Source organism: Membranihabitans marinus (assembly GCF_019802045.1).
Lineage (GTDB): Bacteria > Bacteroidota > Bacteroidia > Chitinophagales > Saprospiraceae > Membranihabitans > Membranihabitans marinus_A.
In genome coordinates this window covers 57,672-114,756 of sequence record NZ_JAHVHU010000013.1, presented here as the reverse complement: position 1 = coordinate 114,756, position 57,085 = coordinate 57,672, and the positions used below count along the sequence as shown (strand labels likewise).

The following is a 57,085-nucleotide window of genomic DNA, read 5'->3' as shown; positions in this document are numbered from 1 at the left end:
CACCTTTCACCTTTCACCTTTCACCTTTCACCTTAATAATCCCAAGATATAAAATAAATTTATCCCAGCAAGGCTTTACCCAAATAAATACCACTGCTATCTAACTGTTCCTCAATTCGTAACAATTGATTATATTTTGCAATACGATCAGAACGAGAGGCAGAACCTGTTTTGATTTGGCCTGTATTCAAACCAACTGCAAGATCAGCTATCGTCACATCTTCCGTTTCACCACTCCGATGGCTAATCACTGAAGTATAAGCATTGATGGTAGCCAGATTGACCGCATCGATTGTTTCTGTAAGCGTTCCGATCTGATTCACCTTAATCAAAATCGAATTAGCTGCACCGTCGATAATTCCACGTTCCAGGCGATCCACATTGGTTACAAAAAGATCATCTCCGACCAATTGCACTTTCTGTCCAATGGCACTTGTTAGATTGGTCCACCCGGTCCAGTCATCTTCGTCCAGGCCATCTTCTATGGAAAATATAGGATATTTATTCACCCATTCTTCCCAGTATGCCACCATTTCGTCGGAAGATAGTTTACGCCCATCCGATTCCGCAAAATGATACACTTTGTTCTCCCGATCATAAAATTCAGAAGCCGCAGCATCCATGGCAATGTAAAAATCATCTCCTGGAATATAGCCTGCTTTTTCAATGGATTGCAGTACGATTTCGATTGCTTCCTGATTCGATTTGATATTGGGTGCAAACCCGCCTTCATCTCCTACATTTGTCGAATATCCTTTTGATTGAAGTACCGTTTTCAAATGATGGAACACTTCGGTTCCCATTCTAAGACCTTCGCTAAATTGATCAGCGCCAATAGGCATAATCATAAATTCCTGGAAGTCGATACTATTATCGGCGTGGGATCCTCCATTTAAAATGTTCATCATGGGCACTGGTAGAATATGTGCATTGGCCCCCCCGACATAACGATAAAGCGGCATACCTGATTCATTGGCTGCTGCTTTTGCGGCTGCAAGCGAAACCCCTAGAATAGCATTAGCACCCAATTCAGATTTATTGTCCGTCCCGTCCAATTCGATCATCAGATCATCAATAAAGCGTTGATCACTCACTTCTACACCTACCAAAGCGCGAGCGATTTCATCATTGACATTCTCTACTGCGTTCAGTACACCTTTTCCCAGGTATCTATCCTTGTCAGAATCTCGCAATTCGACCGCTTCGTATTGGCCCGTAGATGCACCTGAAGGTACAGCTGCCCGCCCCATAAATCCTGTCTCGGTCAATACTTCCACCTCCACGGTCGGATTCCCCCGGGAGTCTAAAATTTCCCGGCCTTTAATCTCAATTATTGCACTCATGCTGATTCTTTTTTATATTTTTTTACTTCTGAAATAAATTGATCAAATAAATAACGGGCATCGTGAGGTCCAGCAGATGCTTCAGGATGATATTGAACTGAAAAAGCGTTGCGCCCTTTAATCCGCAACCCTTCGATCGTTTGATCATTGAGATTGCGATGTGTCACTTCTACTTTATCCAAATTATCATTAATGGCTTCTGCACTCACCCCGAATCCATGATTTTGGGTGGTTATTTCACCCAATCCATTATCTGTATTCAATACCGGATGATTCGCGCCACGGTGTCCATGGTGCATTTTGTAGGTCGGAATCCCCGATGCCAAGGCAAATAACTGATGCCCAAGGCAAATGCCAAAAGACGGACGGTCATCTTCGATGACCTGCCGGGCCATTTCAATACCATAGTCCATGGCCGCAGGATCTCCCGGACCATTGGAAATAAATATTCCATCTGGATTCCAATTTACAATATCATCGTACACAGCGGAAGCCGGAAAAACACGAACCAATGCACCACGTACGGCAAAATTCTCGATAATACTGGATTTTACACCGTAATCAACCACCGCTATCCGCAGATCAGATTCGGGATCCCCCACTTCGTATTCGTCAGCATTCCCCACTTTGGAAGCCAACTCCAGACCGTCCATAGATGGTACTTCTTTGACCTGTCGTTTTAATTCTTCTACATCTAATATCTCCGAAGAAATAATAGCATTCATCGCACCTTCTGTCCGAATTTTACGAACCAAAGCGCGTGTATCAATATTCGATATTCCTACGACTTTATTATCTTCAAAATAAGCCTGTAACGATTGATCTCCTTGTTTACGGGAATAGTGATCACTAAAATTCCGACATACGAATCCGGCAATTTTCACCCCGTCGGATTCCTGTTCGCTATCTTTGCATCCATAGTTACCAACATGTACATTGGTACTCACCAAAATCTGACCGAAATACGACGGATCTGTAAAAGTTTCCTGATATCCTGTCATTCCAGTATTGAAGCAAATCTCACCGGTTGTCGTTCCTTTTACGCCAATAGCATGACCGGTGTACACTGTACCGTCTGCTAATACTAGATATCCTTTATCTGGTGCCGTATCGTGTTTCATGTAATCAGTTTATGTGATAAGTTACTATTCGATTTGTGCAAATATAAGCAAAAAAAAAGCCGGTAAAAACCGACTTTATAAATTTATTCTTCTTCCTTCCCGGAGTCGGTAGCTGCAGCTGCTGCAGCCGCTCCTGTAGATCCTCTACCGCTTCGACGCGTTCTCCCTCCGCGTCGCGTTCGTTTTTTGCCCGGAACATTTCCATCGTTGGGATTGTATGTTTCGTTGAAATCAACAAACTCAATCATGGCCATTTGAGCGCCATCTCCTTTTCGAAAACCCATCCGGATAATTCGAAGATACCCCCCGGGTCTTTCACCTATCGCAATCAAAATTGGTCCAAACAATTCTTTGACGGCCTCTTTATCCTGTAGATATTGAAACACGACACGACGGGCATGCATGTTATTCGCCTTTGACTTGGTAATGATCGGCTCCAAATGAGGTCTCAGAGCTTTCGCTTTGGCCAACGTGGTAATGATCCGCTTGTGCTTGATCAAAGCCACTGACATGTTCTGCAGGGTTGCTTTTCGGTGAGGTGCTGTCCGCCCCAGATGGTTAAACTTTTTTGCGTGTCTCATATCGTTTTACATTTTAATTTACTTCGCAGCACCCAAATTAAATTTTCAGTAACTGCAATCTTTATTATAGAATTGTGATTATTCTTCGTCCAACTTGAATGGCGCTAAATCCATCCCAAATTCAAGGTCTTTACCTTCCAGTAATTCTTCGATCTCAACCATTGATTTCTTACCGAAGTTTCGGAATTTCATCAATTCATGTTCTTCATACTGGACCAATTCCCCAAGGGTATTAATTTTGGCCGCTTTAAGACAGTTGTAAGCCCGTACGGACAAATCAAGATCTTCCAAAGCAGTCTTCAACAGTTTGCGCATGTGCAAGATGTGCTCATCGACAATATCATCTTCGGACTGTGCATCCGCTTCAAAAGTGATGTTATCATCCGTTATTAATAGCAAATGCTGAATTAAAATTTTAGAGGCTTCTTTGATGGCATCTTCCGGATGGATGGTTCCATCTGTTTCGATGTTAATATTGAGCTTCTCATAATCCGTACGCTGCCCTACCCGAGTATTCTCAATTGAATATTGAACATTTTTAATGGGCGTATAGATGGCATCTACTGGAATTACTCCAATCGCACTATCCGTTGGCAGGTTTTCATCAGCCTGTACATATCCCCGACCTTTTGTAACTGTGAACTCCATTTCCAGGTTGACTGAAGGATCCATAGTACATATCAGTAAATCAGGATTGGTTACGCTGAATACATTTGTATGCTCTTCGATATCTCCGGCACGGAATTCACCTTTTCCTTTTAGGGTCAGGTAAATTTTTTCTTCTTCCAAATCAGGATCATCCAGCTTATTCTTAAGTCGTATTTGCTTGATGTTCAACACTATTTCAATCACATCTTCCACGACGCCCTTGATCGTACTAAATTCATGATCGACTCCGGCTATACGAATTGAAGAAATAGCGAAGCCCTCCAATGAGGAAAGCAGTACTCTTCTCAATCCATTACCAATGGTCTGACCGAAGCCCGGCTCCAGCGGCTTGAATTCGAAGTGTCCATCAAATTCATCGGATTTCTGGAGTAAAATTTTATCTGGTTTTTGAAAATTTAGCAGACTCATATGCGATATTTTTAATGTTTTCCTATAACGACTAAAGGCAAAGACCCGAAGGCCTTTGCCGATAAGCTATTTTTGTAATTCTTATTTAGAGTACAATTCAACGATTAATTGTTCATTAATGGTTTCGGGAATATTCTCTCGTTCAGGGACGGAGACGAAGGTTCCTTCCATTTTATCTTTATTGAACTCCAGCCATGGGAACTTACGAACGTCTGATTTACTGTTCACAGACTCGTTAATGACCTCCATACTTTGGGATTTACCGCGAACGGCAACCACATCTCCAGGACGTAGTATCACAGATGGAATATTAGTAAGAACACCGTTCAGCACAATATGTTTATGGGTCACCAATTGACGAGCTGCACGGCGTGTAGGAGCTATTCCCATACGAAACACCGTATTATCCAATCTTGATTCCAGGAATTGAATGAGGATTTCACCGGTCACCCCACGCGCACTCTCTGCAGCATGAAACAAATTCCGGAACTGACGCTCCAATACACCATAAGTATATTTTGCTTTTTGCTTCTCCATTAACTGAAGTGCGTAGTCAGATTTTTGACGGCGTCTTCGTCCTCCGCCGTGATGGCCGGGTGGGTATTTTCGTCGCTCATAGTATTTGTCATACCCATAAATAGGTTGGCCAAATGCTCTTGATTTTTTTGTTTTTGGTCCGGTATATCGTGCCATGAACTATCTGTATTTTATAATATTCAGTAATTAAGGATTAAACCCGTCGTCGTTTGGGTGGGCGACAACCATTGTGCGGCAAGGGAGTTACGTCGACAATTTTACGTACTTTAATCCCCAAGCCATCAATTGCTCTAATCGCAGCTTCACGTCCGGATCCAGGCCCTTTGACATACACCTCCGCAGAACGCATACCGGCATCATAAGCCACCTGGCCTGCATCGCTCGCTGCAATCTGTGCTGCATACGGCGTATTCTTTTTGGAACCCCGAAATCCTGCTTTTCCAGCTGAACCCCACGAGATCACATTCCCTTGCTTATCCGTCAGAGTGACTATGATATTGTTGAATGATGCCTGAATATAGACTAGCCCTTCAGGCCCGACATGCAACTTCTTTTTTTTCTTCGATTTTACTTTTGCCATTTTCCTCGATTAGACTTCGCGTTATTATTATTTAGTTACTTTCTTCTTATTTGCGACCGTTTTCTTCCGACCTTTCCGGGTTCGAGCATTGGTCTTGGTTCGTTGTCCACGAACAGGAAGACCTCTACGGTGCCGAAGCCCACGATAGCTGGCTATATCCATCAAACGCTTTATATTGGTTTGTACTTCAGATCGAAGTTCTCCTTCGACTGTATACTCTTCCTGTATCGCATTGGAAATATCTCGGATATTATCATCCGTCCAATCTTCCACATGGATATTCTCATCGATTGAAGCATTCGCTAACAATTCCTTGGAACGGGTCCGCCCGATTCCATAAATGTAGGTCAAAGCGATAACACCTCTTTTGTGACGAGGCAAATCAACTCCTGCTATTCGTGCCATAATTACTGGATTTTAACCTTGTCGTTGTTTAAACTTAGGGTTCTTTTTATTAATGATATAAATCTTCCCTTTCCGACGAACGATCTTGCAGTCCGCCGATCTTTTCTTTACCGAAGCTCTTACCTTCATTGTATTAATTTTTTATAATTACTTATACCGGTAGGTAATCCGCCCCCGGGTCAAGTCATATGGTGACATCTCTACAGCCACCTTATCACCAGGCAATATACGAATGTAGTTCATTCGCATCTTACCGGAAATAGTTGCTGTAATCAAATGATCATTCTCTAACCTCACCCGGAACATCGCATTGGACAACGCCTCCTCGATGATACCGTCTTGTTTTATGATGCCTTGTTTCGCCATATAATTTTTTAATTCGGAGTGCAAATATCGCTAAAATATCTTAGAAATCAAGAAGATTAGCGTTCTTTTTATAATTATCTTCGACCTCGTCATGGCTGGACAGGATATCCGCATCCCCTTTCCCCACCGCTATCGTATGTTCAAAGTGAGCAGAAGGTGCACCATCGCGGGTCTTTATGGTCCAACCATCCTTTTCCTGATAAATTTCTTTTCGGCCCAGATTGATCATAGGCTCGATCGCAATGACCAAACCTTCTCTCAGTTTACGGCCTCGACCGCGTTTGCCATAATTAGGAACCTGAGGTGCTTCGTGCAGATTCTGCCCTACACCGTGCCCCACCAAATCCCGTACCACACTATACCCTTTTTCTTTCTCTGTATAGTCCTGGATAGCTGCTCCGATGTCTCCCAATCTATTTCCCACCACAGCCTTCTCAATGCCCTTATAGAGGGATTCACGGGTCACACGCAACAGTTCCAGCACATCAGACTTTACGGCACCCAATGCAAAAGTATAGGCAGCATCTCCATAATATCCTTCTGAAAATGAACCACAATCGACAGAAACAATATCCCCGTCTTTAAATTCATAATCTCCGGGAATACCATGGACGACAATGTCATTGTATGAAACACATAAGGTCGCCGGGAACCCTCCGTAGCCTTTAAAACCAGGCGTTGATCCTAGATCACGAATGACTTCTTCTGCTGCTTTATCAATCTCCAGCGAAGTTATACCGGGTTTTAAAAGCTCTGCAACACGAGCCAATGCCTTGGAAACGATCAGGCAATTCTTCCTGATAAGTTCAATCTCTTCTTCGTTCTTGTAAATGATCTTGTTGCTCATGGTGCAGGTAACTATAAATCGCTACCAATTGTTTGCATAGAGCTGCTTCTTCCTTTGATTTTACCTGATTTGACCAAGCCATCATATTTTCGCATCAAAAGATACGATTCGATCTGTTGCAAGGTATCAAGTACCACACCCACGATAATAAGCAGTGAGGTTCCTCCGAAGAAATAAGCAAATAATTGATTTACTCCAAACAATGTCACCACAGCCGGGAGAATCGCGATCAGACCCAAAAAGATCGAACCGGGCAATGTCACTCTGGTCGTGACGGCGTCAATAAAATCTTGCGTAGGTTTTCCGGGCTTTATGCCAGGTATGAATGCATTTTGTCGTTTCAGATATTCTGCGTACTGCTTAGGGTTCACCAGCAAGGCGGTGTAAACATAGGTAAACACGACGACTAAAATAAAGTACACGGCATTGTAAGGGAAAGAAGAAATATCTGTCAATTGTGCCAGAAAACCGGTCGAACTGGTTGTTTCACCCATAAAGTACTGAGAAACAGTCGACGGAAGAAACATTAATGCCTGCGCGAAAATGATTGGCATTACCCCTGCAGCTGCTACCTTAATCGGAATATAGTCCCGGGCACCCTGAATGGGTATGTTGCTGCTACGCCCCACCATCCGTTTGGCAAACTGAATGGGTATTTTTCGAATTCCTTGTACGATCAGCACACAGACCATGGTTATAGCAAAAAGTGCAGCAATCTCAATCACAAAGATCAGCAAGCCACCTGCAGCCATTTGAGAAGTAAATTCAAATATAAAGGCCTGAGGCAGGGTAGCTATAATTCCGATCATGATCAACAAGGAGATACCGTTTCCAATCCCTCGGTCGGTAATTTTTTCACCAAGCCACATCGCGAATATCGTTCCTGACGAAAGAATAATCACATTGGATATCCAAAAGATGGATTCGGGAATATTGGGATCTATTGCGCCCTGGCTTTTGATCCAGCTTAGATAGGCTCCACCTTGTACTAAGGTAATCGCCAGCGTTAACAGACGCGTAATCTGGGTTAGTTTTTTCCGTCCGGATTCCCCTTCCTTTTGTTGAAGTTTCTGGAAATAAGGCACTGCAAATCCGAGCAACTGCACGATAATCGAAGCCGTGATATATGGCATGATTCCCAGTGCGAAGAAAGCAGCGCGGTTAAAAGCTCCACCTGCAAAAGCATTGATCATGCTAAGAATATCAGTCGGAGCAGAACTGGAAGTAGCTGCTTCAAGTACAGCCCTGTTTACGCCCGGTAACAGGACGTAGGTTCCAAACCGATAGACTAATAAGATCAAAAGCGTGAACAGTATCCGTTCACGCAATTCTTTAATCTTCCAAATGTTCTTTATGGTGGATATAAAACTTTTCATTGGAATCTTTATTCGTGTATTTTTACAGTACCTCCTTGGGCTTCAATCGCATCTTTTGCTGACTTAGAGAAAGCATGAACTTCTACTGTCAATGCTTTATCCAGTTCACCATTCCCCAGGATCTTCACTAATTCTCCTTTTTGAATATACCGGTGTTCTTTCAGGAAAGGCAAATCAATCTCAGTCACATCATATTTTTCTGCAATAGCGGCTAATTCAAATAGATTAAAGGTGTTGTAATCCTTCCGGTTTCTATTCTTGAATCCGCGTTTAGGAAGACGCATCTGCAACGGCATTTGTCCCCCTTCAAAATTTCTTTTATTCTTAAATCCGGACCGGGATTTTGCGCCTTTGTGTCCTCGGGTAGCGGTATCGCCGTTTCCACTTCCTTCTCCTCTACCGACCCGTTTACTATTGTGAACGGCGCCCTTCGCTGGTTTTAAATTATGCAACTCCATATCGTAATCTATTTCTTTGTGTTATCGTATCTGACAGTTATTCTTCTTCGGCTATCGCGTTTACAGATTGTCCACCTGCTGCTTTGGTTTCAGAACCATCGGTTCCGCTAATTTCCTCGACCTCGACCAGGTGGGAGACCCGAAATATCATACCCCGGATATTGTCATTTAATTGGTGTTCCACACTTGCATTGATCTTCCTAAGACCCAATGCCTGAAGGGTTCGCTTTTGTTTGGTACTCCGATCGATGGCACTTCGTATCTGCTTGATTCTTACTTTTGTCATTGTTCAGGTTGTTTAATAAAAGGAATAAATTACTTTTCCTTTTGATGAAATAACTGTTCCAGTGTAAGACCGCGTTCACGGGCTATCGTGTAAGGATCTCGTAACTTCATAAGTGCATCAAGCGTTGCTTTGACCACGTTATGTGGATTGGATGAACCTTGTGATTTGGCCAGAACATTGTGTACTCCGGCAACTTCAAGAACAGCCCGCATAGGACCACCGGCAATAACCCCGGTACCATCCGTAGCTGGCTTCATCAGAACTTTTCCTCCACTGAATTTACCTTTCTGCGTATGAGGGATGGTTCTATTCAAGAGTGGAAACCGGATCATATTTTTCTTCCCATCTTCAATTCCTTTTGCAATACTCTCAGATACATCCCGGGCTTTTCCCAGTCCGTATCCAACTACACCATTTCCATCGCCGACTACGACCAGTGCTGAAAAACTAAAGGTACGCCCCCCCTTGGTTACTTTTGCTACCCGGCTCAGACTGACCACCTTTTCGGTCAGTTCACCAGCTTCGTTCGGATTTACTCTTTTTATCGCCATTATACTGTGATTGTTCTATTCTTAATTAAAATTTGAGACCGCCTTCCCGTGCTCCCTCCGCCAAGGCTTTGATGCGCCCGTGATACAAGTACCCGCTTCGGTCAAACACCACCGATTCGATATTTTTAGCTTTGGCTCGTTCTGCGATCAATTTACCGATTTCTTTTGCTTGATCAGATTTTGTTCCTTCAGCATTAAAACCTTTTTCTTTGGAAGACGCAGCTACTACCGTTGTGTTCGTCACATCATCAATCAACTGACAACTAATTCCTTTATTTGAACGATATATGGTCAATCTAGGTTGATCGGCATTTCCGTTAATTTTTCTACGCACGCGTTTCTTAATACGATTTCTTCGTGCTGTTTTAGTCATTTTCATCCTTACTCAATTTCACGTTGGATCAAAAAAAATTATTTAGCGGCTGTCTTACCTGCTTTACGTCGGATGTACTCCCCTTTGTATCGGATTCCTTTTCCTTTGTACGGTTCTGGTTTCCGGAAACCTCGTATCTTGCTGGCTATCATTCCCAAGAGTTCCAGATTGCAACTTTCCATAACAATGCGTGGATTTTTACCTTTCTCTGTAATGGTTTCCAGTTTTATTTCATCCGGCACGTAGAACATAATCGGGTGAGAATACCCCACGGTTAGTTCCAGCAAGTTTCCTGTATTGTTTACCCGAAATCCCACACCGACTAATTCAAGTTCTTTGGTGTATCCCTCTGAAACTCCAACCAACATATTGTGGACCAAGGCGTTGTAAAGACCATGTAGGGCTTTGTGTCGTTTTTGTTCGGTTGGTCGAACCAATGATACGGTGTTGTCTTCGGTCTTCACTTCCATATCAGGATCGATTTGTTGAGTCAATTCTCCTTTCGGCCCCTTTACGGTTATCATATTGCCTTTGGAAACTTCGACTTTTACATCTTTTGGTATTTCCAGCACCCGGTATCCAATCCTAGACATAGCTTATATATTTTAAATTCTTATTATTAATAGATGTAGCAAAGTACTTCTCCGCCGAGGTTTCTATTTCGAGCTTCAGTATCCGTCATCAGACCATGCGAGGTAGATATGACAGCGATTCCAAGACCATCGATCACTCTGGGAATATCAACCGCTTTCTTATAAATCCGCAAACCAGGTCTTGACACCCGTTTCATGCTTCGGATTAATGGCGCATTATCCTCTTTGAGGTATTTTAATGCGATACTCAGGGTACCTTGCGGTCCGTCTTTATCATCGAATTTGTATCGATAGATGAAACCGTTCTCGTAAAGAATCTCTGTCAGACTCTTTTTAAGGTTAGACGATGGAATTCTCACAACCTTGTGTCCGGCCATCTGAGCATTCCGGATACGAGTCAAATAATCTGCTATAGGATCTGTAACTGCCATTTCGCTTCTTTTATAAAAGTAATTTTACCAACTGGCTTTTGTGACACCAGGAATTTTACCGTTGAGTGCCATTTCTCTGAAAGTCACCCGATTAACACCAAATTTACGCATATACCCTTTCGGACGTCCGGTTAACCGGCACCGATTGTGCAACCGTACAGGGGAAGAATTACGCGGTAATTTATCCAACGCTTCCCAATCGCCTTCTTCTTTCAATTTCGCTCGCAATTCCGCGTACTTTTTTACCATACGCTCTCTTTTCTTTTCTCTCGCTATAAGTGCCTTTCTGGCCATAATCTATGGATTAATTTTGATTCTTGAATGGCATTCCGAGTCCTTTGAGCAGCTCCAATGCTTCTGCATCAGTATTCGCTGTTGTCACAAAGGTAATGTCCATTCCGGTAATCTTATTGATTTTATCGATATTGATTTCAGGAAAAATGATTTGTTCTGTGATGCCTAAGGAATAATTACCCCGTCCATCAAAGCTTTTATCGCTAATTCCCCGGAAATCTCGTACACGGGGAAGAGCTACAGCTACCAACCGGTCCAAAAACTCATACATTTGATCTTTTCGGAGTGTAACCCGGGCTCCTATGGTCATTCCTTCCCGCAACTTAAAGTTAGAAACGGACTTCTTGGCTTTCGTCGGAACCGCTCTCTGACCTGCGATCATAGATAATTCCTCCAAGGCTGAATCAACCAATTTTTTATCCTGGGTGGCTTCGCCAATCCCCTGGTTTATACAGATCTTTGTTAATTTCGGAACTTCCATCACGCTGGAATAGTTAAACTTTTCCATCATGTGCGGAATCACCTCCTTCTGATACTGTGTTTTTAATCTTGGTGTATAACTCATCATTTAATAGTTTCTCCTGTTTTCTTGGAATAACGGACTAATTTACCGTCTTCTACTCTACGACCTACGCGTGTAGCCTCCCCACTTTTGGAGTCAATCAACATCACGTTGGAAATATTGATCGGTGCCGGTTGTTCGATAATACCACCGGGATGATCATTTGTCGGCTTCTGGTGTTTTTTGACCATATTTACGTCATCCACCAATACACGTCCTTGTTCAGGAAAGACATGGAGAACTTCAGATTCTGTGCCTTTGTATTCGCCGGCGAGGACCTTTACCTTATCTCCTTTTTTAATTTTCCACTTGGGGGCAAATCTCTTTTTCATAATCTTTTCTTTATAGTACTTCAGGCGCAAGTGAAACAATTCGCATGTGATCTCGCTCACGGAGTTCTCGTGCAACGGGACCAAATATACGCGTTCCCCGGGGCTCTCCAGCAGCATTGAGTAACACCACCGCATTGTCATCAAACCGGATGTACGATCCATCCTGACGACGTATTTCTTTTTTTGTCCGAACAATAACAGCCCGGGAGACCGTTCCTTTCTTTATTTGTCCGTTGGGCGTCGCTGATTTGACAGATACGACGATCTCGTCTCCGACATGTGCGTATCGTTTTCTGGTACCTCCCAGCACCCGGATGCATAGTACATTTCGTGCACCTGAATTATCTGCAACTTTTAATCTGCTTTCCTGCTGTATCATTTCTACACTGCTTGTTTAAGGTGTCTGTTATATTATTTTGCTTTCTCGAGAACCTCGACGAGCCGCCAATGCTTCTTTTTACTCAATGGCCGCGTTTCCATAATCACCACTTTATCACCGATACCACACTGATTTTCTTCATCGTGCGCTGTAAATTTCTTTGATCGGGTAATGAATTTACCATACATCGGGTGTTTGATCTGACGTTCTACCACGACAGTAATCGTCTTATCCATTTTGTCACTACTGACTAACCCTGTTTTGGTCTTTCTGAGTTTCCTTTCTTCCATGATATTATACAAATTACTCGATTAAGAATTTTTTGCTCTACGCGCTCTGATTTTACTACGACGATTGAGAACAGTTTCATCGCTGCTTTTTAATTCTCGCGCACGTAATTCGGTTTTCAGCCGAGCGATATTCCGTCGCAATGAACGAATCTGCAAAGGGTTATCGATCCCTCTGGTCGCATGATCGAACTGTAACTGAGACAATCGAGCTTCCGTACCTTCCAATTCCCCGGACAAATCTTCCAGGCCCAGGTCTTTATAATCTTTTGGATCCAATGCTGCCATTATATTTCCTATTTTTATACGTTTCTCAAATCTCTGCGCATAGAGATTTTGGTATTTATTGGTAACTTTTGCGCAGCCAGTCTAAAGGCCTCTTCAGCTACTTCTGCAGGCACTCCCGCTACTTCAAACAATATTCTTCCTGGTTTCACCACAGCCACATAATGTGATAAAGCTCCTTTCCCCTTTCCCATACGCACTTCCTGCGGCTTGGACGTTACCGGCTTGTCTGGAAAAATACGAATCCATACAATCCCTTCTCTTTTCATATATCTAGTCAGAGCAATCCGGGCTGACTCGATTTGTCGGTTTGTTATCCATCCGGCTGTCGTGGCTTTCAAGCCATATTCCCCGAAAGAAATGGAACTACCTCTGTGGGCTAATCCGCGGTTTCTCCCTTTTTGCTGCTTTCTATATTTCGTCCTTTTTGGCTGTAACATGACTTTTTATTTATTCTTTTCTACCGTTTCCGCAAAAGTTTTGCAAAGGTACAATCTTTAGAGAATATTCTATAATTAATTTTGAGAAATATTACTTTCTCCGTCGTTTCCGGTCACGACCTCCGCCGCCACCACGCGGTTTTTGCTTCAGACCGACAAGTGGAGATAATTCTCGTTTGCCCAGAACTTCTCCTCGACAAATCCACACTTTCACTCCGATTTTTCCATACACCGTCTGCGCTTCGACCAGAGCATAATCAATATCGGCTCGGAACGTATGCAATGGAATTCGGCCGTCTTTGTATTCTTCAGTTCGGGCCATATCTGCTCCGTTTAACCGACCGGCGATCCGTACTTTTATCCCTTCAGCATTGGCACGCATGGTTGACTGGATAGTCATCTTAATCACTCGACGATAATTCATCCGAGCTTCCAGTTGCTTCGCAATGGATTCGGCTACGATATAGGCATCGAGTTCGGGTTTTCGAATTTCTACGATGTTAATCTGAACCTCTTTCCCGGTCAGCTTATTGAGCTCAGCACGAATGCTATCAACCTCTGATCCTCCTTTTCCAATAATAATTCCTGGTCGTGACGTCGTGATGGTAATCGTTATTCGCTTCAAGGTTCGTTCGATAATAATCGATGATATGCCACCTTTGTGCACACGGGCACGAAGATACTGACGTATGCGTTCATCTTCGACGACTTTATCAGCGAAATCTTTATCTGCAAACCAGTTTGAATCCCAGCCGCGAATTATTCCTAAACGATTTCCAATTGGATTTGTCTTCTGCCCCATTCTATTTAATTTGCTTGTTGTATTTAATTATCATCATTGTTAGTTTCTACCTCTTCCATGACGGGTTCTTCGATCTCCTCGTCCTCCTCAGCTTCAAAAGGCAATTTGTTTTCTACGATCAATGTCACATGATTTGATCTTTTTCGTACCCGGTGTGCCCGTCCATGCGGTGCAGGACGGATTCTTTTTAGCATACCGGCTTCATCAACCAATGCAGTTTTGATGTACAAATCAAAATCTTCTGCACTGCGACCTTCACTTTTATATTCCCAGTTGGAAATAGCTGAGATCAATAGTTTCTCAATCCATTCTCCCGCTTCACGGTTTGAAAACCGGCAGATATTGAGTGCGTCATTCACACTCTTACCTCGAATGTTATCTACCAGCAGTCTCATCTTTCGTGCTGACATCGGGCAATTTTTTAATTTCGCAACTGCTTCCATATTTTTTTATCTTATTGAGTTATTGGGTTAATGAGTTCCTGAGTTTGGCTTTAAAATTCGATAATACTCATTTATTAAACTCCCAACTCATCACTTATCAATTATATTATCTACCTCCCTTTCGGTTACCGGCATGGCCCCGGAAACTTCGTGTAGGAGCAAATTCTCCCAATTTGTGTCCAACCATGTTTTCGGTAATAAACACCGGAACAAAAGTTTTACCATTATGTACCGCAATGGTTTCTCCCACCATATCAGGAATGACCATAGAGGCTCGTGACCATGTCTTGATCACGGTCTTTTTTTTCGACTCTTTCGCTTTTTCTAGTTTGGTCAAAAGCTTATGAAATACATAGGGTCCTTTTCTTATTGATCTAGGCATCTTTTATTCCTATTTTTTCTTTCTTGAAATAATTAAGTTATTTGACTTTTTCTTCGGGCTTCTTGTTTTTTGACCTTTCGCCATCACGCCGGTTCGGGACCGAGGATGACCTCCGGAAGCTCTACCTTCACCACCTCCCATCGGGTGATCCACCGGGTTCATAGCCACACCACGTGTCCGCGGTCGACGTCCTTTCCAGCGGTTCCGACCGGCTTTCCCCATCACCACATTGGAGTGAACCGGATTGGAAGTAGATCCCAGTGTCGCCTTACAGCTCGCCAATATCCGACGAATCTCACCAGAAGGCAATTTCAAGACCACATACTTTCCTTCTTTACTGATCAACGTCGCAGAAGTTCCAGCACTTCGAACCAGCTGCGCCCCTTTGCCAGGTTGCATTTCTATCGCATAAACACTGGTCCCCAATGGAATATCCTTCAGAAAAAGCGCATTACCATCTTGTACCGGTGCCTTCGATCCAGACATCACTTCATCTCCCACTTTCATCCCAACCGGGGCAATGATGTACCGTTTCTCACCATCTGCATAAGCCAACAGTGCGATATAAGCTGATCGATTTGGATCATACTCAATAGATTTTACCTTTGCCGGTATATTATCTTTATTGCGTTTGAAATCAATCACGCGATACTTCCGCTTGTGGCCACCCCCACGATGACGCATCGTCATTTTTCCAGTACGATTTCTACCGCCAATTCGATTCCGGCCTTTTGTCAATGCCCGCTCGGGGCTGGAGGCCGTTACCTCGGTATTATCATTCGCCATCCGGTGACGCAGTCCGGGAGTAATTGGTTTATATTTTTTCAGTGCCATTTTGCCTGTTTCTGTTTATTCTAAAAATCGTATTCTTATTCGGTTACAGCTCCCCGTACAGATCAATTTCTTCACCGACAGCTAAGGTAACCACCGCTTTTTTAAAGCTGGAGATACGTCCTTTTTCCAATCCGTGCCGAGTAAATTTCTGGCGGAGTTTTCCGGGCATGATACCGGTGTTCACCTGATTTACCTCCACATTGTATCGATCTTCGACCGCTTTGCGAATTTCTATTTTATTCGCTTTCCGATCTACCACAAAGGTGACCTGATTCAACTTTTCGTTCAGTTGATCCGTTTTCTCGGTAATCAGGGGTTTTATTAAAATACGCTTTGCCATTTTCTTCTATTTTTCCGGTTAATTAGCCTGGTTAAAATGCGCCACCGCACTTTCTGAAAGTAATACCGTACCTGCCTTCATAATTTCATACGTATTGAGATTACGCACTTCAGTAACCTGGATGGATGGATAATTCCGACCGCTAAGATACACATTGCGATCGTGCTCATTCACCACTAGTAGGACTTTTTGCCCATCCAGTTTAAGGTTTGTCAATACTTCAACAAAAGATTTGGTGGAGGGCTTGTCAAAAGAAAAATCTTCAACCACAGAAATTTTACCCTGACGTGCTTTTTCAGAAAGCGCACTTTTTCTCGCCAAATCTTTCACTTTGGAATTCACCTTGGAACTGTAGGTTCGTGGTTCCGGACCAAAAATCCGTCCTCCCCCTCGAAAAAGTGGATTCTTAATATCACCAGCTCGAGCGGTACCAGTACCTTTCTGTCTTTTAATCTTTCGGGTACTTCCGGCCACTTCAGAACGTCCTTTCGTCTTATGTGTTCCTTGACGCTGGTTATTCAAGTAATTTTTTACAGCCAGATATACGGCATGCTGATTGGGCGTAATCCCAAATACCTCTTCGGGCAGTTCTACCGATCTGTCCAGTGTTTCGCCGTTTGTGCTTAATATATCCAATTTCATAATTCTATTTACTTTTCGATGATCACATAAGACCCCTTGTGGCCAGGTACTGCACCTTTTACGACCAAAATATTTTCATCTGCATGAATTTTAAGAACTTTAAGGTTCTTCATTTTCACCCGGCTGTTTCCAGTTTGACCTGCCATACGCATGCCTTTGATAACTTTTGCTGGATACGAAGCTGCACCGATGGAACCAGGCGATCGCTGACGATTGTGCTGACCGTGCGTCGCATCACCGACTCCACCAAAACCATGGCGCTTCACCACGCCCTGGAATCCTTTTCCTTTGGATGTTCCGATCACATTCACCAAATCACCTTCCGCCAGAACATCGTCCATGACAAGCTCATCACCCAGGCTTTTATCACCTTCAAAGTCCCGGAATTCTGCAACAAATTTTTTCGGTGTGGTATTGGCACCAGAAAAGTGTCCCATCAATGGTTTGGATGTATTCTTTTCTCGTTTCTCACCAAAACCTAATTGTACTGCGTGATAACCATCTGTATCAGTGGTTTTCACCTGTGTTACAACGCATGGTCCTGCTTCTATGACTGTAGCAGCTACATTTTTCCCATCCGCATCATAAAAACTCGTCATGCCGATTTTTCGACCTAATATTCCGTTCACTATTCTGGAATTTTAATTCTTAAATATATTTCCTGTGCTTTAGCCTTCAGGCTGAAAAGCACCTCAAAAATCTCTCTTTAATACTAGTATGGTCATTACAGACCCGCCTATTATCCCGGAAGTCAAGAACCCCATGATATCTTTGGAGTATCAGACTATATATAGCCCTTATTGTCTTTCCTGGCCCAGGCCAAAGAAATGAATGAATCTGATCTGATCAGGTCAGTTTGACCTGAATATCAACCCCACTGGGTAATTCCAATCGGGAAAGTGCATCCACTGTGTTCGGCGTCGGCGAATAGATTTCTATAAGGCGTTTATGGGTACGCATTTGGAACTGCTCACGAGCCTTCTTATTGACGTGCGGAGAACGAAGCACAGTAAAGATCTCTTTTTTTGTGGGCAGCGGAATCGGACCCGAAACAACGGCGCCGCTACTTCTTACAGTCTTCACAATCTTTTCCGTAGACTTATCTACCAAATTGTGATCGTAAGAACGCAGCTTAATCCTGATTTTTTGATTCATAACCTCTTTTTTATTGACAAGACTTGACTTGTCATTACCTGTTTATTATTAATTATACATTAACCTCACCTCTTGCTTTCAGAATAACATCTTCAGCAATACTATCAGGTACTGGTTCATATTTTGCAAATTCCATCGATGACGTTGCACGTCCGGAAGTAATCGTACGCAATTGCGTCACATAACCAAACATTTCCGACAATGGCACTTCTGCTTTTACAACGACAGCGGTCGCTTTCATATCTTGACCAAGAATAAGGCCTCGACGTTTATTCAAATCACCAATAACCGGTCCGGTATACTCTTCCGGTGTGGTCACTTCCAGCTTCATGATTGGCTCGAGAAGTACCGGCTTACACCGAGGTGCTGCTTCACGGAAGCCTTCTTTCGCACATAGTTCAAAAGCAATTGGTTTCGAATCCACTGCATGTGTACTTCCGTCATAGACTCGTACTTTCATGCTATCGATGTTATACCCAGCCAGTATTCCGGTTTCCATCATGGCTAAAAAGCCCTTTTGGATCGGTGAGATAAGTTCTCTTGGAATAGATCCCCCCGTAATATCGTTAACAAACTGCAACTTCTCTTTTCCTGATTTGAACTCATCACTGTCCAGGAACTCCTGGTCAGCAGGTCCCAATTCAAACTGCATATCTGCAAACAATCCCGATCCACCGGTTTGCTTTTTAAGTTTTTCCCGGTGATCTACCGTTTTTGTCAATGCTTCTTTGTAACTGACCTGAGGTGCTCCTTGATTCGCTTCTACATTGAACTCCCGCTTCAATCGTTCGATCAACACTTCCAGGTGCAATTCACCCATTCCACGGATGATGGTCTGATTCGTTTCATCGTCAAACTCGACCCGGAAGGTAGGATCTTCTTCCGATAACTTGGCAAGTCCAACACTCAACTTTTCCATGTCCTTTTGTGTCTTGGGCTCAATGGCCAATCCAATCACAGGATCAGGGAACGTAATCGACTCCAGGATAATCGGTTTGCCTTCTTCACAAAGGGTATCACCAGTCCGGATGTCCTTGAAACCAACGGCAGCGGCTATATCTCCAGCCTCTACACGGTCAATAGGATTTTGTTTATTGGAATGCATCTGATACAGACGCGAAATTCTTTCTTTTTTCCCAGAACGAGAATTATATATGTATGATCCGGCATCCAATGTACCCGAATAGGTCCGGAAGAAAGCCAATCGACCAACATACGGGTCGGTAGCGATCTTAAAGGCCAGCGCTGCAAATGGATCATCATTGTTCGGACGTCTTTTTTCTTCTTCACCTGTGTCCGGATTAATTCCTTCGACGGCCTCCACATCCAATGGCGAGGGCAAATAGGAACATACACCATCCAACACCGCCTGAACTCCCTTGTTTTTGAACGCAGATCCACAATACATCGGCACGATTTTCTGATCAATCACCGCTTCTCGTATTGCACTTCGCAACTCATCCGGCTCGATAGAAGATGGATCTTCAAAATATTTTTCTAAAAGTGTGTCGCTGTACTCCGCAACACCTTCGATTAATTTTTCACGGTATTCTTCCACCTGACTTTTAAGCTCGTCAGGAATTTCTATCGTTTCGAAAGTCATTCCAAAATCGGAATCGTTCCAAATCCGGGCTTCATTGGTGATCAAATCAACCACACCACGGAATGTTTCTTCTGCTCCGATGGGCACTTGCATAGGAACCGCGTTGGCTCCCAACATTTCCTTCACCTGTCGGACCACTTCAAAAAAATTGGCACCCTGTCGGTCCATTTTATTTACAAATCCCAATCGGGGAACTTTATAGCGGTCGGCTTGTCGCCATACCGTCTCGGACTGTGGCTCTACACCGCTCACAGAGTCAAACAAAGCAACCACACCATCCAGGATACGCAATGAACGCTCCACCTCGACCGTAAAATCAACGTGACCCGGTGTATCAATAATATTGATCGCATAATCGTGATCATCCCAGGTCCAGCTCGTCTTAGTCGCAGCTGATGTAATGGTAATTCCACGCTCTTGCTCTTGCTCCATCCAGTCCATCGTAGCAGCACCATCGTGCGTTTCTCCGATTTTGTGACTAATTCCGGTGTAATACAAGATACGCTCTGTAGTAGTGGTCTTACCCGCATCAATATGCGCTGCAATTCCTATATTTCGAGTGTACTTTAAATCTTTCTTGGCCATGATTGAGCTCTTCTGTTAATTTGTATAAATTCTACTTAGCTGTTTGGTCACACTCTGAAGTGTGCAAATGCTCTGTTGGACTCCGCCATCCGGTGAGTCTCATCTTTTCGTTTTACTGCAGCACCTTCTCCCTTAGCAGCCGCCATCAACTCTGCGGCCAGTTTTTCGGAAAAACTTTTGCCGTTCCGCTGACGAGCAAATTTGATAATCCACTTCATTCCGGTCACCATCTTTCGTTTTGGTCGAATCTCAGTAGGTATCTGGAAAGTAGCTCCACCGATTCGTCGGCTTCGTACCTCCACCTGAGGCATGGCTGTGTCCAGCGCTTTCTTCCAGATTTCATACCCGCCTTCTTCCTCTTTCTCATCAATGATATCCATCGCACCGTAGAACAACTGATACGCCAATCCCTTTTTTCCGGAATACATCATATTGTTTACAAACATCGTCACCATAGGATCCTTAAATCTTGGATCAGGTTCAATGCCTTTTATTTTTGGTTTTCTTTTCCTCATGGCTGCTTAATTACAAATATGATTATTTAGGTTTTTTTGTTCCATACTTTGACCGCGACTGCAAACGACCTTCTACTCCGGCGGTATCCAAAGCACCACGCACGATCGAATACCGAACACCAGGCAAATCCTTGACCCGTCCACCTGACACCAACACGATAGAGTGCTCCTGCAGATTGTGTCCCTCCCCAGGTATGTATGCAATCACCTCAATGCCATTTGTCAATCGCACCTTAGCCACTTTACGCAACGCAGAGTTTGGCTTCTTAGGCGTTGTCGTGTATACACGCGTACACACCGCCCGCTTTTGCGGACAAGACTCCAGCGCCCTGGACTTACTCTGTTCTTTGATCTTCTTACGACCCTTTCGGACTAATTGATTAATTGTTGGCATATTACAAATTCACTGCTTATCAAAATATTTATAACAAAATAACTCTGAGCCTGAGGCATCCCGGTAAGGACAGCACTTGCCTCTCTCAAAAGCGATTGCAAAGATAGTTTAAATATTTTAAATAAAAAACCATAGTTAGAATTTTTTAGGAAAAGTGCAAGCAGAGAACAGGAAAGAAAACCGTAGACGTAAAGCCCAACAGAGAAAGTGGAATGCTCCCTGACCCAATCTTCAGCCCCTAGCCTAGCAAACGCTGTGTCTCTCAGGCTGATGTGTCTGCTGTAATTAATAAACGGAATTGGGCGAGAAGATTGTGGGATTATTGCTTTTTCTCTAAAATTCTTTTACCTGATTCTTTCATGCGCATGTATTTAAACTATTTGACTTTCATGATTTGCAAGTATCCATTAATGAACAGCCCATCGCTGATGAATCCTCTTTCCACGTGATACTCCTCCAGGCATCCTATGGATCCATGCTATTATAATCACTTCACCCATTCGATCGGAAATTTCACAAACGTATTCCGAGAATAGTCATCCCGTTCAAAAAACACGCCAATCTCCCCATTTTCCAAGATTGTTATCGAAGAATATGCAGCGGATCCCGGGTAAATCACCTTTCCGTCCGACCAGGTTTTTCCCTCATCATAGCTTATCCGTATCGTTAGATTTTTACGCCCTTTCTCAGAATTGGTGTTGCAAAAAAGCAAACGGTTTTGATCATCTCCCGCACTTTTGGAGGAATATCGAATAATTCCTGCATTGTTGCCCGGATCGGTTAATTGGTTCGCCGGCCGACTGGTCCACGACTGACCTTGATCGTCAGACACATGAACATATCTTCTACCGCCTTGATTCACCCGCGAATTAATCATCCAGTCCCCGTTATCAAGCTGTATGATTTTGGACTCATCACCCACTTCTATGGGTGTATCGATCAGAAACCAGGACGCCCCATGATCTTTACTACCAAAAATATGCAAACCATTCTTGAGATTAACCAAGGTATGAAGCAGCCAGCCGTCTTTGGTCTGTATACCCCGGCCAGAAGTAATAAACTTAAAGTCGTTGTGCCATTCGGCCTTGGTGATCTGATCGGTGATGTCGAACGGTTCACTCCAGGTATTTCCATTATCACTGCTTTTGACCACATGAAGGTAATAGACATCTTTTTCTTTATCCAAATCCATATAGTTATAAAACATGAAGACTTCACCAGTTTCCTCATCGACAATCATACTCGGATCTGAGGCCGATTTTCCATCCGGAAAATCCACGACGGTCTGGATATCCGTCCAGGAGTCGCCGTTGTCCATACTACGACGAAGCACAATATTAATATCACGGCTTCCGCGTAAATCTGCACACCCTGGTACCCGTTCGTCAATGGCCGCAATCAAATCCCCGTTCGGTGCCGTCACGATAGCCGGTATTCGGTAACATTCCACATCCGGGTTTTCCGCTGCTACAAAAAGATCATGAAATTCACTGAGTTCCGGTTTACTCTCACTTTTCAATGAAGTTCCTTTTCTGGAACATGCAATCATCATAAGCACCACAGCAAAGAGTAAAAGTAAATGTCGCATATATCTAAAGTGTTTATTTGTGAGTACCGGAACTGGTAATATAGTAATTCTACGAGAATTTTTTGTGTAAAATAAAATTTGATCTCATATCCAATAAAAAAAAATCCGTCAAATCTCTTACCACAGCTTATTATAAGGTGCGGAGCAATGCCTTTCCCGCATCCTCTGCCGTACGTGCCGGCCACCAGGTCATCAAAGGCGTGCCCCCCTCTTCGGGAGCCGGTCTGCAAAGGTCACCGCCAGGGTGCTTTCAAATTAAAAAACTAATCATTCAAAATTAACAATTCAATTATACCCCGGCGTCTGCTCCAGCAACGGATTCCGACCGATCATATCCAATGTGATCGGCAATAGCAATTTATATTCTTCAGCAGAAGTCAGGTAAGGAACATGTTCAAACACATAGGAAGCCCCCGCTCTTCGCAAATCCCACCAACGTTTTCCTTCGCCGACAAACTCTTTATATCGCTCAGCGAGAATGGTCTCCGTATTGGCCGCCTTGGTTCCGGAGGAATATTCATGGGTGGTTGCATCATAGGCATCACCATACGCTCTCGTTCTGATTTGATTGATTTCATCAGAAGGATCCTGACCAAGCAGATTCTTGGCCTCCGCGATCATCAGCAAAACATCGGCATATCGATACAACGGAACATCATTGTCCATGATTCGCAATGAGCCATCCACAGATCCGCTAAACTTGTTTAATATGGAACCAAAATACTTTTCGGCATTGTAGGATCGATAACCCTGACCGCCATTATCATCGGTATAAAGCTGAATGAAAGTTGCATCTTTCCGGCTATCCTCGTGATCATCCAATCTCAGAAGAGTGGTTTCTGAGGGGCCAAATCGATTAGCTCCGTTCGTGACATAATCAGCCATGGAATTCCCGTGCTGATCAAACTGCGGATGAATCTCCGTCGTCCGACCAGTCATCAGACTATAGAAGTTTGTTGCCTGATCCTGCTCAAACTGGAAGGCAAATATAAATTCCTTGTTGTTTTCATTCTCGGTAGAAAATACATTGGCATAAGAAGGCAGCAGTTCGACATCCATGGCCCCCACCTGGTTCAGTGCGGACAACGCTTCATTAAAATCGGCGTCGCCACCCCCCATCAGATTTCCGGACCACAGGAATACATCACCCTTGAGTGTCAGTGTGGCCGCTTTGGACCAATACACCCGTTGACCTTCCCAAAAGGAATCATCATCACCGAATGCATCGAGTGAACGCTGCACATCTGCTTTTATCAGAGCCATCACTTCGGAGGCTGCAGACCGGGGTTTGGACAAACTTTCAGGATTCTCTTCGGTGAAGGGAATCGTAGATATGGGCACATCCCCCCAGGTTCTTAGCAGCGTATAATAATAAAACGCCCGCATTCCATAAGCCTGCCCCATCATATGATCCCGGTCTTCTATATTAACAAAATCAATTTCCGGTACATTGGATATAAAATCATTTAACCGGTGAATGTCACTATACAGGCCGGCCCACCCGCCAAACGGGGCGGTGGATACGGTAATATTGGATTCGATAAAATCCGTACTGGATGGTGATTCATAGGTCTGCCCACCCCATATGTCACTTCTCAATGCGCCCAGCGCCCAAAAAGTATATACTTCGCCTCGAAACGTACCGTACAAGCCGGTATGCGCTGCACGAGCACCCGTTTCCGAATCCCAAAATCCTTGATAGGTCAATTCACTCGGAGGCTTCAGGTCAATCAGACTATCACATCCAGTGAACATTAATAAGGAAGCTACTACTATGATTATATTTTTCATCGCTTTCATTTTCATATCGTATTAAAATGTAAGATTCAACCCAAAGGTAAGCGTACGCGGCAGTGGAAATTCTCCTGCCTGATACCCGCCCTCCTCCGGGGTATATCCACTGTAGCTTTTAAAATAAGCCACGTTCGATCCGGTCAGATAAAAATTGAGTCGTTTGACCTGATCCTGAAGGATGATTCCGGATAGATCATAACTCAAAGTAATCTCACGAAGCGCGAGGTAATTTCCTTTTTCCCAAAACCGACTGTTCACCGTTCCCTCATTCCCGCGAAATATATTTTTCTGCGCATCTACAAAGACAAATCTCGGAACGTCTGTCTCTGTATTCTCCGGCGTCCAGGAGTCCAGGACGATGGCGTCCTGATTCAGGTTCCCCTGGGTCTGTCCCAGTCCTTTCCCCCGGATGTGATTATAAATCAAGTGACCGAAAACAAAATCAGTTTTCACATAAAATCCAAAATTCTTGTATTGAAGGTTGGAAGAAAATCCGCCATACACGTCTGGTGTAGACCGCCCGATAACCTGCCGGTCAAAGCTGTTGATGGTGTTGTCCCCGTTCACATCCACCCAGGCGACGTCACCCGGGTAGCGCTTGGTGTTGTTCGGGAGCAGTACATCCACCCGGCCTTCATGCTCAGCCACTTCTGCTTCATTCGCATAAATATAATCCTGGATATAGGTTACGATCAGGTCGTTTCCAACGCGCTGCCCTTCCTGCAGCCCGCCTACCCATTCGAGTTCGCCATTGGAATTGTAAATTTGAACCCCTCCTTGCCGGTTGAGCTCGTTGTCGTTTTCCGGGAGTTTGATTACATAATTCTTATAATGCGTAAAGGTTCCGGTCAGATACCAGCTCAGGTCTTCCGTACGGAATGCTTCATAATTCAATTGTAGTTCCAGCCCCTTGTTTCTAAGCGTTCCATTATTGGTTCGAATCGAACTAAATCCGGTCCAGTATGGCAAGGTGAGGTTAGCAATCTTATCCTCCACATCCCGTATATAATAATCTGCAATCAATGACAACCGATCATCAAGAACGGACACATCCAGACCAAAATTCAGTGTAGTCGATCGCTCCCACCGTAAATCCAGCGTAGGTAGTCCTGTATTGGCGTATCCTGTCTGTCCACCATATATACCCTGGGAACCATACGACCCAAAAACGGAGTAATCTCCACCCACGGATTCCAGATTACCATTGACTCCATAACTAAGCCGCGGCTTAATTTTACTAAATGTATTACTTAAACCAGAACCGGAAAAGAAGTCTTCATCATGAACATTCCATCCCAATGAAATCCCCGGGAAAAAACCATATTTGTTATTTCCTAACTTAGAACTTCCATCTCTTCGAAAAGTAAAACCGAGCAGGTATTTGCCCCGGTAACCATAGTTCAATTGACCAAAAGCGGACACTATAGCATTTTCTGTCTCAAAACTGCTGGGGACTCCATTGGCTTCACTACCTGCATTTAGAGTATAAATCAGATCAGTGGGAGAATCTTTGGTCGCTCCGCTGAAGGTATAATAATTATCATTGTAATATTCAGCACCTATCAAGGCATCAAAGGTATGATCTCCAACTGCCTTACTATAATTTAACATACCAGTAAACTGATTCCGAAGCGTCCGTGCCAGACTCGCTGATGCGCTCCGTGTAGTGATCAGTGTTCCTCCATTGAGGAATGCTTTATTGAACGCAGAATTATGATTATCAATCATAAAGTGATTAGCCCGTAAGTCCAGGCCCAGGTTGTTCAGAATCTTCCAGTTCAATCCGACCGAAGCCGATAACCGTTGCTCCAGATTGTTCCGAATAAACTTATCCTGGTAATAGAGCGGGTTCCCAAATCCAAAGTTCGTCCCCGGATTGAGAACATTGGAAAAGGTCCCATCCGGGTTGTTATTGTAAGTTCGAGATGTCGGAGGCTGACCGGCAAAGCGACGAAAAACCGTATTATCGCTTCCCAATGGGCTTCGATCCAGATTGGAATGCGAATACAGTATATCCGAATTGACGCTGAGATTTTCGCGAATGTTATACGACCCGCTAAATTTACCGCTGTACCGCTTAAACCCGGACCCGAGTATCAGACCATCATTATCCAGATACCCGGCACCGAGGTAGTAGGTTCCTTTTTCATTCCCCCCATCAAAAGACACATAGGTGTCACTAGCCTGACTGTTTTGATAAATCAGATCGCCAACGCCCTCGTTGTTATAATATAATATTTCTTTGCTAGGATCCAACGGATCAGGGATGGTCGACCATCCAGGTTGTTGGAGCAGATACTGATTGTCCGCATCGAGGTACTGGACGGTAAATGACGAATTCGTGGTATTATTCCCGGTTCCAAACCCCAGGGGACCATCCAAAAAAGCTGCAAATCCATTGGGACGATTGGCAGCTTCCCGATACTAGGCCACGGCTTGACGGTTGTATTTTATAAAGTCACCAGCACCTAAGTATTCCGGCGTGGGGCGGCGGTAATTTTTACTAAATTTTTGCTTGACATTGATGTTAGCCTGTCCGGATTTCCCCCGCTTGGTCGTCACCAGGATCACCCCATTGGCAGATCGGGCGCCATATATGGCCGTAGCGGCTGCATCTTTTAGTACTTCGATGGATTCGATATCATCCGCATTGAGCGCATAAAAACTTCCGGGCACACCGTCAATCAAGATCAGCGGAGAACCGCCACCGCCAAATGAGGTCCCTCCACGAAGGACAATGCGCGGCGTAGATCCCGGTTGCCCGGTGGTGTTTGTGATCTGCAGCCCGGCCACGGTGCCCTGCAACGCTGTGGCTGCATTGGACCGGGTAGAAGTTTCCAGTATCCGGGTATCGAGTTTTGATACGGAAGTAGTCATGGTGGTCCGGGCTTGCTTACTATACCCGGTAACGACGACTTCATCCAATACGGATGCATTTTCAGAAAGTGTAATCGTTAATTCGGTTTGTGCTCCAACGGGTACCTCCTTGGTTTGATACCCAATATAACTTACCACTAAGACATCATCGGGGCCCGCAGTGATCGTAAACTGCCCATCAAAATCTGTTTGAGTTCCTTGCGAAGTCCCTTTGATGAGCACATTTGCACCGATTAATGTCATGCCTGATTCATCCACTACAGTTCCGCTTAATTCTGCTTCTTGAGCTTGCGCTACAGGGACCAGAATGACTAAAAACAGTACGGACAGGAACCAGTGAAGCATCGTATTCCTTTGACCTGAGTAATTCATACTATACATAGTCTTAATATTATCTGTTCAAGTGTTTGTATTACAAATGTAATATTAAGAAAGATTTACTGATTTCCCAAAATTTCAAAAGGATTATTTAAATAAAGCTCAAACTATTCATACGGATTCCCGGACGACGGAAGATATTTGATCAAAGTTAATGCGAGCCAGGTCCTCGGAAAATATTTGCGGATTCGCGATAGGCCCCACCGGGGAGCGAAACTCACCACAATCTAAGCCAATGTGTTTCATAAAATACTTTCCTGCCGGAATGCCTCCATGGCGTATTAATACATCTACGACCTCAATAGATCTGGACTGAAGTTCCCGGGCATGCGCCATATCACCGTTTTCAAATGCTGCCATCAAATCCAGATAAAGTGGAGCAGCGTAATTGTAGGTACTACCTACCCCCCCTTTGGCCCCCATGGCCAAGGCTGAAATCAGAGTCTCATCCATCCCCCACAACAGGTCAAACCGGCCTTCTTCGAAAGTCAGGCATTTTCTGTAATCATACAGATCCGGAGCAGTATATTTGATGCCGGCCAGATTTGGTATGGTCCGAGCCTCCTTCAAAAAAGAATACATAGAAACAGCGACTCCGGACAGCGCAGGAATGTGGTAATAATAGACAGGCATGTCAGGGACTACGGATGCCAGCTCTCGGCAATAGCTCGCCAGATCAAAGGCTGACTTAATCTTAAAATAAAAAGGGGGCAAGATGGCGATACCATATAACCCTATTTCTGAAGCATAACGGGCCAGATCCTGGCCTTCCCGCAAACTATTGGAACTGATGAGAGCAATGACTTTAAAGTCTTCGGTCTGCTCTTCTTGCCAGGCCAGCACGACCTTTTCCTTTTCCTCCCGGGTCAAAGAAACTCCTTCCCCGGTGGAGCCTATAATAAAAGCCCCCTGAACTCTGTTCTCTTTAAGATTATTTGCTAATTGCGGAATCATATCCACGTTTACGTTCCCATCTTGATACAGTGGGGTAAATGGAGCGGCAATCAAACCGGTAATTTTATTTATTTTCATCGTTATATTATACGTAATGAATGATTTAATTTGGTCGATCAGGTTGGCACCAAAATATAAAATGCGAACCTAAATCTACATATTTGTATGATATATCAAATTAATGATATTATTATTGGAAGTGCAAATAATTTCACTTAAATTATTAATTTTGCTGAAATAAAAATCCGGTATGAACAAAAAAAGCCTTGTAGAACAAACTGAAAAAAAGCTATTAGCCTATCTCAACGAAGCAGATACCAAGGCGGGTAGCCCTTTTCCCACGGAAAAGGAATTGGGGGAAGAATTGGGCGTCAGCCGAACCGTGGTACGGGAGGCCTTAAACCGACTCAAAGCTATGGGCATCATCGATTCCCGAACCAATCGGGGATCTGTGGTGGCATCACCTGACATTCTGCATCTGATGGAAAAAGCGATCGTTCCTCAGATCCTGGATCAGGAAACACTAAAAGAAATTTTTGAGCTGCGTCTCGTACTCGAAGTAGGGATGTCAGACCTGGTATTTATGCGTACCACTCGGACCGATCTGGTTGAGCTACACAAGATCGTAGAAGAAGAGTCCGAAAAAAACGGTTCCATTTTTGATGTGGATCACGAAGTAGCGTTTCATGGCAAACTATATGAACTGACCGGCAATTCAACCCTGAGCCGTCTGCAAAGTCTTTTGCTTCCTTCTTTTCAATATGTGTACGATAATCATCTGATCCAACATTCGGAAGATACGGCGTTTATGTCACACAAGGATTTGATACATGAATTGGAGAACGGAACCGCTGAGTCTTTTCGAAACGGCATGCGAAAGCATCTGGAGAATCATTATTCGAGACTATTCGCTTCTTAAGGCAGTGGAAAGTGGAAAGTGTAAAACTTCTGAAATGGAAAACGGAAAGTGGAAAGTGGAAAACGTGTCCTACAAAACATACTATTCCTGACGGTAATATTTGAGGTCTTATCAATTTAAAGATAGTTATAATGGAAAAGAGCAAAAGTATAGTAATGAACAAAGCTTATGCTTTTTCGATCCATATTATCGGACTGTGTAAGGATATGCAATCACAGAAAAAGGAATATGTTCTATCAAAACAATTGCTAAGAAGTGGCACTGCGATAGGTGCTTTAATAATGGAAGGTGAACATGCCCAATCTAAAGCAGATTTTTTAAACAAAATGAACGTTGCTTTAAAGGAAGCTAATGAAACCAAATATTGGTTAATGCTACTTCACGATACAGGGTACATAGATGATCGTACATTCGAAGCATTTTCGCCAGATATTAAAGAAATCCTGAGATTATTGGTAAGTATTGTAAAAACCACCAAAAATCGTTTAAACAGATAATTGTCAAATATTACACAAATTCTATTTTCAGCTGCATTTTCAGCTGCATTTTCAACTTTCAATTTTCAACTTTCAATTCTCCGAGTTTTCCATTCTGATCTTTCAACTTTGGGCTTCCCATTGGAAAAGAAGACTAAAAAAGTAGCTCAACACATAACACGATACAAAGCCTGTAGCCGCAAAGAGCAACACATGCATATTGGTATTCATCGTCAGATAATACTGGACCATCCCACTCAATATCAATCCGGCGACTGCCCCGCGCCCGTTGGCCCGTTTCGTAGTCATACCCAGCAGGAACAAACCGCCCAGGCCACCGGCGAAAAGTCCGATATACAATTGAAACTGATCCCAGAGTGACTGGATGTTCCACGAGGCCATCATCAGTGCAAAACCAGTGCCCAGCACCCCAAATACAAGAGTGGCTACCCGTGCCATTTTCAGCTCGCTACGAGCACTTCCCCATGAAAATCGATGGTAAAAATCCGTAATAAATGCGGTTGAAACAGAGTTCATACTACTGCTAAGACTGGACATCGCTGCAGAAAATATTCCTGCAATCAACAATCCGGACACCCCCTGCGGCAGCTCTGTCACAATATACCACGGAAAGATTGCATCATCATTGGCTAATGTAGGATCAAGGTGTTCTACATGCGCCGAATAGTATAAATACAGTGCGGTCCCAATACTAAAAAATATTAAGGTCGCCGGTATCGCCAGCAATGCGAAAGTCCACACACTTCGACGAGCTTCCTCTTCATCCGAAGTGGTTAAATATCGCTGCACCATGGTCTGATCACTTCCGCTGGTGATTAGGTTAGCAAAAAACCCACCGATCAAGACGACCCAGATCGTTGGTCGTGTCATATCGAAAGAGGTCTCCAGTAAACGAAATTTTTCGGCATCAGCCGCAGCCTGATACGCCTCTCCCAGAGCCATGTCGACCCGGGATAACAACAATACCAGGCAAAGAGCAGCACCCCCCATCAACACGACCACCTGTAAAACATCGGTCCAAATGACGGCTTCGATTCCTCCCATCATCGTATAAACAATACTCACCACCCCCATGACGACAATACACAGCTCGATACTCACGCCGGTCACCAAACTGACTGCAATGGAAGGTAAGAACAGGACGATACCGACCCGTCCCATTTGCAAAACCATAAATGATAAACTCCCCAGAACCCGGGTCAGTAAATTAAATCTTTTTTCCAGATACTCATACGCACTGGTAATATTAAGCCGCCTAAAGTAAGGAATATAGACAGCGATCAAAATAGGCGCTGCAATCAACGGAGTCATCTGAAAAAAGAAATACCCCCAATCCGTCATGTAGGTTTTAGCTGGTATGGCCATAAAAGTAATCGCACTCAGGCTCGTTCCGAACAAGCTCAGACCCGCCGCCCACCAAGGAATTCGACCGCCTCCTTTGAAATAATCTTCTGTAGATTTTTGGCGCCGACTGTACTTCACCCCGATCATAATCATAACAAGAAAGTACAGCCCGATCACCAAATAATTCAACCAACCAAATGCTCCAGCCCGCTCGGTTTTACTGCCTTTCCAGATGATCGGAGTACGAACCCCCGGGTGAATTTCACCGCTGGTAATGAAATATTGATTTTTCCATGAAAATGCATTTGTGGTAACAGGCAGTAACCCCGGAAAAGTGTCGAGAATAGTCCACGTATTTGTAATCGTGTGGTATGCGCGTATTGTACGTGAAAATCCGGAATGATTGACAAACAGAGTATCCAGGTCATTTTGGAGCTGTACTTTAACCTCTGCATCCTGCGCTTCCTCAATCTGTGTCAATAAACCGATCCGTTCCATTAATTCCCGGCCATCATCCCCGCCAAAAACAAGGATATGACTGGCTCCACTCCGAATCGAAGAAGCCCCCATCAAACACAGGTTCTCCCTATCATCCGTATTTAGCCTCCCGAGTGGAGCCCATTCTCGCTGAACAGGGTCGTACCGGAAACCATCATAAAGCAATTCAATTCTTCCCTGTGAACCTTGTGTCCTGCCGCTGAAAAGATACAAGGACTCTAACCGGCCGTTGCTCTGCACCTGTGACACGGGATAGTACCGCGGCGGTCCCGGACACCCCGGCAACACCTCCCATTTTGCATTATTGCCTTCCCCCAGTTGCACCAAAACATTCTGTTCGTTTTGCACACCATGAACGACAATATGCTTTCCCAGCAAACCTCCGGACACTGCTTTAAATCCATCGGGCAACGGAGTTAATTCCCTCATCATAATTCTTTGGTTTCCGTCATCCCATCTTAAGGCAAGAACCTGAGACACCACCCCCGATTCGTTTTCCCCGCCAATCAAAACCAAATCACTTCCCCGCTGAACCACCGCACCGTACGCCATATTTACCGGAAGACGTACATCGGATAAAAGCCAATTCGCAGGGTCCTGACCGTCGGTTTTTAGCACGTATATTTGATCCCAATACACTTTCCCGCCCCCTTCCCACGGTACGTCATAGGGAAAGTTTGCTCCACCAGCTACGATCATGACACCATCGGACATTCCCGAGTAGGCTCCGGCCAATCCAGGCTGGCTGGTGTGGAATTCATCTTGCTCCAGTTCGGGATTCGGCGGCAAAGTCGTCCACTCCTGCCAAGTGAGATGGGATTGACCCACTCCAGGCAGAACAACAGAACATACTATCAGAATAATACTACAATAGGTGTCAAAGATTCGATTCATTGGCATGAAAATAAATAAGAAGGTCGCCCCGATAGCCAGAAAACAACAGCCTCAATTAATAATACAAATTGAGGTAAATATAATATATTATTTTTAATTGCAGCTGAGTGATTTGATGATAAAAGGTAATTTTTGGTATGACTGAATCCATGAGATCAGCCCACCTTCATCAAAGTACCACTTTTATCTTTCTCCTTTTTCCTTTCCCTTTTTACCTCTTAGAATATAATTCCTCATTGGATATCGATGCTAGTTCTATCAAAAACTCTGCTATCTGATCGGTAGTTTCTTCGACAAACTTTTTCCCTTTCTCAGCGGTAGAAGCTTTTGGATCACCCACACCGGTGTCGACCGTTGCCTTTGTCCAGATTCGCTGACTCGTCACTTTTCCTTCCCGCATTGCTGTAATTCGGTAAGGAATACTGGCTCCCGATCCTGCTTCATTCAAGGGCCGAACGAGATCAGGAAAAAAATGCATGACGGCTGATGTTTCCAATTCACCGGCATGATCTCCAGGCTCCTCGAAAATACCTTCTACATCTCCAAACTGCCACCAATTCAGACTACCCACAAACACATCCGGAAAATCGAGATATACCTCACGGATCATTTGTTTGAAATGATTCCCGCCATGCGCATTAACGATTACCAGCTTGTCAATCCCATGATGATCCAGCACCTGGATAAGATCCCGGAGCACCATCAACTGCGTCGATGGATTCATGTTCATACAAAGGTTGACATCGATCTGGCCCGTGTTGACTCCAAATGGAACACAGGGCAGAACAATTATTTTATGCCCTTTTTCCCAAACTTTCCGTGCTGCTTCGATCGCCACTTCTTCACCCAGGTAAGAATCTGTCCCATAAGGTAAATGATAGTTATGAGCCTCTGTCGCTCCCCAGGGCAAGAGCGCAATTTTATATTCCGTGTCTTTAACGACTTTCCAGTTGGTTTCTTTGAGGACGTAATCTCTCATGGTTTTAGTTTGTAGTTTGTAGTTTATAGAATTTGGATTTGAGGTCACTTCAAAAGGTCTAATAGGATCTGGAGCCTTGGCGCAAAACCGTAGTCTATTTGCACAAAACCGACTTTTCGGCACAAGCTCAGGTATATGAATTTTGTGACGATTCGTCCAACACCTCAACACCTCAACAATCTAAACTAATTTTTTTTTCGAAACGATACCGATTATGGATTTTTTTTCACTTCGTGTTTTATTTTTTTTTGATGTGGCACGCAGCGCTGAAAACATTGAATTAGCTGAATCATGTACGGAAGTAAATAATAATGCCTCATCAATTTGATAATTGCAATAATTCCTTATATTACGTATCATTTTTAGAACATTATCAAAAAACTTCCTGCTGTCATGAAAAAAACCCACCCCATCATCGGATTTGTCTTAATTCTTATTCTTCCTTTAGCACTCCATTCCCAAACCAAACTTCCGACCTTTTTCTCTGATCATATGGTTCTTCAACAGAATGAAGAAGTAGCTATCTGGGGCTGGGACGATGCTGGAAAAAAAATAAATATAGAAGGAAGCTGGGGACAAAAAGCCACGACAAAAACAGATGGGTCCGGAAAATGGGAAACCCGCTTGCAGACGCCCTCCGCCGGGGGACCCTATACCCTGACCATTTCGGGAAACGATGAAATTCAATTACAAGATGTCATGATCGGTGAAGTATGGATATGTTCCGGTCAATCCAATATGCAAATGACTTTGAACGGATACGGTAATCAACCCATCTTTGATGCTGGTGATGCCATTCTGTATGCCAATCAATCCGGAATCCGGATGTATACCGGCGCTCGCAAAGCGAGTGTAGAAGCCATGACCGATATGGAAGGAACCTGGCAGGTATCCAGCACTAAAAATGCCCCGGGGTTTAGTGCAGCAGCCTATTTTTTTGGAAGAGTATTGGAAGATGTTTTAGAAGTACCGGTCGGACTGATTATCACCTCCTGGGGCGGGTCCAAGGTTGAGGCTTGGATGGATAAAAAATCACTCCGAAAATCCAACGTCAATGAATTTCCCAACGAGGTACCCGAAAAGGCTCCAAACCATGCACCAACCTTGCTCTACAATGGAATGATCAAACCACTTGTCCCCTTCACAGCGAAAGGATTTTTGTGGTATCAAGGGGAATCCAATGTCAGCAATGCCGACGAATACACTCAACTATTTTCAGACATGATCACTTTGTGGCGATCGGATTTCCAAAATCCGGATATGCCTTTTTATTTCGTGGAAATCGCTCCATACAACTACGGCGGGCGAAATTCATCCTTTTTGCGTGAAGCCCAGTTGCAGACCATGCTTCAGCTGCCTAACACGGGGATGGCAGGTACCATGGATTTGGGCAATTGCACCAACATTCACCCAGGGAATAAAAAAGATGTTGGGCGCAGACTGGCGCTGTGGGCCCTTTCTCAGACTTACGGTCTCGAAGGGTTTCAATACAGCGGGCCTGTGTATCACTCCATGAAAAAAACGGACGACCACAAAATCATCCTGAGTTTTGACCATGCCGGAAACGGACTCTCCACTTTTGGGCAACCGCTCAAAGGTTTTGAAATCGCAGGTAAAGACGGCAACTTTGTTCCGGCAGAAGCAACCATTGGCCGTAACGCTCAAGTGACCGTTTGGTCTAGTCAAGTCAGCAATCCGCAGGTGGTAAGGTATGGGTTTTCGAACTGTCCCGAAGCAACCTTGTATAATATGGAGAAATTGCCGGCGCCGTCTTTCCGTACGGACTTTAAGTAATGATTGATGGTGAATGATTGGTGAATGATGTCATTAATTCCAATCCAGTATCATAAATCAAACATTGATACATGGAAACATAGTGCTCACTTTCGGAATAATTGAAAGTAGCCGGAGCTTCCAACCCCTGGGATGCCCATAACACGGCACTGGATTATTAGGGATAGGCACGGAATAGGCACGCTAAGGCCACGCTGGAGCTTGTCAGGCTGTGGCGGGCTCTATCAGTTTTGACTTGATATTTAAATTTGCCCCCATCCCTTAGTGTCCCAAAATCAAGATTTTCTTGAGCTTATCTCATGATTCATGTCCCCTATCGTCATACGCAGCCCGGCAGGCTCTGACAGATAATTGTGAATATCCATATCATAAGAAGGAGGTACGCTTGCTCCTCGAAAAGGTAGGATATAAATTATACCCCTTATACCATTTGAATTCATTATTGCCGTATATATTCCGAAATATTATATAGCATTATCGAATACAAATGGTATTATTCCCAAGAGCTGGAGCTCTTGCTTCCCGGGTCGATAGTTACTCCCGACACGAACCAAGTCCCAAACCACCAAACCACAAACAATACCACTGCTAAATAAAAATTTTCACGAAAAAGGAAGCTACTTCCTGGGACCAAAAGCAGTGTCATCACCATAGAACCAAACCACAAACAATACCACTAAAGGCAAGCCGATGCTCTACCGCTAAGATTTCTGCAAAACCAGGGAGTTTACACCACATCCTATTTTTCCGCTTGTTCCAGCACCCGGATTCCAGCATCCAACCTTTAGTCCATCGCTTTTAATAATACTTCGACAGCTTTTTCCAACTGGGGATCTTTGCCCTGGGCCTTAATCCCGGGTGGATTCAGAAGAATATAATCAGGAACCGCTGGCGTTCCTTCCATGTTCGCGTGGGTCGCTTTGACAAACCAGCCCCGAAACGGCAAACGAACAAATGAACCATCCATCAATGAGTGGCCACCGGTTGATATGACGGCTCCAAACGTGGGTTCCCCGATCAAGGGACCCCGATCCAACGTTTTAAAAGCATGTGAAAATATCTCAGCATTGGAATAAGAGGAATGATTGCATATTGCAGCAGCGGGCATGGTCCAGGCAGACAAAGGCAGTCGTTCTCCAAAAGGATAATGACTGCTAAAATCCTCATGATTTTGGAGGTTCTCGGTGGATCCGCGTGGGACCGTATATGCGTGTTGTCGGACCATCAGGACGGTCATCAACATGTCGGTGGTCCATCCTCCCCCATTGTAGCGAACATCAATCACCAAACCTTCTTTTCCATATCCCGAAGCCATTAATTCTCGTTCAAAGGACTCAAAACTCGGCCAGTTCATGCCTTTAATGTGAATATACCCCAGGCGACCTTTGGAATATTTTTCGGTTAAATTTCGTCGTTCTTCTACCCATTCATCGTATAACTGCGTGCCAATAGAAGATGCAGGTCGTATGTAGACATTCTCCAGCGTACCGTCCCGCTCAATCTGCAACCAAACTTTCTCATTCTCTTTTTCCATAAAAGCCGACCAAAAATTAACGGACTGATCCAGTGCATGACCGTCTACAGATCTGATAATATCTCCTTTCTTCAACTTGCTCTCTTCCCGATCTGCCGGAGAATGAGGGACCACATGCCGAATTTCTACGCCATTGGGAACCGGTTTGACTTCTATTCCCAACCGTCCGGTACTAATATTATCTGTATCCTCAGGATTGGATCCATACAGCCCCATGTGGCTGGCATTCAGCTGTCCTAGCATCGCATTGACTAGATCCCGAAAATCCTGGGCGGTCGAGGCTTTCATCACCCAGGGCTGATATTTTTCTTTGAGCTTTTCCCAATCTTTACCGTGAAACTTCGGATCATAAAAACGATCATTCAACACGCGCCACAGCTCTTCAAACACTTGTCGGCGCTCCGCCTGATGATTCATTTTTTTCTTTGCAGAAAAAGGGATGGTTTCCGATCTTTTATTCGCTATCGTAAACACCTTCATCTCCCCCCGCGACCGGTAATAAATTTTCTTGCCATCTTTTGAAAGCGTGGGATCAGAAAGTGTTTGGCTGGCAATGGACTTTAAATCACTCCCATCCCATTTTACCGAAAAGAGCTTCGAATTTTCTCCTTCTTTTCCATTAAAATAGATCGTTTCTCCTTCGGGTCCAAACAGCGCCGTAGATTCATCGCCCGGCATCGAAGTGACCTGCTCAATCCGCCGGTATATCTTATCAAAATCAATAGATACCGGTGCTACCGAGTCTTTTTTTGCATCCTCTTTTTTATTCTCAAAAGGCTCTTCTTTCCAGTCCTGCTTAGACTTTTCCCAATCTTCTTTTTTCAACCAGACAAACCATACATCATCGTCTCCATTATTGCGATTGGATATAAAAGCCAGTTTCGATCCATCCCGGCTCCACACCGGTCCGCGATCACTTCGCGGGTGCATACTTACGTTCACGGGAGTCTGTTCACCGTCTGCTGACGCAATGAACACCTCTCGGTTAAAGTCCAGATCAGGTTGGCTATAGGCAAGCCACCGGCTATCGGGTGACCAGGCCAGATCGGTCGGCTCCGCCCATCCCTTAACAATGGTTTTTTGATTCGTCATATTTCCGGAAGAATCGATATCAAAAACCAGCAAGGTGCCATAATCCCGGATTAGAGCCACCTTGGAATGATCCGGGCTGACCGACATACGCAGTTCCCTTTGTTCCGGTGTCCCGATCATATGTTCAGTCCGGGTCTGATAACTTGAAAACAAGCTAGGAAAGGCAGGATCTCCGGGACGAATTTGATAAATATCTTCCTGCCCATTCCGATCTGAGACAAACAGCAAGGTGCTATCTGTATTCCACACGGGATCGTAATCTTTCCATGCATGTCGAACGATATGGTTGGCACGTGGATTTTTTTCATCATTACGCACCACAAACAAATCTCCGTGTGCCTCTAAAGCTATATACTTTTCATCGGGCGAAAGCGCATAACCGCTTATCTTGCGATCCAGCGTCTCAAATTTTTTCTGGTATTGGTGTGCATCCCCTGGAAGATCAAATCGCATCGATGTCGGCTTCCCATTCCGGACATTGACAGTTTGAAATTCATCCATCCGTTCTACGACCATGGTTTTCCCATCCATCGATATTGAAAAATCCCGGATACCGTCATTTTTGAACTTCGTCACTTGTCTAATGGATCCCGGGGTCCCGTCCGCACCGATTAGGACAGCATGTACATTATACCGTCCCGTTCGCGCAGACATAAAATAAAGTTCGCCATCAGACGTCCATTGTGGATGCGCATCCTGGCCCTGATCTTCCGTGATCTGCGTATATGTTTTTGATTCTATATCATACATCCAAATATCACGGTTTGCCGGTCCTCGGTATTGCTCTCTGGCTAATCGGCAATTTCCCCGCACAAACGCGAGCCATCGACCATCCGGAGACACTACGGGTTCCGATCCCATGCCATCCATAAATCGATAAGGTGTAGCTTCCCCTTTTGGCAATATCATAATTTCCGGAACTCGTTCTACTTGTTTGTACGCCCGGGAGCTATTAAAATAAATGTTACCAGACCCATCGATCGACGGATCTGTATCACTTGTGGAGTAGTAGGTGACACGGTTGGGCAGCCCCGTAGACAAATCCATCATCATCACATCAGCACTGCCAAATCGATTGGTCGTAAAAACCAGCCGTTGTCCGTCAGGATCCCATGCCGGGTCCGCCTCGTAACTTTCATTGACCGTTAGCCGCGTAGATTGTTCTGTTTCCATATTATACGTCCAGATATCGCCTTGCCAGGAAAATGCCAACTGACTCCCGTCGTGATTAAGAGCCGGAGAACGGGGAAGTATATTCTCCTGAGAAAACAATGGGCAAATGGCCAAAAAAGAGACGAAAAAAAGTATATTTTTATACATGCAGATTGCGATTGCGGTTGAATAATAGCGTAAATATACGACATACAAATAAAAAGCCCCGTCACCAAAACAAATTGGAACGGGGCTATTAATATTTTCGAGCTGGATTCTAAATCCAGGCTTCATATCCCTTACTTATTGAAAGGACTCCATGACCTTCACTAATTGCCGCACACCAGCCAGGTCCATGGCATTGTATATACTGGCGCGAAAACCACCCACAGAACGATGTCCTTTCACACCCACAATTCCTGCATCTGCGCATGCCGACAAAAATTCATCCGAGCGAGAAGGCTCGTGCAATAAGAAGCATACATTCATTTTGGACCGGTCTTCTTTAGCAGCAGTGCCGTAAAACAACGGATGATTATCAATCGCTTCATATAGAAGATTTGCCTTTTCAGTATTTCGATTGACCATGCCCTCTACGCCACCATTTTTCTTAATCCAACGCAAGGTCAACAACGATACATAAATCGAAAAGACCGGACCTGTGTTGAAAAGAGAATTCTTTTCGATAAACAAACGATAATCCAGCATGGAAGGCAGCTCACGGGTAACTTTTCCCAATGCACCCTCGCGAACAATAACCAGGGTCGCCCCTGCCGGCCCCATATTTTTTTGTGCGCCTGCATAGATCACATCGTATTTGGACACATCGATTGGCCGGGAGAAAATATCAGAAGACATATCCGCTACCACAGGAACATCAAAATCAGGAATTTCCTGAAACTGTGTACCAAAAATGGTATTGTTCGTGGTAATGTGCACATAGGGGGCACTTGCAGGAACGTCGATATTTTTAGGGATGTAATTGTAGTTTTTATCTGAAGAACTCGCAACAACATCGACGCCACCACAGCGTTTGGCCTCTTTAATCGCTTTTTTGGACCAGGCGCCTGTATCCACGTATGCGGCTGTTTTTCCCGAATCCAACAAATTAAGTGCCGTCATGTAAAACTGCAAACTGGCTCCGCCTTGCAAAAACAATACCCGATACCCTTCCGGAATGTTGAGCAACTCACGGGTAAGAGCAACAGCTTCTTCCATGATGGCGGTCACTTCGGCAGATCGATGTGACATTTCCATTAATGACAATCCGGTGTTTTCATACTCGAGTGCAGCCTGTGCGGCTTGTTTTTTCACCTCCTCTGCCAAAATGGCTGGTCCTGCATAAAAATTATAAGTCTTCATTTTTCTATTTTCTGTTCGAATAATGTGGGGGCAAAAGTAGGAATAATCCATTACTGTCAAGGATAATTTGGTCGATGAATTTGAAAATTATTCCACAATATTTATATATTCCCCTCGATCTTCTATAAAAGATGGTTTTTGACATATCTTACCCTTTTGTAAGAGATTTTTTACATTATACCTTGAAATCAGAATAATTTAGACATGAAAATAGGAGTTCCAACAGAAATCAAAGCAGATGAAAACCGGGTCGCCATGACCCCATCAGGGACTTTTGAGTTTACAAAAGCGGGGCACGACGTGTACATTCAGAAAGATGCAGGTCTGACTTCGGGATTTCCAGATGAAGCTTATACCAAACGTGGCGCCAAAATCCTTCCTGACATTGAATCGGTATACCAGACAGCCGATATGATCCTGAAGGTAAAAGAGCCGCTCGAAAGAGAATACGATCTAATTCGTAAAGGTCAGATTTTATTCACCTATCTCCATCTTGCCTCTTCCGAAGAACTCACCAAAGCCTTGATCAAAAGTGAAGCGATCTGCATGGCTTATGAAACCGTTGAAAGACCAGATGGCAGTCTTCCGCTTCTCATCCCCATGTCAGAAATAGCCGGTCGAATGGCTGTTCAGGAGGGTGCCAAATACCTGGAAAAGCCCTTTGGGGGCAAAGGAGTGCTACTGGGCGGCGTGCCCGGTGTACGACCTGGCCGTGTTATGATTCTCGGTGGGGGTGTAGTCGGAACACAAGCTGCTATCATGGCTGCAGGACTGGGTGCACAGGTGATTCTTCTGGATATTAATCTTTACCGGCTCCGAAAACTTGACAATATATTGCCTGCCAATGTCACGACCATGTTTTCAACCGAAATGAACATTCGCAAATTAATCCCCAAACAAGATCTGATTATCGGTGCCATTTTGACACATGGTGCCAAGGCAGCTAAACTAATTACCCGGGATATGCTGTCTGACATGGAACCAGGCACCGTTCTCGTAGATGTCGCTATCGATCAGGGTGGTTGCATGGAAACCAGCCGGGTCACGACACATCAGAATCCAACGTTTACCATTGATGGAGTCGTGCATTATGGAGTCGCGAACATACCGGGCGCTGTCCCCCAGACCTCGACACTGGCTCTGACGAATGCGACATTGCCGTATGCATTGCTTGTAGCGAACGAAGGTTGGAAAAAGGCATGCAAAGAACAACCAAACCTGACACCGGGTGTAAATATAGCACATGGACAGGTTACCTATCCGGCCATCGCCGACACCTTTAACCTACCACATGTCGATATTCAATCTATTTTATAGTTTTGCATTATGGATGCAATCGTATATTTTGCTTCGGATTTTCATCTGGGCATCCAGAACACACGGGTTCGGGAACAAAAAGTAGTAAGTTGGCTCGATCAAATTTCCAAAGATGCCACGCACATCATATTGTTGGGCGATCTCTTTGATTACTGGTTTGAATACCGACACTATATACCCAGGGGGCACATCCGTTTTCTAGGCAAATTGGCCCAATTGCGTGACCAGGGTATTGAAATTCATATTTTTACCGGGAATCACGACATTTGGATGTTTGACTATTTCCAAAAAGAACTGGACATTCCAGTTCACAAGGATGGGAAGATATTTAGTTTCAATGATTTAAACTTTTGGGTGGGTCACGGGGATGGTAAAGGTCCGGGTGACACGGGGTATAAGAGACTGAAAAAAATATTCCACAATCCAGCGTTGCAGTTCTTATACCGGCAATTCCATCCTGATCTGGCCCACCGGATAGCCGGTTATTTTAGCCGTAAAAGCAGGGCAAAAGAAGCCACTGAGGTGCCCTTTTTGGGTGAGGACAAGGAATGGCTTATCCAGTATTGTGAGAGAAAAATCATTTCTCACCCCCACATTGATTATTTTGTATTCGGTCATCGACATCTGCCTGTGTTTCACACTTTATCAAATAATAAATCCATCTACATCAACACAGGGCACTGGTTTACCGGCGGTTACTATGCATGCCTGAGAAATAAAAACTGTTATCTTTATAGTTATGAAACCGGTGACAAGATTTTTACTAAATAATAATTGGCTGATTCTGTTGCTACTAGCATGGAGTTGTACTGGAAATAAAAACACCACTACTGGATTCATCGAACGAGGTCAATTGATGTTTGTGGACCAGTCTGACAATGGATTTGTTCTCCGTGGCGGACGAAGTCTGATCAAATACGACTTCAGAAACCGCCCTACAAACAGGTATGATTTTGATTTTTCAGTATCAAAAACCGGCTTGTCGACTGACTTGAGGATTTATGCCTTTAATCCCGATTTTCAGAGCTTTTACATTCTGGACAGGTATTTGAACGAAATCACGCATTTCTCTTTCAATGAACATTTTGACTTTCTGGTCAGCCACCCCATACTGGCTAACGGACAGAACATATGGCTATACAACGAAAATGAAAATAAAATTCAAAAGTACACGTCACAACTTAGATTTTTGAATGAATCAAGAAATCTGAACTGGGAAATTCCCGGTTTCAGAATCGATCAATTGCTGTTTCACAACAATGAAGTTTATCTGATCGACTACCGAAAAGGAATTTTCATATTTGATTACTCCGGACGACTCCGCAAACACATTCCCACCCCCATGCTAACCAGACCGGTGCAGATTGATCACAGCATGTCCAGGATATTTGCCTATTTTTCCAATCAATGGAACGTTTCAGACCCCGATCGATGGGGGACGGATTTCCGGCCGGTCATAGTGCCTGAGTCCACTGAATATGAATACAGCAGCCAGGAAAATTTTATTTTTCAAAATGGTAAAATCTACCTTTGGAACATCCACAAGCAGGAAATTGAAGTGATCAGACGCGAGATCGTCTTTCCCCGAAGTAAATAATCCCGTAGAGGTCTGTTTCAAACCAAAAAATTTTATAGTATTTGTGTTAAAAACCACTGCCTTTCCAATATTCTAACATATTTTAAGTTTTTCTTTTACAGAAAACACACTTTCCGCCATATGAAGTTAACATATTATTGCCCCGGCTTGTCCGGGTCCGTCCGTTTATTGTTTGTTATTGTGTTCTTTTGCACCCTGTCAATAGCAAAGGCACAGACCAGCGGTATTACGACTTTCACCTGGCCAAAGGAATCGCGTAGTCAAACACAGCAAGAACTTTTTACCCGATCACACACAGAAGTATCCCTGGACATCCCTCTCCCGGGAAACCCGGTTCAATTTTCCATTCAGTCCAAATCATTCATCAAACAAGCTGATGGAACTTCTGATCGGTCCTACCAGACATTTAGCGGACGAAACAACCAGGACCACCCGGTGTTTGGCTATTTTAGTGGTGACCAGATTTACTTATCGTATTTTCAAAACGGGGAAATCATCACGATATCACCGGGAAAGGGACCAGACCATTACACCATAGGATCCTCGAAAGATCTGGAGGCCATGGGAGCAATCCAATGTGCCGTCAATAACACACCTGATCAAGGGGTGCGCCGAGGTGGTAGTTCAGTCCCTTGTCAAACCCAGAGTTACTCCAGTCTGACGTACAACCTGTTTGTGGTATGCACCGGAGAATGGGGCCAGGAACTAGGAAGCATCTCAGCAGCCCGACAGGCGATCATGAACAATGTTAACGCACTGAATGCTCTGTACACCGGCGAAATGAATATTTCTTTCAATTTGGTCATGGATGATGACTTTATATACACGGATCCGGATTCCGATCCTTTTGATCCAGCGGGGTTCAATCGTGCTGAGCAGGCTCGTCAATTCTTTGTAGACAGTGTGAATGTCTCTGCCTTCGATATTGGGCATGTGCTCCATTATATGGATGTTCCCAATGGCTATATATCAGGATCCGGAGTCGCTTATTTACCCGCCAGTTGTAGCGCATTCTACAAAGGAGGCGGATGGACCGGAACAAGCAGTCCGGGAAACACTGGCTTCAATCTTAAAATTTTTGGGCATGAAATCGGCCACCAGTTGGGGGCACATCATACTTTTTATGGGTCCGAGGGCAATTGTACTGCGGGACAACGGAGCAATGGTCATGGCTTTGAACCCGGATCAGGTAGCTCTCTGATGTCCTATGAAGGGAATTGTGGCTCACACAATCTAGACGGTCCCCAATCTCCCTTTTTATATTTTAACACACACAGTGTCAACCAAATTCTAAATCGGATCAACGGACAGTCTGGATGTGGAACCAAACTGGGCAATTCCACCATCCTGCCAGTGACTTTGCCCGCTGATTTTTCCATTCCCAAAAACACACCATTCGACCTCATCGCCACCAGTCCGAATAATGCCTTATCTTATACCTGGGAACAATACGATACAGATGTCATGGGCGCAGACGATGTACGATGCCATCCCATCAACGCGGGTCAATATACCACGACACCCTTGTACCGGAGTTATGCTCCTTCCGCAGAGGGGAGACACCGTTCATTTCCATCAAAAGATGTTCAAATGTCAGGAAGTATAGAGAAAGGCGAGGTCTATGCCACAAAAGCCCGGGACATCACCATGCGACTGACCACCCGGAGTGGCGGGAACATCCAATGTGAGGAGATGACGGTTACGGTGCGGGATGATCCGGCCTTCAAAATTCTTAGTCCGGTCCAAGACGATATGATTGCCCTATCCAAAAGTGCAACCCGGGCTGCTCAAAACCTGACTGTTCTTTGGGAAACGGGAGATACAGAGACCAATGGGTTTACGCACGTGGATATCTATTACAGCCTAGATGGAGGCCAGACATATCCGTATCTGCTCGCTGAAGAGGTGCCCAACGACGGCGAACACGAAGTCCGGCCACCAGAAATAGACACGGATATGGCCCGGTTGAAAATCGTGTTAACGGATGGAGCGGAACGAATGGCCATATACAATCAAAACCAGGGGAATTTTACGGTAGGATTTTCTGTTACACCGCTGGAAATCGAACAATTTGACGGGGCTGTTTTCGGTAATCACCACCGGTTATCCTGGAAGCTGAACAACACCGGAATCCCCATCCAAACCGTCAACATGGAATACAGTTACGATGGGATCCACTTCACTCCGGTCAAAGTCGATGGCTATGAATTGCTGAATTCAGAATCTCAGTGGAAGAGTGCGTATGAATCTTATTTCACTGAAGGAATAAAAACGTTTTATCGATTGGCTGTGCACAACATCCAAAATAAAATCACCTACTCCCGGGTGGTTTCCCTTAATAATGAGACGGAATCAGCCGAGTTTCTGCACGTGTATCCCAATCCCGTCAGCACTGCGGATCTCCACCTGACTTTTCAAAAACACCTCCGGCCCGATGCAGATTTATCCGTCTGGTCGATAAACGGGAAGCCACTGCAAAAAATCCATATACACGGCCGGTCAAAGTCTCTAAAAATTCCATTTACCTACCCAGCTGGTGTATATGTCCTCAAAGTCACTAATGGACAGGAGGTATACCGGCATAAGGTGATCGTTCAAAACAATTAAGAATGAAATAATACCCCCGACAAATAACTTTCAAAAGATCGTAGTGGTTCCTAAAACGGATCTAGTGGTTTTTTACTATCTTGATCGTACCAAAAAACCACAGTAATCCATGTTAGTAAAAACCCATGCCGGCGCTGTACAGGGTGTTGACTCCATACCAATCACCATAGAAGTGAACGTGGGAGGAAATATAGTTGGCAACAAGATTACGTATTATTTTGTTGGTTTGCCTGACAATGCCATCAGAGAAGGATACCAGCGGATCGAGTCGGCTATTCATTCGCTTGGATGCCGGATGCCCCGTCAAAAAATAGTGGTCAATATGGCTCCAGCCAATATCCGAAAAGAAGGCAGTTCCTATGATCTTCCTATCGCAGTGGGCATCTTGGCTTCCACCGGGCAAATATCGCCTGATTTTCTGGATGATTATCTGCTTATGGGAGAATTGGCCCTGGATGGAGAAATCCGGCCTATAAGAGGGGTACTTCCGATTGCAATTATGGCCCGAAAACAAGGAATCAAGAAACTTATCCTTCCCCGTCAAAACGCCCGGGAAGCTGCCATTGTGGACCGGGTCGACGTCTACGGCGTATCAACGCTGCGCGATGTGTATGATTTGCTCCAGGGCGAATCCACCGCAGAGCCTATTCGGGTCAATACACGCGAAGAATTTTCATACGAAAACAATAAATACGCAGCGGATTTCCGGGATGTACGCGGCCAGGAAAACATCAAAAGAGCATTCCAACTGGCCGCAGCAGGGGGTCACAATGTCATCTTAATCGGGCCACCCGGCGCAGGTAAGACGATGCTTGCTAAACGACTCCCCACAATACTACCCCCGTTAACACTTCACGAAGCATTGGAAACAACAAAAATACATAGTGTCGCAGGATTACTTGATGAGGACGCTTCGCTCATAAAAATCCGGCCTTTTCGTTCCCCACACCACACCATCAGTGATGCAGCACTGGTAGGTGGCGGCTCGAACCCGTTGCCTGGTGAAATATCGCTTTCCCACAATGGTGTTTTATTTTTGGACGAACTTCCAGAGTTCCGGCGTTCCGTGTTGGAAGTACTCCGTCAACCGCTGGAAGAACGTCGGATCACCATCTCCAGAGCCCGAATGACTGTCGATTATCCCGCGTCTTTTATCCTGGTGGCATCCATGAATCCATGTCCCTGCGGTTATCTCAATCATCCGGATAAAGACTGCGTTTGTGGTCAGGGCGCCATCCAAAGGTATCTGAATAAAATCTCAGGACCATTGCTCGACCGGATTGATATTCACGTCGAAGTAACTCCGGTCTCTTTTGATGAAATCATAGATACCGAGGCCACCGGACAAACCAGTGAACAAATCGCAAAACAGGTTGTTCGTGCCAGAGAACTTCAGGTATCCAGGTTTCAGGAATTTGGGTTGGATATTCGATCAAATGCTGAAATGCCTGCGCGGATAGTCAAGCGGGTTTGTGAAATCAACAAGGCAGGTATAACACTGCTTAGAACGGCTATGGAAAAACTGCAGTTATCGGCCCGTGCTTACGATCGAATTCTTAAAGTAGCCCGCACAGCTGCCGATTTGGATGGATCCGATGAGATCCAAATCGGACACCTGGCTGAGGCGATTCAATACCGAAGTCTGGACCGTGAAAACTGGGGATCGTAACTTTCACAAGTGTCAAATGTAAAGAGCGTCAATCATGGTAAAAAAGATCGTAATCGCCCTGGCCGGCCTGTTGGTCGCTGGTGTAATAAGCCGGTATTATTTCGTCAAAAAAGAGGTGTGGGTTGGGGATGACGCAGAAGACATTTCGTTTATCGATCGGCGAAACCAGAGCAGGAACCTCTATGAATTCGGAGGAAAATATGTCATCCTATCCTTTTGGGGGTCATGGTGCGGACCGTGTCGGACTTCCAATCAAAAACTTGTTGAATTTTATAGCCAACAGGACACCGCCCGTCTTAAAATTATTTCGGTAGGGATCGAAAAAACGACATCAGCATGGAATACAGCGATTCGGGAGGATTCCTTGTACTGGGATGAACAATTTACCCCGTTGGATATGTTTAACAATGAAATCGCAAAAAGCTATGGTGTGAATGAAACACCCACCTATTTTTTGATTAACCCCGCCCAGGTGGTGATTTCAAAATCTGGAAATATTGATGCCATTATTCAAAAATTTCAGGCGATGAACTGACAATTTGGCATCATATGTCCGATGGCAAGTAATTTGCGATAGATATTTACTCACATTTGAATACAGAAAACATGAGCAAAAAAAGGAATAACCAAACCGATGAAGAGACATTGGATCAGGACGTGAATTCCGATAAGCAGGAAACCACGGCTGATTCCGATTCCCGGGAGGAGACAAATACGGTATCGGATCTCGAGACGGAGATTCAGGAATTGCGTGATAAATACCTTCGTTTGTTCGCTGAATTTGATAATTTCAAGAAGCGGTCACTACGAGAAAAAATAGAGCAGTCCAAAATGGCCGGACAAGAAGTCATTCAGGCACTGCTACCGGTGTTGGATGATTTTGACCGTGCAAAGAAAAATGCCGATGACCCTGAAAACGAGGAATATTTTAGCGAAGGGGTTGAATTAGTCTATAACAAGCTGTATCAGACATTGCAGCAACAAGGGCTTGAGGTCATGGATCCATCCAATATTGATTTTGATCCGGAGCTTCATGACGCCATTGCAGATATAGAGGTGCAGGACGAGTCACTCAAAGGAAAAATAATTGATTATATAGAAAAAGGCTATTTGCTGAATGGCAAGATCATACGACATGCCAAAGTGGTAGTAGGTAAACGATAAGTATATGACGAAAAGAGATTATTACGAGGTTCTTGGGGTAGAAAAATCTGCCGATGGCACTCAAATAAAAAAAGCCTATCGGAAAATTGCGATGAAATATCATCCGGATAAAAATCCGGGGGATTCCCAAGCTGAAGACATGTTTAAGGAAGCTGCTGAAGCGTATGAGGTGCTGAGTGATGATGACAAAAGAGCACGTTATGACCGGTTTGGTCATGCGGGGGTCAACGGACACGGCGGTTTTGGTGGTGGCGGCAGAACGATGGAAGATATTTTTGAGGACTTCGGAGATATCTTCGGTAGTGGCAGTGCTTTTGGTTCATTTTTCGGCGGAGGCCAACCGGGCGGTGGTCCTCGAAGCCGTGGAACACGCGGCTCCAATCTGCGAATAAAGGTAGCGTTGACGCTTGAGGAAATTGCGGACGGTGTCACGAAGAAAATAAAAGTAAAAAAACAAGTTAAGTGCAGTACTTGCCATGGATCCGGGGCCAAAGATTCTGGTTCTATTTCTACCTGTGGTACCTGTGGAGGAAACGGTGTAGTTCGTCAGGTCAGAAGTACTTTCCTCGGGCAGATGCAAACCACCACTACATGTCCCAACTGCCACGGTACTGGTGAGATCATCAAGGACAAGTGCTCTACCTGTAAAGGCAGCGGTACAGAATACGGAAATGAAACCGTTGAAATTAAAATACCCGCCGGTGTCGAAGAAGGCATGCAGCTTTCACTGCGTGGAAAAGGGAACGCCGGAAGTCAGGGTGGAGCAGCCGGAGATCTCCTCGTTCTCATTCAGGAAAAAGAGCACGACATACTAACCCGGGATGGCAATCAGATCATTTACGAGCTTTATCTGAATTTTGCAGACGCTGCTTTGGGAACAAGTGCTGAGGTTCCGACGTTGAAAAACAAAGTCAAGATTAAAATACCGGAAGGAACCCAGTCAGGTAAAATATTCCGCTTGAAGGGCAAAGGTTTACCCAGCGTTCAGGGTTATCAAAAGGGAGATCAACTCATTCACGTTAATGTCTGGACACCGAAATCACTGAATAAGAATGAACGAGAAGTCCTGGAACAGCTCCGAGATATGGAGAACTTCAACCCCACACCAGGTAAAAGTGATAAAGGTTTCTTTGAAAAAATGAAAGATTATTTTAGTGGGCAGAACTAATTTGGGGGTAATTCTTGGCGGGTTGCTTATACTCATGAGTTGCACCCGCTCCAATGTTCTTGAACATCAATCTTTCACCCTGCCCGAATCGGGCTGGGAACGTTCACACAAGCTAAAAGGGAGCTGGACTACCGATAAGACTACTACAGATGGGTCGGTAGTCCTTCGCATCACGCACACCCCAGAATTTGGTTATCAAAACATCTACCTGACCGGAATGCTTAACCGGGACAGCGAGCAGGTGTTTTCAGACACCTTTTCGATACAACTTGCGCGCCCAAATAACGGACAGTGGCTGGGACAATCTGTGGGAGACCTCATACAGGTCATCGATACCCTCCCGTGCAATTTATCTTTAAATCAAAACGAAACATTTCAGTTTGAAATTTCACAGCACAGCCGTCAGGCAAATTTAGAGGGCATCGCAGAAGTTACAATACAGCTGGTCAGTCCGTGACACAACGGGGCGAAAGGCTCAGGTCAACTTATAGCATCAATTTATTAGTCTGACTGTCAGTCTTTATCCCGAGTATGACCTTTATCTTCCCGAAAAGTTATGGTTCGATAGTGCGTATAAATGGTATTGATAAAAGCCAGAATAATCCCTATTCCAACTATTATATAAAAAATGGTAAACAACTTACCACCCGTGGTCTGCGGTGTAAAATCACCATATCCAATGGTCGTTAAAGTGATGATCGAAAAATACAACGCATCCACATAATCCCACCCTTCCAAGTAGTGAAACACAACACTACCTGCGAGTAAAATAACGATGGTAGTCATCAATAAGTGTCGATAATTTCGATCCCGAAGAAAATTCAATACGGACTTAAAAAAAATCATTTCTTTAATTTTATGGAGCTCATACCATTTAGTTTCATTCTTGTCGCATATTCCGAGGTATTCTTCGATGACCATCGTCAGGAATAATCGGTGTTACTCCGGTTATTCCTTTGTTTTTTCTCGATAATCTGTGAACACCTACATCATCTTATACGTCAATTCCAAATCCAATTGGTTTAAATTCATTTTTTAAACAGAGGTAAATATCGAAATTTAAACCAAATCTCCGTTTACTACTTTCATCCGACTTCCACTTACTGCAGAAATCATTTTTTTAATAATTACTAAAATTTTACTATATTCAAGTATGATCAAAAACCAAATTTGCTATCATGTCAAAAAACTCTACTCGGAGATCTTTCCTGCAGAAATGTCTTATTACCGCACCGGTTATGGGCATAGCACCTCATACGATTGCTCGTACAACAGATAGGGGGCGCGATTCAAATTCCATCAAAAAAGCAAACCCCATTGGGGTTTCCACCTATTCTTTTTGGCGATTCAAGGGGCCAAAGGAAGATACACCCATCGAATACTGCATTGATCAAGCTGCTTCGATGGGATTTGACGGGGTGGAACTGCTGCTAATTCAGATGAAGTCCGATGACAATGGATATCTCCAGCAGCTAAAACGTCGTGCTTTCCATGCGGGGTTGGATCTCATGGGATTTTCAACACACCAGGGATTTGTCTATCCGGACAAAGAAAAACGGGAATCAGAAATCGAGAAAACCATACATCAGATCGAGTTAGCGTATCAACTGGGTATTCCCACCATGCGCCTCAATACAGGACGATGGGGGACCATCAAATCCTTCAATGAACTCATGGCGAATAAAGGAATCGAACCAATTCTCGATGGCTATACCGAAGACCAGGGCTTTGAATGGGTGATCGATGCGATCGAACGATGCATACCTACTGCCGAGAAATGCGGTGTCACGATCGGCCTGGAAAACCACTGGGGGCTGGGCCGTACTGCTGCGGGTGTATTACGTATAGTTGATGCGGTAGATTCTCCATGGTTTCAGATCACCTCGGACACCGGCAACTTTTTGGAAAACTCGTACGAACAGTTGGAGATGATGGCTCCGCAGACAAGTCTGATCCAGGCCAAAACCTATTATGGCGGTGGTACCTGGTATACGCTTGACATTGACTACGACCGCGTGGCTAAAATATTCCAGGATGCCGGATACCAGGGCTATGTTTCTGTGGAATTTGAAGGCAAGGAGGATCCAAAGACAGCCCTTCCAAAAAGCCTCGAGCGAATCCGGAAAGCATTTTCGTAAGTAGAATAGTTGAATACAACCCAAAGGGCAATTCGAAATATCTCAATAGCATAGTTGGAGAACCGCAGCTATAGTGCTTATCCGATCAATTTGATTAAAAAATATCATCAAATATCAGATAGAGCTTTTGCGGCTAAATAAGCGCCAGTCCAGGCACTTTGAAAATTAAAACCACCGGTGATAGCATCGATGTTCAACACCTCACCGGCTAGATAAAGATTGGGGTGCAACTTACTTTCAAAAGTTTTGAAATCAATTTCGGACAGTTCCACACCACCTGCTGTGACAAACTCTTCTTTGAAGGTGCTTTTACCATTCACCTCAAATCGCCCACGGGTCAACTGTTCCGCCAGATTTTGAAATTGCGTTTTCGTTAAATCGCCCCAGTTATTATTGGGTGAAATTCCGGCTGCCGTGACCAGGCTTTGCCACAGTCTTTTGGGCAGCTTATATTCTGCATGCTTGATCACTGACTTCCTCCCATCAGTCTTCCTTTTTGATTTAAGATCAACAATCACGTTCTCAAAATCTTGATCCTTCAACCAATTCACTTGAATCGTGAAATGATAATTCAAAGATGCCAATATCCGGGTTCCCCACGCCGATAATTTCAAAATTGCCGGACCACTCATCCCCCAATGCGTGATCAATAAAGGTCCCTGATTTTCCAAAACAATACGCCCCTTATCATCCAGGATGTTGACAACAGCCTCCCGAGCGACACCAGGCAAATCTTTAATTCGAGAATCTTTTATATTGAAAGTAAATAAGGAAGGCACCGGAGGGACGATCGTATGTCCTGCCTTTTCGAGCAAATTCCACATTCTGGTATTGCTTCCCGTAGCAACAAGTACTTTTTTGGAAGTGAAGGAATCGGTGGACGTTTGGATCCGCCAGGTGTCCTCCTCGCTGTGAAAGCTATGAACCGACTGTTTTTTCAAAATGGTAATCCCCAACCGTTTTGCCTCTTCCAGAAAACAATCAATAATCGTTTGTGAATCATCACTGACCGGAAACATTCGTCCATCGGATTCGATTTTTAATTGGACGCCCCGTTCTTCAAACCATGAAACCACATCCCCGGTCATGAACCGGTGAAACGGACCAAGCAACTCTCTTTTACCCCGGGGATAATGATTTATAAGCTCCATGGGATCAAACTCTCCATGAGTTACATTGCACCGGCCCCCACCGGAAATTTTTACCTTGGCTAAGAGCTTCGTGCTGCGCTCGAGAACAGCCACCGATAAATTCGGATTCATTTCTACTGTATTAATGGCCGCAAAGAAACCAGCTGCACCTCCACCAACAACCAGAATGTCATATTCTTTTTTAAGCATGGTTCAAAGGTCAGAAAAAACACCTGCTTTGTATGGGTTTTGGATTAGATAATTTCAGACTGTTCAATCACCAAATCTATATTTCCTTTTTTCTTTGGGTGACCGATAATGGCGGATCGTCTTCCATTTTCTTCCCTGAACCAGGATCTGCTTTCTAATTATAAATTTTCAAGTTCCTCCAACATTGTGGGGATCAATTCGCTCACTGTGGGATGAATGTGGACCGCATCTCGGATGACGGTATGCGATTGTCCGGCATACATCTGATCGATCACAGTATGAATATATTCATCGGCTCCGGTGCCTAAAAACGTGGCTCCCAAGAACCTTTCCGTGCTTTCTTCGATGTATATTTTGAGCATACCTTCTGTTTCACCCATTTCCTTGGCCCGGGCTACTTTACTCATCGGCATGGACGCTACTTTAGCCTTTATACCTGCTTTCTCGATGTCGGAGGCATTCATTCCCACTCGAGCCAGAGGCGGATCAATAAATGCCGCATAGCAGGTAAATCGATCCGATAACGACCGTTTTTTATCTCCAAATAATTGAGCGTTTACAATTTGAAAATCGTTGTAGGCCGTATGCGTAAAAGCCCCTTCTCCGTTGCAATCTCCGAGTGCATATATATGGTCGACGCTGGTGCGCAAATCATCATCCACCTTAATATAACCCTTCTTATCCAAGGCGATACCGGCATGCTCCAGTCCCAAGGCTTTGGTATTGGGAACACGTCCGGTGGCCAGTAACAGATGAGAGCCATTGATCTGGGGGCTTCCCTCCTTGCAGTTAATATTAACCTCAATCTGGTCGCCGGCTTTTTTCGCACCGATACACTCAGCATTCAGACGGACCGCTATGTCTTCCCTCTCAAATATTTTCACGACGGATTCTCCAAAATCACGATCTTCCTTTTTCATCAATCGGTCTTCCATCTCCAAAATCGTTACTTCACTACCAAAGCGCCTGAACATTTGGCCAAATTCCAATCCTACGTACCCACCACCCACGATGATTAAGTGTTCTGGGACGTCTTCCAATTCCAAAATGGTTTCATTCGTCAAATAATTAACTTCTTCAAAGCCTTTGGGAATTCGAGGACGTGCTCCTACGTCAATATAAATGCTGTCTGCTTCGTAGATCTTTCCATTTGCTTCCACTTGTGAAGCGTTTACGAACCGAGCTTCCCCACGAATGAGGGTAATATTTTCATTGGAAGATAGCATCTTATGGAGGCTGGACCGGGATTCTTCGATAATTTTGTCTTTGCGACCTTTGATGGTCTTCAGATTGACCTCAATGCCGCCTTTTGCATAAATCCCGTGGGCTGTGCTGTTTTTGGCCACAAAAGCACGTCTTGCACTGGCCACATACGTCTTGGTGGGGGTACATCCCACATTCACACAAGATCCTCCCAGCAATCCTTTCTCAAAGACCGCTACGTTGTAATTATTCTTGGCCAGGCTTGCGGCCAGCGGGGGACCGGCTTGGCCTGTTCCTATTATTATTGCATCAAACTTCATACTATCTGGATTCTGGTCTTTTAAATGTCCACCACGGTTATACACAGGGCAAGGATTGTATATCTTTCGGTTCATCACTGTGTGACTCATTCGATTGAACTCGCCCTATCTTATTTTCGATTAAGATACAAATTATTTCAGGCACGACGTCAAACGCAGAGCAACAGATTTTGAACATTCATCATGGAGGAATACTATAAAAAATAAAACTTGAGACCTTCTGTGCTGATCAGCAGTGCTTAAAAAACATGCTTCTCTTCCAGTTCGCTGCCAATAGAGCTGATTCCAAAGCCCACCACCGATCTTACTGCCTCCTGTATTCCAAGGAAGCGTTTATTGGCAGGATTGTTGAAATAAAAAAAGGCTTTCCGTTCCCAGAAAGCCTTTTTACTTAGTAGCGGGGACAGGACTTGAACCTGTGACCTTCGGGTTATGAGCCCGACGAGCTACCAACTGCTCCACCCCGCGATATAATCGAAGTGCAAATATACGCAATAATTTATCCTCAAACCAAATATTTTACGAAATATTTTAAAAACACCGATTCGTGTGGCCCGGAGTTGATATATTATTAGAGGATTCATTTTAGATCGGAGGAGGTACAAGACAGCTGAGGTCCTACCCCATCACTCCAGTAAAACCAGCGCATTCTCCAATCCAGATAAATCAACTTCAATCTTCCAAAATTTTCTTATATTTAGTCAAATCAATTGATTGGCAGGTAAAAAAGTTATCTTCTTATGAAAAATTTTAAAGTTGGGGACCATGTAAAATGGAACTCTGAAGCCGGTCATGTCACCGGTAAAATCATCAAAGTCCACCATTCTGATTTCGATTATAAGGGGTACACCCACCATGCGTCCAAAGACGATCCACAATATGAAATCAAGAGTGACAAAACAGATCACATTGCAGCACATAAGGGTTCTGCTTTGTCAAAAATATAAACGAATAAAATTGATATTTCCCTGGTCTTCCAGAACGATTCATTGCATCACTTCAAACCAAAACCATGAACACCTCTCCGCTCGCAGGAAAAACTGCCCCTGAAAGTATTCTTACCAACATTCCACGGTTGATCAGTGCGTACTATTCAGAAAAACCAGATCCTTCTGTACCTGCCCATCGGGTTTCCTTCGGTACATCCGGACACCGCGGATCATCGTTGAACCATGCCTTTAATGAAGATCATATTCTGGCGATCACTCAGGCAATCTGCATCTATCGGCAAAAAAACAAAATTGACGGACCTCTTTTTTTGGGTATGGATACCCATGCGCTTTCCATCCCTGCCCATATATCAGCCATTGAAGTTCTAGCCGCCAACGGAGTGAATGTGATGGTGGCAGCCAACGATGAATACACCCCGACTCCGGCCATATCTCATGCCATTCTTACTTACAACGAAAACCGTACTGATGGTCAGGCCGATGGCATTGTGATCACACCCTCTCACAACCCGCCTGTCGATGGCGGGTTTAAATACAATCCACCCCACGGAGGCCCTGCTGAATCCCCCATAACCAGCTGGATAGAACAAAAAGCCAATGAAATATTGGAAAATGAGCTGAAAGCGGTTCGACGAATGACGTATAAAAAAGCCTCTAAATCGGCTACCACGCATGAACACAATTACATCGATCCTTATGTGGCAGATCTGAGTCAGGTGGTGAACATGCATAACATTCGGGATGCAAATTTAAATCT

At 44.4% G+C, this 57,085-nt stretch carries 62 protein-coding genes and 1 tRNA gene (1 of these 63 running past the window's edge); 15 read left to right on the top strand and 48 right to left on the bottom strand.

Features of this window, described 5'->3' with window-relative positions:
• Window positions 1–59: 59 nt before the first annotated feature.
• The 40 genes from eno to KUV50_RS14160 form a co-directional block, all read right to left on the bottom strand.
• A complete protein-coding gene (gene eno / locus KUV50_RS14355; RefSeq protein ID WP_222580865.1) occupies window positions 60–1,343 on the bottom strand; it encodes a phosphopyruvate hydratase in 1,284 nt (427 codons plus the stop codon).
• Complete coding sequence (carA, locus tag KUV50_RS14350) at window positions 1,340–2,464, bottom strand: glutamine-hydrolyzing carbamoyl-phosphate synthase small subunit (protein ID WP_222580864.1); 1,125 nt, start codon at window positions 2,462–2,464, stop codon at window positions 1,340–1,342. Before carA ends, eno begins: the two co-directional genes overlap by 4 nt.
• Before the next feature lie 83 nt (window positions 2,465–2,547).
• Window positions 2,548–3,045 carry a 50S ribosomal protein L17 gene (gene rplQ, locus KUV50_RS14345; RefSeq protein ID WP_222580863.1) on the bottom strand — a complete coding sequence of 166 codons (498 nt, stop codon included), beginning with the start codon at window positions 3,043–3,045 and terminating at the stop codon, window positions 2,548–2,550.
• A gap of 78 nt (window positions 3,046–3,123) precedes the next feature.
• Window positions 3,124–4,122 (bottom strand): DNA-directed RNA polymerase subunit alpha, encoded by a 999-nt coding sequence (locus KUV50_RS14340; RefSeq protein ID WP_222580862.1) that lies wholly within the window; start codon window positions 4,120–4,122, stop codon window positions 3,124–3,126.
• 81 nt (window positions 4,123–4,203) lie between these two features.
• Window positions 4,204–4,815, bottom strand: a complete 612-nt coding sequence (gene rpsD / locus KUV50_RS14335; protein ID WP_222580861.1) for a 30S ribosomal protein S4 — start codon at window positions 4,813–4,815, stop codon at window positions 4,204–4,206.
• A 37-nt stretch (window positions 4,816–4,852) separates the two neighbouring features.
• Window positions 4,853–5,239 carry a 30S ribosomal protein S11 gene (gene rpsK / locus KUV50_RS14330; protein WP_222580860.1) on the bottom strand — a complete coding sequence of 129 codons (387 nt, stop codon included), beginning with the start codon at window positions 5,237–5,239 and terminating at the stop codon, window positions 4,853–4,855.
• 27 nt (window positions 5,240–5,266) lie between these two features.
• Complete coding sequence (rpsM, locus tag KUV50_RS14325) at window positions 5,267–5,644, bottom strand: 30S ribosomal protein S13 (protein ID WP_222580859.1); 378 nt, start codon at window positions 5,642–5,644, stop codon at window positions 5,267–5,269.
• Window positions 5,645–5,656: 12 nt separating this feature from the next.
• Window positions 5,657–5,773 (bottom strand): type B 50S ribosomal protein L36, encoded by a 117-nt coding sequence (gene ykgO / locus KUV50_RS14320; RefSeq protein ID WP_044221860.1) that lies wholly within the window; start codon window positions 5,771–5,773, stop codon window positions 5,657–5,659.
• 18 nt (window positions 5,774–5,791) lie between these two features.
• On the bottom strand, window positions 5,792–6,010 hold the full coding sequence (infA, locus tag KUV50_RS14315; protein WP_222580858.1) for a translation initiation factor IF-1: 219 nt from the start codon (window positions 6,008–6,010) through the stop codon (window positions 5,792–5,794).
• A gap of 40 nt (window positions 6,011–6,050) precedes the next feature.
• Window positions 6,051–6,857, bottom strand: coding sequence for a type I methionyl aminopeptidase (gene map / locus KUV50_RS14310; protein ID WP_222580857.1), 807 nt, complete (start codon window positions 6,855–6,857; stop codon window positions 6,051–6,053).
• Window positions 6,858–6,868: 11 nt separating this feature from the next.
• Entirely contained in the window at window positions 6,869–8,233 is a 1,365-nt protein-coding gene (secY, locus tag KUV50_RS14305; RefSeq protein ID WP_222580856.1) for a preprotein translocase subunit SecY, read from the bottom strand.
• 8 nt (window positions 8,234–8,241) lie between these two features.
• Window positions 8,242–8,691, bottom strand: coding sequence for a 50S ribosomal protein L15 (gene rplO, locus KUV50_RS14300; protein ID WP_222580855.1), 450 nt, complete (start codon window positions 8,689–8,691; stop codon window positions 8,242–8,244).
• Window positions 8,692–8,728: 37 nt separating this feature from the next.
• A complete protein-coding gene (rpmD, locus tag KUV50_RS14295; RefSeq protein WP_222580854.1) occupies window positions 8,729–8,977 on the bottom strand; it encodes a 50S ribosomal protein L30 in 249 nt (82 codons plus the stop codon).
• Between the two features lie 29 nt (window positions 8,978–9,006).
• A complete protein-coding gene (gene rpsE, locus KUV50_RS14290) occupies window positions 9,007–9,528 on the bottom strand; it encodes a 30S ribosomal protein S5 (RefSeq protein WP_222580853.1) in 522 nt (173 codons plus the stop codon).
• Between the two features lie 25 nt (window positions 9,529–9,553).
• Complete coding sequence (gene rplR, locus KUV50_RS14285; protein ID WP_222580852.1) at window positions 9,554–9,907, bottom strand: 50S ribosomal protein L18; 354 nt, start codon at window positions 9,905–9,907, stop codon at window positions 9,554–9,556.
• 32 nt (window positions 9,908–9,939) lie between these two features.
• Window positions 9,940–10,494 carry a 50S ribosomal protein L6 gene (gene rplF / locus KUV50_RS14280; protein WP_222580851.1) on the bottom strand — a complete coding sequence of 185 codons (555 nt, stop codon included), beginning with the start codon at window positions 10,492–10,494 and terminating at the stop codon, window positions 9,940–9,942.
• 26 nt (window positions 10,495–10,520) lie between these two features.
• The gene (gene rpsH, locus KUV50_RS14275) at window positions 10,521–10,925 is read right to left on the bottom strand and encodes a 30S ribosomal protein S8 (protein WP_222580850.1); all 405 of its coding nucleotides are present in this window, start codon (window positions 10,923–10,925) and stop codon (window positions 10,521–10,523) included.
• A gap of 24 nt (window positions 10,926–10,949) precedes the next feature.
• Window positions 10,950–11,219 carry a 30S ribosomal protein S14 gene (gene rpsN / locus KUV50_RS14270; RefSeq protein WP_222580849.1) on the bottom strand — a complete coding sequence of 90 codons (270 nt, stop codon included), beginning with the start codon at window positions 11,217–11,219 and terminating at the stop codon, window positions 10,950–10,952.
• Window positions 11,220–11,229: 10 nt separating this feature from the next.
• Entirely contained in the window at window positions 11,230–11,784 is a 555-nt protein-coding gene (gene rplE, locus KUV50_RS14265) for a 50S ribosomal protein L5 (RefSeq protein WP_222580848.1), read from the bottom strand.
• A complete protein-coding gene (rplX, locus tag KUV50_RS14260; protein ID WP_222580847.1) occupies window positions 11,784–12,113 on the bottom strand; it encodes a 50S ribosomal protein L24 in 330 nt (109 codons plus the stop codon). The genes rplE and rplX overlap by 1 nt, the downstream gene beginning before the upstream one ends.
• A gap of 10 nt (window positions 12,114–12,123) precedes the next feature.
• Window positions 12,124–12,492, bottom strand: a complete 369-nt coding sequence (gene rplN, locus KUV50_RS14255; protein WP_222580846.1) for a 50S ribosomal protein L14 — start codon at window positions 12,490–12,492, stop codon at window positions 12,124–12,126.
• A 32-nt stretch (window positions 12,493–12,524) separates the two neighbouring features.
• Window positions 12,525–12,782 (bottom strand): 30S ribosomal protein S17, encoded by a 258-nt coding sequence (rpsQ, locus tag KUV50_RS14250; RefSeq protein ID WP_222580845.1) that lies wholly within the window; start codon window positions 12,780–12,782, stop codon window positions 12,525–12,527.
• Window positions 12,783–12,803: 21 nt separating this feature from the next.
• The gene (gene rpmC, locus KUV50_RS14245) at window positions 12,804–13,067 is read right to left on the bottom strand and encodes a 50S ribosomal protein L29 (RefSeq protein ID WP_222580844.1); all 264 of its coding nucleotides are present in this window, start codon (window positions 13,065–13,067) and stop codon (window positions 12,804–12,806) included.
• 14 nt (window positions 13,068–13,081) lie between these two features.
• A complete protein-coding gene (gene rplP / locus KUV50_RS14240) occupies window positions 13,082–13,504 on the bottom strand; it encodes a 50S ribosomal protein L16 (protein WP_222580843.1) in 423 nt (140 codons plus the stop codon).
• 91 nt (window positions 13,505–13,595) lie between these two features.
• Window positions 13,596–14,306 (bottom strand): 30S ribosomal protein S3, encoded by a 711-nt coding sequence (gene rpsC, locus KUV50_RS14235; protein WP_222580842.1) that lies wholly within the window; start codon window positions 14,304–14,306, stop codon window positions 13,596–13,598.
• Window positions 14,307–14,329: 23 nt separating this feature from the next.
• Complete coding sequence (rplV, locus tag KUV50_RS14230; protein WP_222580841.1) at window positions 14,330–14,749, bottom strand: 50S ribosomal protein L22; 420 nt, start codon at window positions 14,747–14,749, stop codon at window positions 14,330–14,332.
• A gap of 106 nt (window positions 14,750–14,855) precedes the next feature.
• A complete protein-coding gene (gene rpsS / locus KUV50_RS14225) occupies window positions 14,856–15,131 on the bottom strand; it encodes a 30S ribosomal protein S19 (RefSeq protein WP_222580840.1) in 276 nt (91 codons plus the stop codon).
• 9 nt (window positions 15,132–15,140) lie between these two features.
• Window positions 15,141–15,965: a 50S ribosomal protein L2 gene (gene rplB, locus KUV50_RS14220; protein WP_222580839.1), complete on the bottom strand. Its 825-nt coding sequence runs from the start codon at window positions 15,963–15,965 to the stop codon at window positions 15,141–15,143.
• Window positions 15,966–16,008: 43 nt separating this feature from the next.
• Window positions 16,009–16,305, bottom strand: a complete 297-nt coding sequence (gene rplW, locus KUV50_RS14215) for a 50S ribosomal protein L23 (RefSeq protein ID WP_222580838.1) — start codon at window positions 16,303–16,305, stop codon at window positions 16,009–16,011.
• A gap of 18 nt (window positions 16,306–16,323) precedes the next feature.
• Complete coding sequence (gene rplD, locus KUV50_RS14210) at window positions 16,324–16,947, bottom strand: 50S ribosomal protein L4 (RefSeq protein WP_222580837.1); 624 nt, start codon at window positions 16,945–16,947, stop codon at window positions 16,324–16,326.
• A gap of 8 nt (window positions 16,948–16,955) precedes the next feature.
• Complete coding sequence (rplC, locus tag KUV50_RS14205) at window positions 16,956–17,576, bottom strand: 50S ribosomal protein L3 (RefSeq protein ID WP_222580836.1); 621 nt, start codon at window positions 17,574–17,576, stop codon at window positions 16,956–16,958.
• A 217-nt stretch (window positions 17,577–17,793) separates the two neighbouring features.
• Window positions 17,794–18,102, bottom strand: coding sequence for a 30S ribosomal protein S10 (gene rpsJ / locus KUV50_RS14200; RefSeq protein ID WP_222580835.1), 309 nt, complete (start codon window positions 18,100–18,102; stop codon window positions 17,794–17,796).
• 52 nt (window positions 18,103–18,154) lie between these two features.
• The gene (gene fusA, locus KUV50_RS14195; protein ID WP_222580834.1) at window positions 18,155–20,290 is read right to left on the bottom strand and encodes an elongation factor G; all 2,136 of its coding nucleotides are present in this window, start codon (window positions 20,288–20,290) and stop codon (window positions 18,155–18,157) included.
• Window positions 20,291–20,337: 47 nt separating this feature from the next.
• Window positions 20,338–20,805, bottom strand: coding sequence for a 30S ribosomal protein S7 (rpsG, locus tag KUV50_RS14190; RefSeq protein ID WP_222580833.1), 468 nt, complete (start codon window positions 20,803–20,805; stop codon window positions 20,338–20,340).
• Between the two features lie 22 nt (window positions 20,806–20,827).
• Window positions 20,828–21,199, bottom strand: coding sequence for a 30S ribosomal protein S12 (gene rpsL, locus KUV50_RS14185; protein WP_222580832.1), 372 nt, complete (start codon window positions 21,197–21,199; stop codon window positions 20,828–20,830).
• 487 nt (window positions 21,200–21,686) lie between these two features.
• Complete coding sequence (locus KUV50_RS14180) at window positions 21,687–22,787, bottom strand: sialidase family protein (RefSeq protein ID WP_222580831.1); 1,101 nt, start codon at window positions 22,785–22,787, stop codon at window positions 21,687–21,689.
• A 285-nt stretch (window positions 22,788–23,072) separates the two neighbouring features.
• On the bottom strand, window positions 23,073–24,578 hold the full coding sequence (locus KUV50_RS14175; RefSeq protein ID WP_222580830.1) for a RagB/SusD family nutrient uptake outer membrane protein: 1,506 nt from the start codon (window positions 24,576–24,578) through the stop codon (window positions 23,073–23,075).
• 21 nt (window positions 24,579–24,599) lie between these two features.
• Window positions 24,600–26,963 carry a SusC/RagA family TonB-linked outer membrane protein gene (locus tag KUV50_RS14170; RefSeq protein WP_222580829.1) on the bottom strand — a complete coding sequence of 788 codons (2,364 nt, stop codon included), beginning with the start codon at window positions 26,961–26,963 and terminating at the stop codon, window positions 24,600–24,602.
• A 42-nt stretch (window positions 26,964–27,005) separates the two neighbouring features.
• The gene (locus KUV50_RS14165) at window positions 27,006–27,830 is read right to left on the bottom strand and encodes a carboxypeptidase-like regulatory domain-containing protein (RefSeq protein WP_222580828.1); all 825 of its coding nucleotides are present in this window, start codon (window positions 27,828–27,830) and stop codon (window positions 27,006–27,008) included.
• A 117-nt stretch (window positions 27,831–27,947) separates the two neighbouring features.
• Window positions 27,948–28,868, bottom strand: coding sequence for a dihydrodipicolinate synthase family protein (locus KUV50_RS14160; protein ID WP_222580827.1), 921 nt, complete (start codon window positions 28,866–28,868; stop codon window positions 27,948–27,950).
• Between the two features lie 172 nt (window positions 28,869–29,040).
• On the opposite strand from KUV50_RS14160, the gene KUV50_RS14155 reads away from it, so the two are divergent.
• Window positions 29,041–29,709, top strand: a complete 669-nt coding sequence (locus tag KUV50_RS14155; protein WP_222580826.1) for a FadR/GntR family transcriptional regulator — start codon at window positions 29,041–29,043, stop codon at window positions 29,707–29,709.
• Between the two features lie 131 nt (window positions 29,710–29,840).
• On the top strand, window positions 29,841–30,206 hold the full coding sequence (locus KUV50_RS14150; protein ID WP_222580825.1) for a four helix bundle protein: 366 nt from the start codon (window positions 29,841–29,843) through the stop codon (window positions 30,204–30,206).
• 102 nt (window positions 30,207–30,308) lie between these two features.
• Here KUV50_RS14150 and KUV50_RS14145 read toward each other — a convergent pair whose 3' ends face one another.
• Together KUV50_RS14145 and KUV50_RS14140 are read right to left on the bottom strand one after the other, a co-directional pair.
• Entirely contained in the window at window positions 30,309–32,942 is a 2,634-nt protein-coding gene (locus tag KUV50_RS14145) for a sodium:solute symporter family transporter (RefSeq protein WP_222580824.1), read from the bottom strand.
• A 211-nt stretch (window positions 32,943–33,153) separates the two neighbouring features.
• Window positions 33,154–33,921, bottom strand: a complete 768-nt coding sequence (locus tag KUV50_RS14140; RefSeq protein ID WP_222580823.1) for a creatininase family protein — start codon at window positions 33,919–33,921, stop codon at window positions 33,154–33,156.
• Window positions 33,922–34,314: 393 nt separating this feature from the next.
• Between KUV50_RS14140 and KUV50_RS14135 the strand changes: the two genes are divergently transcribed.
• Complete coding sequence (locus tag KUV50_RS14135; RefSeq protein WP_222580822.1) at window positions 34,315–35,715, top strand: sialate O-acetylesterase; 1,401 nt, start codon at window positions 34,315–34,317, stop codon at window positions 35,713–35,715.
• Window positions 35,716–36,499: 784 nt separating this feature from the next.
• On the opposite strand, the gene KUV50_RS14130 is transcribed toward KUV50_RS14135, so the two are convergent.
• Together KUV50_RS14130 and serC are read right to left on the bottom strand one after the other, a co-directional pair.
• Window positions 36,500–39,661, bottom strand: a complete 3,162-nt coding sequence (locus KUV50_RS14130; RefSeq protein WP_222580821.1) for a S41 family peptidase — start codon at window positions 39,659–39,661, stop codon at window positions 36,500–36,502.
• Between the two features lie 135 nt (window positions 39,662–39,796).
• A complete protein-coding gene (gene serC / locus KUV50_RS14125) occupies window positions 39,797–40,855 on the bottom strand; it encodes a 3-phosphoserine/phosphohydroxythreonine transaminase (protein ID WP_222580820.1) in 1,059 nt (352 codons plus the stop codon).
• Window positions 40,856–41,059: 204 nt separating this feature from the next.
• Here serC and ald point away from each other — a divergent pair, with 204 nt between their 5' ends.
• The 9 genes from ald to KUV50_RS14080 all read left to right on the top strand — a co-directional run bounded on the left by ald (window position 41,060) and on the right by KUV50_RS14080 (window position 50,834).
• Window positions 41,060–42,172 (top strand): alanine dehydrogenase, encoded by a 1,113-nt coding sequence (gene ald, locus KUV50_RS14120; protein ID WP_222580819.1) that lies wholly within the window; start codon window positions 41,060–41,062, stop codon window positions 42,170–42,172.
• A gap of 9 nt (window positions 42,173–42,181) precedes the next feature.
• A complete protein-coding gene (locus KUV50_RS14115; protein ID WP_222580818.1) occupies window positions 42,182–42,943 on the top strand; it encodes a UDP-2,3-diacylglucosamine diphosphatase in 762 nt (253 codons plus the stop codon).
• A 16-nt stretch (window positions 42,944–42,959) separates the two neighbouring features.
• Entirely contained in the window at window positions 42,960–43,769 is an 810-nt protein-coding gene (locus KUV50_RS14110; protein ID WP_222580817.1) for a hypothetical protein, read from the top strand.
• Between the two features lie 120 nt (window positions 43,770–43,889).
• Window positions 43,890–46,376, top strand: a complete 2,487-nt coding sequence (locus KUV50_RS14105) for a zinc-dependent metalloprotease (RefSeq protein ID WP_222580816.1) — start codon at window positions 43,890–43,892, stop codon at window positions 46,374–46,376.
• Between the two features lie 109 nt (window positions 46,377–46,485).
• Window positions 46,486–48,045: a YifB family Mg chelatase-like AAA ATPase gene (locus tag KUV50_RS14100; protein WP_222580815.1), complete on the top strand. Its 1,560-nt coding sequence runs from the start codon at window positions 46,486–46,488 to the stop codon at window positions 48,043–48,045.
• Between the two features lie 34 nt (window positions 48,046–48,079).
• A complete protein-coding gene (locus tag KUV50_RS14095) occupies window positions 48,080–48,580 on the top strand; it encodes a TlpA family protein disulfide reductase (protein ID WP_222580814.1) in 501 nt (166 codons plus the stop codon).
• Between the two features lie 71 nt (window positions 48,581–48,651).
• Complete coding sequence (locus KUV50_RS14090; RefSeq protein WP_222580813.1) at window positions 48,652–49,209, top strand: nucleotide exchange factor GrpE; 558 nt, start codon at window positions 48,652–48,654, stop codon at window positions 49,207–49,209.
• A gap of 4 nt (window positions 49,210–49,213) precedes the next feature.
• Entirely contained in the window at window positions 49,214–50,377 is a 1,164-nt protein-coding gene (gene dnaJ / locus KUV50_RS14085; protein ID WP_222580812.1) for a molecular chaperone DnaJ, read from the top strand.
• Window positions 50,364–50,834, top strand: a complete 471-nt coding sequence (locus KUV50_RS14080) for a gliding motility lipoprotein GldH (RefSeq protein WP_222580811.1) — start codon at window positions 50,364–50,366, stop codon at window positions 50,832–50,834. Before dnaJ ends, KUV50_RS14080 begins: the two co-directional genes overlap by 14 nt.
• A 56-nt stretch (window positions 50,835–50,890) precedes the next feature.
• Here KUV50_RS14080 and KUV50_RS14075 read toward each other — a convergent pair whose 3' ends face one another.
• Window positions 50,891–51,223 carry a potassium channel family protein gene (locus KUV50_RS14075; protein ID WP_222580810.1) on the bottom strand — a complete coding sequence of 111 codons (333 nt, stop codon included), beginning with the start codon at window positions 51,221–51,223 and terminating at the stop codon, window positions 50,891–50,893.
• Window positions 51,224–51,555: 332 nt separating this feature from the next.
• On the opposite strand from KUV50_RS14075, the gene KUV50_RS14070 reads away from it, so the two are divergent.
• Window positions 51,556–52,515, top strand: coding sequence for a sugar phosphate isomerase/epimerase family protein (locus tag KUV50_RS14070; RefSeq protein WP_222580809.1), 960 nt, complete (start codon window positions 51,556–51,558; stop codon window positions 52,513–52,515).
• Between the two features lie 107 nt (window positions 52,516–52,622).
• Here KUV50_RS14070 and KUV50_RS14065 read toward each other — a convergent pair whose 3' ends face one another.
• From KUV50_RS14065 to KUV50_RS14055, 3 genes are all read right to left on the bottom strand, one after another.
• Window positions 52,623–53,855, bottom strand: a complete 1,233-nt coding sequence (locus KUV50_RS14065; protein WP_222580808.1) for an NAD(P)/FAD-dependent oxidoreductase — start codon at window positions 53,853–53,855, stop codon at window positions 52,623–52,625.
• A 158-nt stretch (window positions 53,856–54,013) separates the two neighbouring features.
• On the bottom strand, window positions 54,014–55,378 hold the full coding sequence (locus KUV50_RS14060; RefSeq protein ID WP_222580807.1) for a mercuric reductase: 1,365 nt from the start codon (window positions 55,376–55,378) through the stop codon (window positions 54,014–54,016).
• Window positions 55,379–55,773: 395 nt separating this feature from the next.
• A tRNA-Met gene (locus tag KUV50_RS14055) sits at window positions 55,774–55,846 on the bottom strand.
• A gap of 272 nt (window positions 55,847–56,118) precedes the next feature.
• On the opposite strand from KUV50_RS14055, the gene KUV50_RS14050 reads away from it, so the two are divergent.
• Window positions 56,119–56,325: a DUF2945 domain-containing protein gene (locus KUV50_RS14050; protein WP_222580806.1), complete on the top strand. Its 207-nt coding sequence runs from the start codon at window positions 56,119–56,121 to the stop codon at window positions 56,323–56,325.
• Between the two features lie 65 nt (window positions 56,326–56,390).
• On the top strand, window positions 56,391–57,085 hold the beginning of the coding sequence (gene pgm / locus KUV50_RS14045) for a phosphoglucomutase (alpha-D-glucose-1,6-bisphosphate-dependent) (protein ID WP_222580805.1). It continues 946 nt past the right edge of the window; 695 of the gene's 1,641 nt are visible here — the first part of the coding sequence; it begins with the start codon at window positions 56,391–56,393; its stop codon lies off the right edge, out of view.

What these genes read in the sequence shown, in the direction of transcription:
- eno (WP_222580865.1), bottom strand. Translation starts at nt 1,343, where the DNA reads ATGAGTGCAATAATTGAGATTAAAGGCCGGGAAATTTTAGACTCCCGG.
- carA (WP_222580864.1), bottom strand. Translation starts at nt 2,464, where the DNA reads ATGAAACACGATACGGCACCAGATAAAGGATATCTAGTATTAGCAGAC.
- rplQ (WP_222580863.1), bottom strand. Translation starts at nt 3,045, where the DNA reads ATGAGACACGCAAAAAAGTTTAACCATCTGGGGCGGACAGCACCTCAC.
- KUV50_RS14340 (WP_222580862.1), bottom strand. Translation starts at nt 4,122, where the DNA reads ATGAGTCTGCTAAATTTTCAAAAACCAGATAAAATTTTACTCCAGAAA.
- rpsD (WP_222580861.1), bottom strand. Translation starts at nt 4,815, where the DNA reads ATGGCACGATATACCGGACCAAAAACAAAAAAATCAAGAGCATTTGGC.
- rpsK (WP_222580860.1), bottom strand. Translation starts at nt 5,239, where the DNA reads ATGGCAAAAGTAAAATCGAAGAAAAAAAAGAAGTTGCATGTCGGGCCT.
- rpsM (WP_222580859.1), bottom strand. Translation starts at nt 5,644, where the DNA reads ATGGCACGAATAGCAGGAGTTGATTTGCCTCGTCACAAAAGAGGTGTT.
- ykgO (WP_044221860.1), bottom strand. Translation starts at nt 5,773, where the DNA reads ATGAAGGTAAGAGCTTCGGTAAAGAAAAGATCGGCGGACTGCAAGATC.
- infA (WP_222580858.1), bottom strand. Translation starts at nt 6,010, where the DNA reads ATGGCGAAACAAGGCATCATAAAACAAGACGGTATCATCGAGGAGGCG.
- map (WP_222580857.1), bottom strand. Translation starts at nt 6,857, where the DNA reads ATGAGCAACAAGATCATTTACAAGAACGAAGAAGAGATTGAACTTATC.
- secY (WP_222580856.1), bottom strand. Translation starts at nt 8,233, where the DNA reads ATGAAAAGTTTTATATCCACCATAAAGAACATTTGGAAGATTAAAGAA.
- rplO (WP_222580855.1), bottom strand. Translation starts at nt 8,691, where the DNA reads ATGGAGTTGCATAATTTAAAACCAGCGAAGGGCGCCGTTCACAATAGT.
- rpmD (WP_222580854.1), bottom strand. Translation starts at nt 8,977, where the DNA reads ATGACAAAAGTAAGAATCAAGCAGATACGAAGTGCCATCGATCGGAGT.
- rpsE (WP_222580853.1), bottom strand. Translation starts at nt 9,528, where the DNA reads ATGGCGATAAAAAGAGTAAATCCGAACGAAGCTGGTGAACTGACCGAA.
- rplR (WP_222580852.1), bottom strand. Translation starts at nt 9,907, where the DNA reads ATGAAAATGACTAAAACAGCACGAAGAAATCGTATTAAGAAACGCGTG.
- rplF (WP_222580851.1), bottom strand. Translation starts at nt 10,494, where the DNA reads ATGTCTAGGATTGGATACCGGGTGCTGGAAATACCAAAAGATGTAAAA.
- rpsH (WP_222580850.1), bottom strand. Translation starts at nt 10,925, where the DNA reads ATGGCAGTTACAGATCCTATAGCAGATTATTTGACTCGTATCCGGAAT.
- rpsN (WP_222580849.1), bottom strand. Translation starts at nt 11,219, where the DNA reads ATGGCCAGAAAGGCACTTATAGCGAGAGAAAAGAAAAGAGAGCGTATG.
- rplE (WP_222580848.1), bottom strand. Translation starts at nt 11,784, where the DNA reads ATGAGTTATACACCAAGATTAAAAACACAGTATCAGAAGGAGGTGATT.
- rplX (WP_222580847.1), bottom strand. Translation starts at nt 12,113, where the DNA reads ATGAAAAAGAGATTTGCCCCCAAGTGGAAAATTAAAAAAGGAGATAAG.
- rplN (WP_222580846.1), bottom strand. Translation starts at nt 12,492, where the DNA reads ATGATACAGCAGGAAAGCAGATTAAAAGTTGCAGATAATTCAGGTGCA.
- rpsQ (WP_222580845.1), bottom strand. Translation starts at nt 12,782, where the DNA reads ATGGAAGAAAGGAAACTCAGAAAGACCAAAACAGGGTTAGTCAGTAGT.
- rpmC (WP_222580844.1), bottom strand. Translation starts at nt 13,067, where the DNA reads ATGGCAGCATTGGATCCAAAAGATTATAAAGACCTGGGCCTGGAAGAT.
- rplP (WP_222580843.1), bottom strand. Translation starts at nt 13,504, where the DNA reads ATGTTACAGCCAAAAAGGACGAAATATAGAAAGCAGCAAAAAGGGAGA.
- rpsC (WP_222580842.1), bottom strand. Translation starts at nt 14,306, where the DNA reads ATGGGGCAGAAGACAAATCCAATTGGAAATCGTTTAGGAATAATTCGC.
- rplV (WP_222580841.1), bottom strand. Translation starts at nt 14,749, where the DNA reads ATGGAAGCAGTTGCGAAATTAAAAAATTGCCCGATGTCAGCACGAAAG.
- rpsS (WP_222580840.1), bottom strand. Translation starts at nt 15,131, where the DNA reads ATGCCTAGATCAATAAGAAAAGGACCCTATGTATTTCATAAGCTTTTG.
- rplB (WP_222580839.1), bottom strand. Translation starts at nt 15,965, where the DNA reads ATGGCACTGAAAAAATATAAACCAATTACTCCCGGACTGCGTCACCGG.
- rplW (WP_222580838.1), bottom strand. Translation starts at nt 16,305, where the DNA reads ATGGCAAAGCGTATTTTAATAAAACCCCTGATTACCGAGAAAACGGAT.
- rplD (WP_222580837.1), bottom strand. Translation starts at nt 16,947, where the DNA reads ATGAAATTGGATATATTAAGCACAAACGGCGAAACACTGGACAGATCG.
- rpsJ (WP_222580835.1), bottom strand. Translation starts at nt 18,102, where the DNA reads ATGAATCAAAAAATCAGGATTAAGCTGCGTTCTTACGATCACAATTTG.
- fusA (WP_222580834.1), bottom strand. Translation starts at nt 20,290, where the DNA reads ATGGCCAAGAAAGATTTAAAGTACACTCGAAATATAGGAATTGCAGCG.
- rpsG (WP_222580833.1), bottom strand. Translation starts at nt 20,805, where the DNA reads ATGAGGAAAAGAAAACCAAAAATAAAAGGCATTGAACCTGATCCAAGA.
- rpsL (WP_222580832.1), bottom strand. Translation starts at nt 21,199, where the DNA reads ATGCCAACAATTAATCAATTAGTCCGAAAGGGTCGTAAGAAGATCAAA.
- KUV50_RS14180 (WP_222580831.1), bottom strand. Translation starts at nt 22,787, where the DNA reads ATGCGACATTTACTTTTACTCTTTGCTGTGGTGCTTATGATGATTGCA.
- KUV50_RS14175 (WP_222580830.1), bottom strand. Translation starts at nt 24,578, where the DNA reads ATGAAAAATATAATCATAGTAGTAGCTTCCTTATTAATGTTCACTGGA.
- KUV50_RS14165 (WP_222580828.1), bottom strand. Translation starts at nt 27,830, where the DNA reads ATGAATTACTCAGGTCAAAGGAATACGATGCTTCACTGGTTCCTGTCC.
- KUV50_RS14160 (WP_222580827.1), bottom strand. Translation starts at nt 28,868, where the DNA reads ATGAAAATAAATAAAATTACCGGTTTGATTGCCGCTCCATTTACCCCA.
- KUV50_RS14155 (WP_222580826.1), top strand. Translation starts at nt 29,041, where the DNA reads ATGAACAAAAAAAGCCTTGTAGAACAAACTGAAAAAAAGCTATTAGCC.
- KUV50_RS14150 (WP_222580825.1), top strand. Translation starts at nt 29,841, where the DNA reads ATGGAAAAGAGCAAAAGTATAGTAATGAACAAAGCTTATGCTTTTTCG.
- KUV50_RS14145 (WP_222580824.1), bottom strand. Translation starts at nt 32,942, where the DNA reads ATGAATCGAATCTTTGACACCTATTGTAGTATTATTCTGATAGTATGT.
- KUV50_RS14140 (WP_222580823.1), bottom strand. Translation starts at nt 33,921, where the DNA reads ATGAGAGATTACGTCCTCAAAGAAACCAACTGGAAAGTCGTTAAAGAC.
- KUV50_RS14135 (WP_222580822.1), top strand. Translation starts at nt 34,315, where the DNA reads ATGAAAAAAACCCACCCCATCATCGGATTTGTCTTAATTCTTATTCTT.
- KUV50_RS14130 (WP_222580821.1), bottom strand. Translation starts at nt 39,661, where the DNA reads ATGTATAAAAATATACTTTTTTTCGTCTCTTTTTTGGCCATTTGCCCA.
- serC (WP_222580820.1), bottom strand. Translation starts at nt 40,855, where the DNA reads ATGAAGACTTATAATTTTTATGCAGGACCAGCCATTTTGGCAGAGGAG.
- ald (WP_222580819.1), top strand. Translation starts at nt 41,060, where the DNA reads ATGAAAATAGGAGTTCCAACAGAAATCAAAGCAGATGAAAACCGGGTC.
- KUV50_RS14115 (WP_222580818.1), top strand. Translation starts at nt 42,182, where the DNA reads ATGGATGCAATCGTATATTTTGCTTCGGATTTTCATCTGGGCATCCAG.
- KUV50_RS14105 (WP_222580816.1), top strand. Translation starts at nt 43,890, where the DNA reads ATGAAGTTAACATATTATTGCCCCGGCTTGTCCGGGTCCGTCCGTTTA.
- KUV50_RS14100 (WP_222580815.1), top strand. Translation starts at nt 46,486, where the DNA reads ATGTTAGTAAAAACCCATGCCGGCGCTGTACAGGGTGTTGACTCCATA.
- KUV50_RS14095 (WP_222580814.1), top strand. Translation starts at nt 48,080, where the DNA reads ATGGTAAAAAAGATCGTAATCGCCCTGGCCGGCCTGTTGGTCGCTGGT.
- KUV50_RS14090 (WP_222580813.1), top strand. Translation starts at nt 48,652, where the DNA reads ATGAGCAAAAAAAGGAATAACCAAACCGATGAAGAGACATTGGATCAG.
- dnaJ (WP_222580812.1), top strand. Translation starts at nt 49,214, where the DNA reads ATGACGAAAAGAGATTATTACGAGGTTCTTGGGGTAGAAAAATCTGCC.
- KUV50_RS14075 (WP_222580810.1), bottom strand. Translation starts at nt 51,223, where the DNA reads ATGATTTTTTTTAAGTCCGTATTGAATTTTCTTCGGGATCGAAATTAT.
- KUV50_RS14070 (WP_222580809.1), top strand. Translation starts at nt 51,556, where the DNA reads ATGTCAAAAAACTCTACTCGGAGATCTTTCCTGCAGAAATGTCTTATT.
- KUV50_RS14065 (WP_222580808.1), bottom strand. Translation starts at nt 53,855, where the DNA reads ATGCTTAAAAAAGAATATGACATTCTGGTTGTTGGTGGAGGTGCAGCT.
- KUV50_RS14060 (WP_222580807.1), bottom strand. Translation starts at nt 55,378, where the DNA reads ATGAAGTTTGATGCAATAATAATAGGAACAGGCCAAGCCGGTCCCCCG.
- KUV50_RS14050 (WP_222580806.1), top strand. Translation starts at nt 56,119, where the DNA reads ATGAAAAATTTTAAAGTTGGGGACCATGTAAAATGGAACTCTGAAGCC.